Here is a 57,671-nt window from a genome sequence, read left to right on the forward strand (position 1 = left end):
GCAACTGCTTTTCCCAGAACGGCACGCCGGACCAGACGCTGTCCGCATCCGGCCCGTTGACCGCCTCGATCGCCTGCACCAGCGCCATGTCGCCGTCGTTGTCCCAACCGCAGCCCATGCACAGCTCACCGGACGGCCGCACCGGATGGTTGATCGACACCAGCCCATGCAGCCGCGCCGCGCCGTTCAGCACCGCGTTCCAGTCGGCCTGGTCGCCCGCGCCGATGCGGAAGTCCAGCGGCGCCAGGCTGCCGAAGAAGTTGGCGTGGCCGGTGAAGGTGGTCAGCTCGCGCGCCGGCATCAGCAGCAGTTGATCGAAGTACGGTTGTAGCTCACGCATCGCATGCGCGTGCGCCACGCCGTTATGCTCGGTGATGGCGAGGAAGTCCAGCTTGCGCGCCGCTGCCGCCTGCACCGTCAGGAACAGCGGGCAGGGCACCGAGACGCCGCGATGGCTGTCGCAACTGCCGTCGCTGTGCGCGGTGTGGCTGTGCAGATCGCCGCGATACCACGCCGCGCCTTTGCGCAGCGGGACGCGCAGCGCCTCCGGCTCGTCCGTCGCGCCCAGGCCGCGCGAGAAGTAGACCTGCGCGGTGTAGTCGGCGCGGCCTTCCTTGCGCATATTCGGCACGCCCAGCAGCAAGGCCCACTGGCCCGGCTTCGTGGGGATCGGCAGATACGACGGCGTCGCGTCCACGCCGCTGATGGTGAACAGGCGCTTGTTCCCGCCGCTCCAGCCGAGCAGCGCGCCGTCCGGCCCGAGCATGCCCAGGTCGATGACGCTGCGCTGCTCCTTGCCGGTGTAGTCGAAGGCGATGGTGATGCGTTCGACGCCCTCGGGCACCGTGAACGGCACGCGGCGGTAGGTCTGGTGGTCGGCGCCGGTCAAGGTGCCGCGCAATACCAGGTCGGGCGCTTCGGCCGCGCAGCCGCTGCCGGCGCAGGCCAGCAGCAGCGCGCACAGCATGCTTCGTGCGGCGCGCATCAGAAGTCGTACTTGATGGCGGCGCGCACGGTGCGGCCGATGACGGGACGGGCGAGGAAGGTGTTCGCCCCCGCGTCGGCGCTTTGCAGCTCGCCGGCGCGCGGATTGCCTTCGGTCAGGCCCTGCGAGTTGTTGATGTTGTCGACATAGCCGAACACCGACAGCGCCGGCGAGATCTGGTAGCGCGTCGAAAAGTTCAGCACCGTGTACGACGGCAGCCGCACCGAGTTGGCCGAATCGACGAAGCGCGCGCCCTCGTATTCATACGACAGCTGCAGCCGCAGCTTGTCGCCCATCAGGTTGACGCCGGGCGCCAGGCGGGCGCTGACCTTCGGCACGCGCACCAGCTGGTTGCCGCTGTAGTCGCGCGGCACCGGCAGGTTGTTGACCTTGTCGGTGTAGCGCAGGTCGCGGTACTCGGGTTTTTGCAGCGTCAGCGTGAAACCGAGGTCGCCCCACGGCGCCGGACGCAGCGTGCCTTCCAGCTCCAGGCCGACGGTGCGGGTGCTGGCGTAGCCGGTCTGCGGCGTGGAGCTCATGTTATCCAGCGTGAAGATGGTGTTGGTGTAGCTGACGTTGTTGTACTTGGAGTAGAACAGCGTCGGATACAGTTCCAGCATGCCGCCGTTGTACTTGTAGCCCACTTCGCCCAGGTCCATGGTCTGGATCACCGGCGTCGCGGTCGGGCTGGTGATGTAGGAGCTCAGGTTCGGCAGGCGGAAGGCGCGGGTCCAGCGGCCGAAGGCGCCGGCGTTCTTCGCCAGCTGATAGTTGGCGCCCAGCGTCCAGCCGGTTTGATTGAAGGTGTGGTCGTAGTAGTCGAACACGCCGGTGCCGGTGCGCACCTTGGAGGTGGCGAAGGTGCCGAGGTTGACGAAGGTCGGACGCTCGGTGCGGCCGCTCGTGTTGACCTGCTCCCAGCGCACGCCGCCGTCGATGCGCCATTGCGGATCGATCTGCCATTCGTCGGCCAGGTACAGGGCGTTGGTCTTCGAAGTGCCGCTGGCGTTCTCCCACTCATAGCCGTAGTTGTAGATGCCGTGGTCGGTGATGCTGCCCAGCGCCTGGCCGGCGGCGTTGCTGGCGACGAGATCCAGCAACGGCGCCTGGCTCTGCGCGCCCAGCAAGGCGCTGGACGAGTAGCGGCTGAAGGACTGGTTGAAGCGGGCGTAGTAATAGCCCAGCGTGACGTCGTGGCTCTGTGTGCCGACGCTGAATTTGCGCGCCACGCGGGCGTCGTTGATCGCTTCCTCCAGCGGCATCGTCACGCCGCGCAGGCCGCCGACGATCACCAGCGCGTTCGGATCGACGTAGGCATGGCCCGGCGCGTTGGCGTATTGGAGCGACAGCCTGGTCGCGCCGGGTACGTAGCTGAGCAGCGATTGCGATTGCTTGAGGAAGGCGTCGACGCTCAGCAGCTGATTGGGGAAGACGCCGTTGCGCTGGGTGTCGGTCTTCGAGTAGCGCAGCGATTCGGTCAGCTTCCAGTCGTTCCACAGGTCTTTTTCCAGGCCGGCGCTGAACTGTGTGCGGCGCACGTGCGTGCCTTCGCTGTTGTCGAAATCGTAGAGGCGGCCGTCGCCCATTTTCATCTGGACATGTTCGGTCTGCGGGCCCGCGATGGTGCCGTGGTTGCCGTCGAAGCCGGGAATGACGCGGATCTCGCCGTCGGCGTAGGTGCGCATCGGGATGCCGAGGTACAGCGCGACCTTGTCGTCGAGGTGCTTGACGTCGAAGCTCAGGCGGCCGTGGTCGACGTCCTTGGTCAGTTTGAGGCGGATCTGGCCGCCGTCGTTGGCGCGGAAGCCCGGGTCGCGCGCGCCGTCGTCGATGCGGTAGAAGCCGCCGACGCCGACGCCCCAGCCATCGGCCAGCGGCGTCGCGTACCAGAAGTCGGTGCGGCGCTGGCCGGTGTTCCCGACCGTGAACTTGACCAGGCCATTCGGCGCATCGCCGATTTCGCGCGAGCGGAAGTTGATCGCGCCGGCCGGCGCATTGGTGTAGAACACCGACGACGGCCCGCCGCGCACGACTTCGATGCGGTCGATGGTCTCGTCGAGACGGAAGGCCTGGTCGGCGTTGAGGTAGCCGAGCGACGGGTCGTGCTGGACCGGGATGCCGTCCTCCAGCAGCGTGACGGAGCCAAAGCCGTCGACCGGGATGCCGCGCGCGCGGATATTGCCGGACGCCTCGCCGCCGGACGACTCGACCCAGAAGCCGGGCACCGATTTCAGCGCCTCGGTGACCGAGGTCGGCGCCTGCATGCGCAGCGCATCCTCGCCGATGGTGCTGATCGAGTAGCTGGCCTTGGTCTTGGTGCGCTTGCCGGTGCCGCTGCTGCCGGTGACGATGACGACATCGCCCGGCGCGACCGCGTCGGCGGCGCTATCGGTGTTGGCGACTTGCTGCGCGTGCAGCGGCGATGCGAGTGGCAGCGTGACGGCGGTGAACAGTGCGGCGGCTGCGCCGCCCTGGAATGCAGCGCGTACCGCGCGGGCGATGATGGTATGGCTCACGATTTCCCCTGGATGTATGGCGCCGGTTGTTGGCTGCCCGGTACTCTAGGGAAGATTTGTGTAAGCTCAATGACACACGCATGAAAAAAACGTGTGCGCCCATAACCTCAGTTCATGGTTACACCAGCGGCAGCGCCGTGGTGTCCTTGATGCGTTGCAGGGCGAACGAGGATTTCACGTCCAGCACCGCCGGGTGGCGCAGCAGCGTCGCCATCATGAAGCGCGAGAAGTGGTCCATGTCTTCGACGTGCACCCGCAGCAGGTAGTCCATTTCGCCGGTCATCGCGTAGCAGGCCACCACTTCCGGCCACTGCTCCACCGACACCGCGAAGTCGGCGCGCGGCGACACCGGCGCGTTCTGCGCGCCCAAGGCGCGGGCGTTGCTGTGCGCCGCCGCTTCGCTGTGCTTCTCCAGCCGCACGTTCACATACGCCAGCAGCCCCAGTCCGATCTTGTCCGGGTCCAGCAGCGCCACGTATTGGCGGATCACGCCGGCCTCCTCCAGCCGCTTGATGCGGCGCAGGCAGGGCGATGGCGACAAGGCCACCAGCTCGGCGACATCCTGGTTGGACAGGCGGCCGTCGGCCTGCAAAATGGACAGAATCTTACGGTCGGTTTTATCTAGCGCAATTTTGGTCATAAATACCTCAATAATTCGGAGTTCAGGCAATATTATTGCGCAAAACGCTGAGGCATGGGAATTGTTTGCAATTAAATGCCCCCCCGGCGGGACTATACTGTGCGCTATTCTTAGAGGAGACCCGCATGAAATTTACGCCTTGGGATAACCCGATGGGTACCGATGGTTTTGAGTTTGTCGAATACGCCGCGCCGGATCCAAAAGCTCTGGGTGCGCTGTTCGAGAGCATGGGCTTCACCGCGATCGCCCGTCATCGCCACAAGGATGTGACCCTGTATCGCCAGGGCGACATCAATTTCATCATCAACGCCGAACAGGATTCGTTCGCGCAGCGCTTCGCCCGCCACCACGGCCCGTCCGTGTGCGCGATCGGGATCCGCGTGCAGGACTCCGCGTTCGCCTACAAGCGCGCGCTGGAGCAGGGCGCCTGGGGCTTCGATAACAAGACCGGTCCGATGGAGCTGAACATCCCGGCCATCAAGGGTGTCGGCGATTCGCTGATCTACCTGGTCGACCGCTGGCGCGGCAAGAACGCGGGAGCGGAAGGCGCGATCGGCGACATCAGCATCTACGACGTCGACTTCGTCGCCATCCCCGGCGCGGAAGCCAATCCGGTCGGCCACGGCCTGACCTATATCGACCACCTGACCAACAACGTCCATCGCGGCCGCATGAAGGAATGGGCGGACTTCTACGAGAAGATGTTCAACTTCCGCGAAGTGCGCTACTTCGACATCGAAGGCAAGCTGACCGGCCTGAAGTCGAAGGCCATGACTTCGCCATGCGGCAAGGTGCGCATCCCGATCAACGAATCCTCGGACGACAAGTCGCAGATCGCCGAATACCTCGACGAGTACCACGGCGAAGGCATCCAGCACATCGCGCTGGGCACCGACGACATCTACTCGTCGATCGAAGGCATGAAGCAGACCGGCATCGCCTTCCAGGACACCATCGAGACCTACTACGAACTGGTGAACCGCCGCCTGCCGAACCACGGCGAACGGCTGGAAGAACTGCGCCGCCTGCGCATCCTGATCGACGGCCATAGCAACGATACGGAACGCGAACTGCTGCTGCAGATCTTCACCCAGAACGTGATCGGTCCGATCTTCTTCGAGATCATCCAGCGCAAGGGCGACCAGGGTTTCGGCGAAGGCAACTTCCGCGCGCTGTTCGAGTCGATCGAGCTGGATCAGATCAAGCGCGGCGTCCTGCAGGATCCGAGCAAGACCCCGGCATAAAGCCTATAGTTAAAAAAACCGCAGGTAGCGCCGCATAGAACGGCGCACCGCACGCAATATCTCAGAGAATATTGGAGACACAATGAACGCACCTCAAAAGGGTTTGCAGCTGGACCCCGGCACGCACTCGGACGACATCTCGCTGGACGACAAGTGGACGCTGGAACGCGGCCGCGCCTTCATGACCGGCACCCAGGCGCTGATCCGCCTGCCGATGATGCAACGCGAACGCGACCTCAAGGCGGGCCTGAACACCGCCGGCTACATCACCGGCTATCGCGGCTCGCCGGTCACCAGCGTCGACATGACGGCGATGAAGGCCAAGAAGTACCTCGACGCGCACCACGTCAAGTTCCATCCGGGGATGAACGAAGACCTCGCCGCCACGGCGGTCTGGGGCACGCAGCAAACCAATCTGTTCAAGGACGCCAAGTACGACGGCGTGTTCTCCATGTGGTACGGCAAAGGCCCCGGCGTCGACCGCTGCGGCGACGTGTTCAAGCACGCCAACAACGCCGGCTCCGCGCAGCACGGCGGCGTGCTGGTATTGGCCGGCGACGACCATGCCGCCAAGTCCTCGTCCACCGCGCACCAGTCGGACCACATCCTCAACGCCTGCGGCATTCCGGTGCTGTATCCATCGTCGGTGCAGGAGTACATCGACTACGGCCTGCACGCCTGGGCCATGAGCCGCTACACCGGCCTATGGGTGTCGATGAAGTGCGTCACCGACATCATCGAATCCGGCGCCGTGGTCGATTTCGACCCGGACCGGGTGCAGATCAAGCTGCCGACCGACTTCGAGCTGCCGGCCGGGGGCCTGAATATCCGTTGGCCGGACACCGTGCTGGATATGGAAGTGCGGATGAACAGCTACAAGTGGTACGCCGCGCTGGCCTATTGCCGCGCGAATAAGCTGAACAAGATCATCTGGGATTCGCCGAAGCCGAAGATCGGCATCATCACCGCCGGCAAATCGTATCTCGACACGCGCCAGGCGCTGGCCGACCTGGGCATCGACGAGCAGGCCGCCGCCGACATCGGCATCCGCCTGTACAAGATCGGCATGACATGGCCGCTAGAGGCGGACGGCGTGCACGAATTCGCCAAGGGCCTGGACGAGATCCTGGTGGTCGAAGAAAAGCGCCAGATCCTCGAATACGCGCTGAAGGAAGAGCTGTACAACCTGCCGGACGGCGAACGTCCGCGCGTGGTCGGCAAGTTCGACGACACCGGCGAATGGAGCAACAAGGGCAAGACCGGCCACGGCGACTGGCTGCTGCCGGCCACCTATGAACTGAATCCGGCGCAGATCGCGCGCGCCATCGCCTCGCGCATCGCGCACTACTGCGCCGGCCATCCGGTGGCCAAGCGGGTGCAGGAGCGCGTCGCCTTCCTCGAAGCGAAAGAGCTGGCGCTGAAGACGCTGCCGACCAAGTCGAATCCGGACACCGACCGCACGCCGTACTTCTGCTCCGGCTGCCCGCACAATTCGTCGACCAAGGTGCCGGAAGGTTCGCGCGCGCTGGCCGGTATCGGCTGCCATTACATGGTGCTGTGGATGGACCGCGAGACCTCGACCTTCACCCACATGGGCGCGGAGGGCGTGACCTGGGTCGGCCAGGCGCCGTTCACCAACGAGAAGCACGTCTTCACCAACCTGGGCGACGGCACTTACTTCCACTCCGGGATCCTGGCGATCCGCGCGGCGGTGGCGGCCAAGGTCAACATCACCTACAAGATCCTGTTCAACGACGCGGTGGCGATGACCGGCGGCCAGGCCTTCGACGGCCCGCTCGATCCGGGCATGATCTCGCGCCAGATCGCGGCCGAAGGCGTGACGCCGATTATCGTCGTCACCGACGAGCCGGAAAAATACCCGTCCGATTACAAATGGGCGGAAGGCGTCACCGTGCGCCATCGCAGCGAATTGATGGACGTGCAGCGCGAACTGCGCGACAAGCCGGGCGTGTCGGCGATGATCTACGACCAGACCTGCGCCTCCGAGAAGCGCCGCCGCCGGAAACGCAACGAGTACCCTGATCCGGCCAAGCGCGCGGTGATCAACGAAGCCGTGTGCGAAGGCTGCGGCGACTGCTCGGTGCAGTCCAACTGCCTGTCGGTGGAGCCGCTGGAGACGGACCTGGGCCGCAAGCGCCAGATCAACCAGTCGTCCTGCAACAAGGACTTCTCGTGCACCACCGGTTTCTGCCCGAGCTTCGTGACGGTGGAAGGCGGCGCGCTGAAGAAGCCGAAGAAGGCCGCGGTGGGTGAGGGCCCAACCGTGGCGCTGCCGATGCCGACGCTGCCGGCGACCGACACGCCGTACGGCATCCTGATCACCGGCATCGGCGGCACCGGCGTGGTCACCGTCGGGCAGATCCTGGCCGTGGCGGCGCACGTCGAAGGCAAGGGCGCCATCGTGCTTGACATGAGCGGACTGGCGCAGAAGGGCGGCCCGGTGATGTCGCACGTGCGGTTGGCCGACAACCAGGCCGATTTGCACTCGACCCGGGTCGGCACCGGCAGCGCCGACCTGGTGATCGGCTGCGACCTGATCGTCACCGCCTCGCGCGACGCCTTGTCGCGCATGGGCGAGCACCGCACGCACGCGATGATCAACTCGACCGGCTCGTCGACCGCCGCCTTCGTCAAGAATCCGGACTGGCAGTTCCCGGATGCCGGTTCGCGCGGCGAGATCGTGCGCGCCTGCGGCAACGACAACGTCGACTTCGTCGACGCCGGCCAGATCGCCACCGCGCTGATGGGCGACTCGATCGCCACCAATATGTTCATGCTGGGCTACGCCTTCCAGAAGGGCCATGTGCCGCTGTCGGAAGCGTCGATCATCAAGGCGATCGAACTGAACGCGATTTCGGTGGGTTTCAACAAATCGGCCTTCAACTGGGGCCGCACCGCCGCGCACGACCTGGCGTCGGTGACCAAGCTGACCACGCCGGCCAAGGTGATCGAGTTCAAGCGCACGCAGACGCTGGACGACATCGTCGCCCGCCGCGTCGAGCTGCTGACCGCCTACCAGGACGCGAATTATGCCAAACAGTATAAATCGTTTGTCGACCAGGTCCGCGCCGAAGAGGCCAAGCTGGGCAAGACCACCCGCCTGAGCGAAGCCGTGGCGCGCTACTACTACAAGCTGATGGCGTACAAGGACGAATATGAAGTCGCCCGCCTGTACACCGACGGCGCGTTCCAGCAGAAGATCGCCGGCATGTTCGAAGGCGACATCAAGCTGAAATTCCACCTGGCGCCGCCGCTGCTGGCCAAGCACGACGCCCAGGGTCACCTGATCAAGCAGGAATTCGGCCCGTGGATGATGAAGGCGTTCGGCGTGCTGGCCAAGTTCAAAGGCCTGCGCGGCGGCGCGCTGGACGTCTTCGGCTACACGGCGGAGCGCAAGATGGAACGCGCGCTGATCGGCGAATACCGCGACACGGTGTCATCGCTGCTGCCGAAGCTGACGGCCGAGAACCTGGCGCAAGCCGTGGCCATCGCCAGCATTCCGGAAGACATCCGTGGCTACGGCCACGTCAAGGAGCGCCACTTCAAAGCCGCCAAGCAGAAGGAGGCGACGTTGCTGGCCGCCTTCGGCAAGCCGGCGGCGACCGACACCCACACGCACGCGGCTTAGCAACCGCTGTCACCTGGAACAACGGCCTCTTTCGAGGCCGTTTTTTTTGGGGACTTGGCGCGCGCCGTAGGCGCGGCGCGGCTTTTTGAGTTAGCCGCTTATGCCGGCTTGCGCTGCGCCGCAGCGTGACCGGCATATTCCGTCACCCAGTACAGCAGAGCGGCGGCGTTGAAGGCCATGCCGGTCAACAGCGCGGCGTGCCAGCCGTGGGCGGCGAACATCCAGCCGCCCAGCGCCGAACCCAGCGCGCCGCCGGCGAAGAACAGTGCGAAGTAGACGCCGTTCAAACGGCTGCGCACTTCCGCGCCCAGCGTGAAGATGGCACGCTGGCCCAGCACCAGGTTGGCCGCCACCCCCATATCCAGGACGATCGAAGCCAGCACCAGCACCGCCAGCGCGACATTGCGCGATCCCGGCACCAGCAGCGGCAGCGCGAAGCCGACCACGCCCAGCGCCAGCGCGGCGGCGGTGGCCGTCAGCGTGTGGCCTTGATCCGCCAGACGGCCGGCGATCGGCGACGCCACGGCGCCGGCCATGCCGACCAGCGCGAAGATGGCGATGCCGGTCTGCGACAAATGGAACTGCGGGCCGGCCAGCATCAGCGGCGTCACGGTCCAGAACAGGCTGAAGGAGCCGAACAGGCCGGCGTGGTACGCGGCGCGACGGCGCAGCAGCGGCGTTTTCAAGAACAGGTGCCACAACGAGGCCAGCAACGTCGGATAGCTGATCGTCGCCGCCGGCGTGCGCTGCGGCAGTTTGACCCGCAGCACCAGCGCCACCGCCAGCACGATCACGGCGGCGCCGCCGAACACCACGTGCCAGTTGGCGGCGTCGGCCACCAGGCTGGCCACCGGGCGCGCCAGCATGATCCCCAGCAGCAGGCCGCTGACCACTTTGCCGACGGTGACGCCGCGCGTCGCTTCCTTCGACAGGTGGGCGGCGAACGGTACGATGATCTGCGCCGCGACCGAGCCGAGGCCGATGCCCAGCGCGGCGGTCAGGAACATCCAGGCGCTGCTGCTGAACGCGGCCATCACCAGCATGGCGGAAGTGAACAGCAGGCCGGTGACGATCAGGCGGCGGTTTTCCAGCAGGTCGCCCAGCGGGACGATGAACAGCAGGCCAAGACAGTAGCCGATCTGCGTCAGCGTGACGATCAGGCCGGCCGCTTCGGGCGACAGGCCGGTGGAGGCGCTGATCGGACCGACCAGCGTTTGTGCGTAGTACAGGCTGGCGACGATCAGGCCGGTGGCGGTGGCCAGCAGCATCACCATGCCGGGGCTGATGTCTTGTTCTTCGAGCTTGCTCATGTTGTGACTCCAGTGGGAGATTGCGATGGCCCCATTCTAGGCAAAAGCCGGCTAAAGATAATCAGGGCATAATGCCCCTATACTTTTCACTTTATATGAACAATCATGGACAGATTGAAGGCCATGCAGGCGTTCGTGCGCATCGTCGAGGCGAACAGCTACACCAAGGCGGCCGAGACGCTGGATCTGCCGCGCGCCGCGCTGACGGCGACCATCAACAAGCTGGAAGCCTTCCTCGGCACCCGGCTGCTGCAACGGACCACGCGCCGCTTGTCGCTGACGCCGGACGGCGCCGACTACTTCCGCAAGTGCCTGGAGATCCTGCAGGCGGTGGAGGATGCGGAGGGCACTTTTCGCGGCCAGAACACCAGCAAGCCTCGAGGCAAGCTGCGGGTGGAGCTGCCCGGCGCGGTCGGGCGGCATGTGGTGATGCCGCATATCGCCGGCTTTTGCCGCGACTATCCGGACATCGACCTGGTCGTCAGCCTCAGCGAGCGGGTGCGCGATCTGACCGAGGAGGGCCTGGACTGTTCGCTGCGCGTGGGCGAGTTGCAGGATTCGGCGATGATCGGCCGCCGCCTCGGCAACATGGGCTTCCTGACCTGCGCCTCGCCGGGCTACCTGGCGGCGCATGGCACGCCGATGACGCTCGATCACCTGCGCGCGCATCGCGGCGTGATGCACTTTTCCGGCCGCACCGGGCGTCCCTTCGACTGGGACTTCATGCGCGGCGGCAGCGTGGTGATCGTCGAGATGCGCGGCGCCATCGCGGTCACCGATCCGGATGCCTATATCAGTTGCGCCTTGCAGGACATGGGCTTGATCCAGGCGGCGCGCTACCAGGTGCGGCAGCATCTGGCCAGCGGCGCGCTGGTCGAGGTGCTGGCCGACACGTTGCCGACGCCGATGCCGATGTCGCTGGTGTATCCGCAAGGGCGCATGGCTTCGCCGCGCCTGAGCGTGTTCGCGTCGTGGCTGGCGGCCGTGGTCCGCGAGGATCCTGATTTGCAAGTCTGAAAATTGTAAGAAATATTGCAAGGTTAGCATGACGCCCGTCGGCGGGGATATAATTCCCTGATGAAACTGACACCCCGACTTCTCGCCGTTTCCGCTATCCTGACGCTGCTGGCCGCTTGCGGCGGCGGATCGGACACCACGCCGCCCGTTGCCACGCCGCCGCCGGTGACGCCTCCCGTAACGCCGCCGGTCACGCCGCCTGAAACTCCCCCGGTAACACCGCCGGTGACACCACCCGAGACGCCACCGGTCACCCCTCCCGAGACACCGCCCGTGACCCCGCCGGTCACGCCGCCCGTGCAGGACTGGCTGTCGCTGTTCAACCTGTGCGAGCATCCGCGCAAGACGCTGGCGCCGAACGGCTTCCCTTACCTGGACCGCCAGGGCACGCTGACCGACGAGCTGAAATTCATCAAGTTCTACGTGGACGAGACCTATTTGTGGTACCGCGAGCTGCCCACGCTGAACATGGCCGACTACGCGCGGCCGGTCGATTATTTCGCCGCGCTGAAAACGCCGCTGCTGACCGCTTCCGGCCGCGCCAAGGACCGCTTCCACTTCACCTATCCAAGCGACGTGTGGAATGCGATGAGCGGCAGCGGCGTGGAGCTGAGCTACGGCCTGACCTGGGTCCGCAGCGTCGACGCCAACACGCCACGCGTGTGGGTGGTGACGCTGGTGGAACCGGATTCGCCGGCATCGGCGGCCGGACTGCTGCGTGGCGATCGACTAGTGTCGGTCGACGGCGTCAACATAGCTGACACCACCCCTGCCGGCATCGCGGTGCTCAACGCCGGCCTGTTCCCCGCCAAGGCCGGCGAGACGCACAAGCTGGTGCTGTCGCGCGGCGGCAGCACCATCACGGCATCGCTGTTGTCGGCACAACTGAGCATGGCGCCGGTGCAGAATGTCAAGGTGCTGGACACGCCCACCGGCAAGGTCGGCTACCTGCAGTTCGACGACCACAACGCGGTATCGGAACGTCCGCTGGTGGATGCGGTCACCACCTTCAAGGCGGCCGGGGTCAAGGATCTGGTGCTGGACATGCGCTACAACGGCGGCGGCTATCTCAGCATCGCCAGCGAACTGGCCTACATGATCGCCGGCCCGGACGCGACCGACGGCAAAGTGTTCGAGCGCCTGCTGTACAACGACAAGACCAAACCCAAGCCGGCGCAGGGGTTCCGCTCGACCGCGACCGGATTCGTTTCGACGCAGATCAGGCCGGGCACCGTGCTGCCCTATCTGGGGCTGAAGCGCGTGACGATCCTGACCACGCCCGGTACCTGCTCCGCCAGCGAATCGGTGGTCAACAGCCTGCGCGGGATCGATATCGAAGTGAACCTGATTGGCGGCGAGACCTGCGGCAAGCCGTATGCCTTCACGCCGGCGTCGAACTGCGGCACCACCTACTTCTCGATCGAAATGCAGGGGACAAACAACAAGGGCTTCGGCGATTACGCGGACGGCTTCCAGCCGACCTGCAACGTCGCCGACGACCTGACGCGGCCGATGGGCGATCCAACCGAAAGCGTGCTGGCCACCGCGCTCAGCTACCGCGCCAACGGCGTCTGCCCGGCGGCGCCGGCGCGCAACCGCAGCGAAGCCGGCGCCATGCGGCTGGTGCGGCCGGAGGTGAAGGAAATCTCCATCCGCAGTCGCTGACGCGCAAAGCCGACTATAATTTCCATCGTATCCGATGCCGGTACAGGCATCGGTCGATCAACCACCGCTGGAAGCCCGTCCATGATTCGTTCCGCAATACTGCTTGCCTTTGCCGCCACTTCCTCCGCCGCCGCGCTGGCCGCCGCGCCGTCCGCCTCGCCTTCCGCCTCGCCTTCCTCCTCGTCGCTGAGCACCGTCTCCGAACGCTCCGGCTTCCAGAGCACCGGCCGCTACGCCGAAGTGGTCGACCTGTGCGCGCGCTTCCAGAAGGCGTATCCGAAACAGGTGCGCTGCTTCGAATTCGGCCGCACGCCGGAAGGCCGGCCGATGCTGGCGCTGGCCGTGTCGCGCACCGGCGCGCTGACCGCCGAGCAGGCGAAGAAGAAGGGCGTGCCTGTGATGCTGATCCAGGGCGGCATCCACGCCGGCGAGATCGACGGCAAGGACGCCGGCTTCCTGGCGCTGCGCGAGGCGCTGGAGAACAAGGCGGCGCCGGGCGCGCTGGACCAGCAGGTGCTGTTGTTCGTCCCGGTGTTCAACGTCGACGGCCATGAGCGCTTCGGCAAATACAACCGTCCGAACCAGCGCGGCCCGGTGGAAATGGGCTGGCGCACCACGGCGCAGAACTTCAACCTGAACCGCGACTACGTCAAGGCCGACGCGCCCGAGATGCAGGCCATGCTGGCGCTGGTCAACGCTTGGGATCCGCTGGCCTACGTCGACCTGCACGTGACCGACGGCGCCAAGTTCCAGCCCGACGTCTCGATCCAGGTCGAGCCGGTGCACGGCGGCGACGAGGAACTGAAGCGCGCCGGCAGCGCGCTGCAAAGCGCCGTGATGGCGGACCTGAAGGCGCAGGGTTCCGATCCGAAGCCGTACTACATCTCCTTCGACAAGGAGGACGATCCGACCTCCGGCTTCGTCGACAGCATGTCGACGCCGCGCTTCTCGACCGGCTACTTCCCGATGCGTAACCGCTTCGCGATGCTGGTCGAGACCCATTCGTGGAAGGATTACCCGACCCGCGTGCGCATCACCCGCAACACCATCGTCTCGCTGCTGTCGCAGGTCGCCGCGCACGGCAAGGAATGGCAGAAGCTGACGCGCGACGCCGACGCGCGCGCGGTGGCCATGGGCGGCGCCGATTTTCCGCTCAGCTACCGCACCACCTTCAACGCCAAGAGCATTCAGTTCCCCGGCTATGAATACACGCGCGGCTACTCGGAAATCTCGGGCGGCCTGATGACGCACTACGACGAGAGCAAGCCGCAGATGTGGACCGTGCCGTTGCGCGACGAAGTGGTGCCGGACTATAAGGTGGCGGCGCCGCGCGGCGGCTATGTGATCCCGGCGGCGTTCGCGGCGCAGGTGGGCGCGAAGCTGAAGCAGCACGGTATCAGCTTCAAGACCATCGGCGCCGACCAGATGTCGGCCGAAGTCGAGACCTTCCGCGCCACCAAGACCAAGTTCGGCACGCAGTCGTTCGAGGGCCATCAGGCGCTGGCGGTGGAGGGCGAGTGGGCGCGCGAGCGGCGCAGCCTGGTGCAGGGCGCGTTGTTCGTGCCGATCGCGCAACCGAAGGCGCGGCTGGTGATGACGATGCTGGAGCCGCGCGGCGCCGATAGCCTGCTGGCCTGGGGCGTGTTCAACAACGCCTTCGAGCGCAAGGAGTACATGGAGGATTACGTGGCGGAGGAGGTCGCGCGCGATCAGCTGGAAACCGATCCGGCGCTGCGTGCGGAGTTCCAGAAAAAGGTCGACACGGACGCGGAGTTCAACAAGACGCCGGCCAAGCGGCTGGAGTTCTTCGCTAAGCGCCACTCGTCGTGGGACGAGCGCTACAACCTGTATCCGGTGATGCGCACCGCGCAGAAGTTCTAAGTTGAAAACGGGCCTTGCGGCCCGTTTTTGTTTTACAGCGCGGGGCTGGACTTGCCGGCCTGCTTGGCGGCCATCTGCTCGTCCATCTGCTGCTTCATGATCTCGGCGATCTTGGCGGTGACGGCGGCCTGCTGTTCCGGCGACATGGCGTCGAATTCGGCCTGGGTGATGCCCATGCTTTTCATGATGGATGCCGCCATGCGCTGGGCCGGCGTCATCTTCATGTACTGCTCCAGCTGCGACGCCGACTCCGACTGCTTGACTTCGGCGTGCTTCAGCATCGAGGCGAAATCGGCGCCGTCGCCGTCGCCGTTCTTCTTCGGCGCGAACTTGGCCAGCGTCGCTTCGGTCAGCATCTTGTTTTCGATCTTCAGGTTCATGACTACTCCTTTACCCTGGTTGTTGGAGCAGCATTCTAGCCGGGGGCGAAGGAAGCGGTCACTGCCCCCGTTGGAGGGGGATGATGCCGGGCACCGTGGCCGGCGTCGAGCATGGCTCTTCGTCGAAGGCGATGTCGCCCAGCGGGTTGGCCTGGCCGTCGGCCTTGATGTCCTTGAAGCCGAACAGGTCGCGGTCCATCAGGTGCGACGGCACCACCGTCGACAGCGAGGAGAAGATGCTCTCGACGCGGCCGGGGAATTTCTTTTCCCATTCGCGCATCAGGCCCTTGATCTGCTTGCGCTGCAGGTTCTCCTGCGAGCCGCACAGGTCGCACGGGATGATCGGGAAGCCTTTGACTTCGGCGTAGCGTTCGCTGTCTTCTTCCTTCACGTAGGCCAGCGGGCGGATCACCATGTGCTTGCCGTCGTCCGACACCAGCTTGGCCGGCATGGCTTTCAGCTTCCCGCCGAAGAACATGTTCAGGAAGAAGGTCTCGAGGATGTCGTCGCGGTGGTGGCCGAGCGCGATCTTGTTGCAGCCCAGTTCATCGGCGACGCGGTACAGGATGCCGCGGCGCAGGCGCGAGCACAGCGAGCAGGTGGTCTTCCCTTCCGGGATCAGGCGCTTGACGATGCTGTAGGTGTCCTGGTTCTCGATGTGGAACGGGATGCCCAGTTTTTCCAGGTAGGCCGGCAGGATGTGGTCCGGGAAGTTGGGCTGCTTCTGGTCCAGGTTGACGGCGATGAGCTCGAAGTTGATCGGCGCGCGTTCGCGCAGCGTCATCAGGATGTCCAGCAGCGCGTAGGAGTCCTTGCCGCCGGAGAGGCAGACCATGACCTTGTCGCCGTCCTCGATCATGTTGAAATCGCCGATGGCCTGGCCGACCAGGCGGCACAGCCGCTTGTGCAGCTTGTTGTTCTCCAGGGCGATCTTTTCGGCCGCCTTGGCGCCCACGTTTTCCAATACTGCGCTCATACATTGTCCTTGATCTTGAATACTTCAACGCCGACGCCTTCGCAGTCGGGATACACGTCCGGCTTCATGGTCGAGACGCGGGCGGCGCGCACGCGCGGATGCTCCAGCATCGAACGCACGATGTCGTCGCACAGCGTCTCCTGCAAGTGCACGTGGCCTTGCGACATGCGCTTGGCGATGGTGTCGCGCATGAAATCGTAGTCCACCACTTCCTCCAGCTGGTCGTGGGTCGGCGACGACACCGCCAGCGGGATGTACAGGTCGACGTTGATCAGCAGGCGCTGCTCGCCCTTTTTCTCGAACTCGTAGACGCCGATGTTGATCAGGACTTCGTAGTTGCGCAGGAACAGGCGGCGACAGTCGTTCAGTTGCGGGTGGATCAGGGCGGACAACATGGAGGATTACCTTTTTCGTTTAAATTTATTTGGTCAGGAACATCACGTCGCGCGGCAGCGGCACCAGGTGCTGGCCGCCGTCGACCAGCAGCGTGGTGCCGGTCAGGGCGCGCGCCGAGGCGGCGTAGACCACGCTGTCGGCGATGTCTTCGGGGGTGCTGGAACGGCCCAGCGGCGTTTGCCGGTGCGCGTCGGCGAATCCGGCCTCGGTCTGGTCGCCGGACACCATGGTGATGCCCGGCGCGATGCCGACCACCCGCACCGTCGGCGCCAGCTGCTGCGCCAGCATCGTGGTGGCGGTCTGCAGCGCCGCCTTGGACAGGGTGTACGACAAAAAATCAGGATTGAGATTGTACAGTTTCTGGTCGAGCAAATTGATCACCACCGCTTGCGCGTCCGGCGCGGTGGCCGCGTGCAGCGCCTGCGCCAGCAGGATGGGCGCGGCGACGTTGGCGCGCATGTGGGCGTCCAGCCTGGCCGCGCTGAAGTCGGTGGCGCTGTCGTAATCGAACAGCGAGGCGTTGTTGACCACGCAGCGCACCGCGCCCAGCGCCGCCTCGGCGCGCGGCAGCAGCGCGCGCACCGCCGCCTCGTCGGCCAGCTCGCATTGCAGCGCCACGGCGCGGCGGCCCAGCGCGGCGATCTCCTCGACCACGCGCAAGGCCTCGGCCCCGGAGGCGCGGTAGTGCACCGCCACGTCCCAGCCGGCGCGCGCCAGCCCGAGCGCGATGGCGCGGCCGATGCGGCGCCCGGCGCCGGTGACCAGCGCGACGCGCGCGCCGGGTGTCTGATTGTCCTGTGCTGTCATCATGTTCGTCTTGGATATAATGCCGGTATGTCCCTACCCGTACCTTCTAGCGACGCGCTGGCCGCGTCCCACGCCCTGCAGCGCCTGATCGCCGCCGACATCGAACGCCATGCGGGCGCCATTTCCTTCGCCCGCTTCATGGAGCTGGCGCTGTACGCGCCCGATCTGGGCTACTACAGCGGCGGCTCCGCCAAGCTGGGAAAAGATGGCGATTTCACCACGGCGCCGGAACTGACGCCGCTGTTCGGCGCGGCGCTGGCGCGGGTTGCAGCCGCTATTATCGCCCAAAGCGCGCCGCGCATCCTCGAATTCGGCGCCGGCACCGGCAAGCTGGCGTTCGACATCCTGACCGAGCTGGCCGCGGCCGGCGTCCGCGTCGAGCGTTACAGCATCGTCGAACTGTCCGGCGAACTGCGCGCGCGGCAGCGGGAAAAGCTGCGCGACTTCCCGCAGGTGGAGTGGCTGGACGCCTTCCCGGACGCCTTCGACGGCGTCGTTTTCGGCAACGAGGTGCTGGACGCGATGCCGGTGCAGCTGGTCACCAAACATCCCGAAGGCTGGCAGGAATTGCAGGTGACGGTGCGCGACGGGCGCTTCGCCTACCTGGAGACGCCGGCCGACGCCGGGTTGCTGGCGCAGATCGCGCGCCAGATCGGCGCCGACGAGCAGCTGCCGGTCGGCTACGTGACCGAGGTGCACGGCGTGGCCTGCGGCTTCATGGCCACCCTGAGCCGCATGTTGCGCAACGGCGGCGCCAACGCCGCCTTCCTGTTCGACTACGGCTTCCCGGGCCATGAATATTATCTGGACCTGCGCGCCACCGGCACGCTGATGTGCCACTACCGCCACCACGCGCACGCCGACCCGTTCTATTACCCGGGCCTGCAGGACATCACCGCCCACGTCGACTTCACGGCGATGGCGCTGGCGGCGCAGGACGCGGGCGTCGAGGTGCTGGGCTATCTGAACCAGTCCGGCTTCCTGATCGGCGCCGGCATCGGCGAGCTGCTGCTGCGCACCGACCCGTCCGACGTCAAGGCCTACCTGCCGCAGGCGAGCGCGCTGCAAAAGCTGGTGTCGCCGGCCGAGATGGGCGAATTGTTCAAAGTGCTGGCGATCGGCAAGCATGTCGCGCTGCCGGACGCCATCGCCATGCAGGATCGCAGCCACCGGCTGTAGACGGAATGTCACAGTAGATCGAATAGCAAGTCGATTCCGCGCCTGATCGCCGGCTTGCGCCGGCCAAGATCGGCTATGATGACTGATTCTGCGTCGATATCCTGCTATGGCCAAGATCCACACTCACTATGACAATCTGAAGGTGTCGCGTATGGCGCCGCAGGAGGTCATACGTGCCGCCTACAAGGCCCTCAGCCAAAAATACCACCCCGACAAGAATCCCGGGGATGAGAAGGCCGCGCGCATCATGGCCATCCTCAACAGCGCCTACGACACCCTGTCCGACACCCAGCGCCGCAAGGAGCACGACGAGTGGATCGCCGCCGAGGAGTGGGAGATCGAGTGGCTGGAGAGCACCCGCCACGAGGACGGCCAGCGCGGCGACAAGCACCGCCACGATGGCCCGGACCGCGCCTGGCATCCGGAGCACGTCGACGACGCGCCGCGCCGGCCGCGTCCCGGGCGCGACTGGCGCTGGTGGGGCGGCCTGGCCGCCTGCCTGGCGCTGGGCTGGGCCGCCGGCGTGACCATGATGAACGAGCCGCGCATGCTGTCGATGGTGACGGCGGCGTGGGGCGGCAAGACCGGCATCGACGCCAACGCGGCGCAGCCGGCGCGCGGCGGCGCCCGCGACGAGGCCCAGCCCGATCCGCGTCCGGATCCGAAGAGCGCGCTGCGCGACGGCTGGGCCGCGAGCCGTGCCGACGCCGACGCCAAGCCGGCGCCGGTCAAGGTGGTGACCTTGTCGCAGGTGGTGCTGCCGAACGCCGGCGCCGAATGCGACAGCGAAACCCAGACGCTGGTGGCGCCCAACGGCGAGCCGTGGCCGACGCAATCCGGCTACATCGAGGGCTTCCCGGTCGGCAACCGCGGCGACGACATGGCGCTGACGCTGGACAACGCCGGCAACGCCTCGGCGGTGTTCATCAAGGTGTACGACATGGACCGCCATTCCAACGTGCGCTACGCCTTCGTGCAGGCGCACGACAAGCTGCTGGTCGACAAGCTGATCAACGGCAAATACGAGATCCGCTACCAGAACCTGAACGCCGGCGCCAACCCGGCCGGCTGCGGCGGCGCCAACCGCACGGCGGCGGCCGGCGCCGAGGCCGGCGCTACGCCGGCGAGCAACTAGCCAAAGTGTCCTGATGTAAAAACTTGTGGCAGTGTTGCTATCAATTCTTAAGGGGGTTGTCACCGCTGGGGAATCTGATTATGCTAGGTCAATGCGGGCCACGGGCGCCCCTCCAGGAGATTGCGTATGACCGATTCCACCCCCTCTGACGACAACTGGCTGATCGACGAAGACGAAGAGGAAGTCGTGGCCGGAGGTCTGGGGGCGCCGGACACGCGCTCGTGGCGGGTGTTGATCGTCGACGACGACGTCGACGTGCACGCCGTGACCCGGCTGGCGCTGCGCAACGTCAGCTTCAAGGGCCGCGAGCTGGAACTGTTCTCCGCCTACAGCGGGCGCGAGGCCTACGACATCCTGCGCGACACGCCGGACGTGGCGCTGGTGCTGCTGGACGTGGTGATGGAGACCGACGACGCCGGCCTGATCCTGGCGCGGCGCATCCGCGAGGAGCTGCACAATTCGATCGTACGGGTGGTGCTGCGCACCGGCCAGCCGGGCCAGGCGCCGGAGCAGCGCGTGATCATCGAATACGACATCAACGACTACAAGGCCAAGACCGAGCTGACCACGCAGAAGCTGTTCACCACGGTGATCTCGGCGCTGCGCGCCTACGAGAGCCTGAACATGCTGGAGCGCAGCCGCATCGGGCTGGGCAAGATCCTGGCCGGCGCCACCAATCTGTACCAGATCCACTCGCTGCGCGAATTCGCCTCGGGCGTGCTGAACCAGGTCAGCGCCATCCTCGACGTCGGCTCCGACGGCGTGCTGTGCCTGATGCAGGGCGACACCGGCGTCACCAGCGTGGTGGCGGCCACCGGCGGCTACGCCCAGCTGAGCGAGTCGGAGCTGATGCCGACCGCGCACCCGCTGTGGCCGACCATCGCCAAGGCCTTCGCCGAAAAGAAAAGCCAGTTCGAGCATCCGGCCAACGTGCTGTTCATCCACACCCAGGAAAACCGCGAGGTGGCGATTTCAGTGACGCCGCCGTGGCCGCTGGCGCAGATCCAGCGCGACCTGCTGGAGGTGTTCTGCCAGCGCATCGCGGCCGCGTTCGACAACCTGTACATGTTCGGGCAGTTGCGCAAGGCGCAGGAGGCGACCGTGGTGGCGCTGGCCGACCTGGCCGAGTTCCGCGACAGCGGCACCGGCGGCCATGTGCGGCGGGTGCAGATGCTGTCGTCGTCGCTGGCCAACCGGCTGGCCGCGCGCGGCGCCTATCCGGAGCAGATCACGCCGCAGCTGCTGGAGATGATCGGCCTGGCGTCGATCCTGCACGATGTCGGCAAGGTGGCGACGCCGGACCACATCCTGCTCAAGCCGGGCATCCACACGCCGGAGGAGCGGGCCGAGATGCAGACCCACGCGGCGGTGGGCAAATCGATCCTGGAGCGCGCCGCCAACATGGTCGACGGCGTCAGCTACCTGACCTACGGCGCCGAGATCGCCGGCGGCCATCACGAGCACTACGACGGCAACGGCTATCCAAACCAGCTGAAGGGCAACGAGATTCCGATTTCGGCGCGCATCGTGGCGGTGATCGACGTGTTCGACTCGCTGCTGCACGAGCGTCCGTACAAGGAACCGTGGCCGCACACCGAGGTGATGAGCTACATCACCGAGCGCGCCGGCAAGCAGTTCGACCCCGAGGTGGTGGCCGCGCTGCTGGACCTGATCGAGCGCGACCCGAGCATCGGCCGCACCCCCGATTAAACAGCGGTGTCAGTGCCGACATTCGGACACGAGCTGTGCCGTAGCGGCGCTACGGCACAGCTCGTGTCCGAATGTCGGCACTGACACCGGCTATTCGCTCAGCACCATCGCCTCGAACTGCGCCACCGGCATCGGCCGGGCGAACAGGTAGCCCTGCGCCTCGTCGCATAGCTTGGCGCGCAGGAAGTCGCGCTGCGCTTCGGTCTCCACGCCCTCCGCCACCACCCCCAGCCCCAGCGAGTGCGCCAGCGCGATGGTGGCGGCGACGATCACCGCGTCGTTCGGGTCGCTCTCGATGTCCTTGACGAAGCCGCGGTCGATCTTGATGCGGTCGATCTCGAACAGCTTCAGGTAGCTCAACGACGAATAGCCGGTGCCGAAGTCGTCGATCGCCACCTTGATGCCGCGCGAACGCAGCTGGTCCAGCAGCGCGCGGCTGCGCTCCGGATCCTGCATCGCCGCCGATTCAGTGATCTCCAGCTCCAGCAGCGCCGGCTCGATGCCGTGGTCGTGCAGCAGCTTGTCGAGCTGCGGCAGCAGCCCCGGGCCGTGGCACTGCCGCGCCGACAGGTTCACCGCCAGCCGCAGATGCGCCAGCCCCGGCGTGCGCCACGACGCCAGCAGGGCGCAGGCGCGTTGCAGCACCCAGTCGCCCAGCGGCAGGATCAGGCCCGATTCCTCGGCGATCGGGATGAAGCGGTCCGGCCCCACCATGCCCAGCTCCGGATGGTGCCAGCGCAGCAGCGCTTCGGCGCCGATGATGCGCTGCGTCGCCAGCTCGACCTGCGGCTGCAGGTACAGCTCGAATTCGTTCTGCTCCAGCGCCTGCCACAGCCGGTTCTCCAGCATCAGCCGCTCGTGGGTGGCGGTGTTCATCTCGGCCGAGAAGAACTGGAAGTTGCCGCGTCCCTGGCTCTTGGCGGCGTACATCGCGGTGTCGGCGTGGCGCAGCAGCGTGCTGCCGTCGTCGCCGTCCGACGGGAACATGGCGACGCCGACGCTGGCGCCGCTGTGCACCGTCTTGCCCTGCAGGTGGTAGGGCGCGCCCAGCGCGTCGACGATGCGCACCGCGATGTTGGACGCTTCGTCCGGCGTCACCGTGCCGGAGGTGACCACGATGAATTCGTCGCCGCCCAGGCGGGCGATGGTGTCGACCTCGCGCAGCAGTTCCTGCAGCCGCTGCGCCACCGCCACCAGCAGCAGGTCGCCGGTCTGGTGGCCGTGGGTGTCGTTGATCTTCTTGAAGTGGTCCAGATCGATGAACAGCACCGCCGCCGCGCCGTGCGCGCGCCGGGTCTGCGCCAGCAGCTGCTCCAGCCGCAGGTTCAGCGACAGCCGGTTGGCCAGCCCGGTCAGCGTGTCGTGGTGCGCCAGCCGGTGGATGTGCTCCTGCGCCAGGTGCTGCTCGGTCAGGTCGTGCAGGATGGCGACGAACAGGTGCTCGTCCGGCAGCTCGACTTCGCTGACCGACATCGCCAGCGGGAATTCGCTGCCGTCGCTGCGCCAGCCGGGAATCTCGTATTCGTGGGTGACGCCGCAGGCGATCATGCGCAGCATGCCGGCGGCGTCGAGGCCGGCCGCTTCGCCGATGCCGACCGGCAGCAGGCTGTCGAGCTTGAGCGCGGTCATCTTGTCCGGCGCGTAGCCGAACAGCCGCCCGGCCGCCGCGTTGGCCGACAGCAGCACGCCGTCGCCGTCGATGGTGAGGATGGCGTCCGCCGCCTTGTTCAGGATCGCCTGCAGCCGCGCCTCGCGTTCGCGCAGCCGCGCGGTGCTGTCCTTGACCTGGCCCTGGATCCGCGCCCGCTCGCCGCTGATCAGCATCATCAGCGCGCCCAGCAGGCCGGTCAGCAGCAGGCCGCAGGTCAGCACCGTCCAGCTCTGCCAGCCGCGCTGCTGTTGCAGGTAGGCCGGCGTCGGCGCCAGCGTCAGCTCGTAGATGCGGCCGCCGAAATGCAGCTGGCGCTGGAAGTCGGCCGGCGCGGCGGCGCGGTGCAGCGTGTCGTGCACCACGCGCCGCGCGCTGTCGTCGTCGGTGTCCTCGAAACGGACCAGGAAGTGGCCGAATTCGGTGCGCTTCAGCGCCTGCTCCAGCAGGGCCTCGAACTGCATCGAGATCAGCAGCGCGCCGATCGCCTGGTGGCGGTTGGTGTTGGGGTAGACCGTCTGCAGCAGCAGCACGCCGGGGCCGGCGCGCGGCGAGATCAGCTGCAGCGGGGCGGTGGACGTCGGCTGGCCGGACTGGATCGCCCGCTCCAGCGCGGCGCGGCGCTGCGGATCGTGCAGGAAGTCCAGCCCGAGATAGGCGCGGGCGCGTTCCGGCTCGATGAAGGTGGAGACGAAATAGCGCTCGCGCTGGGCGGCCGGCACGAAGCCGCCGGCGCCGACGCGCTGGCGGATCTGGAAGTCCGGCGTCGAGTTGCGCCGCGCCCAGGCCTCGAACCCCGGCCGCTGCTCGCCGGCCACCGGGATCAGCCAGGCCATCGACAGCAGCTCGGGGCGCTGGTCCAGGTAGCCGTGCGCCAGGTTGCCGAAGTCCTCGGTGTTGAGCGCGCGGCGCGGGTCGTTGAGCGCCTTGGCCATGGCGAAGACGAAGCGTTCGTGCTCGCTGAACTGCGATTGCAGCAGGTCGCCGGTCTGCTGCGCCTTGAGGCGGAACGCCTGCAGCTGCTGGTTGTTTTCCCAGCGGTCGGCCTGCAGGTAGATGGCGATGAAGGCGGCCGCCGACAGCAGCAGCGGCAGGCCCACCAGCGTGCGCCGCCGCGCCCACAGCGCGCGCGGGCGGCCGATGACGATCCAGCTCAGCGGCGCCGCCAGCAGGATGCCGATGGTGTCGCCCATCCACCACGCCAGCCAGTCGACGCCGATGCTGCTCCACGACAGGATGCCCAGCGCGGCCATGCCGGCCAGCGAGACCGTGCTGCTGACCACGGTGACGGTCAGGGCCAGCAGGATGAAGCCGACCACGTCCCGTCCGGAGCCGATGGCGGGATCGATGTAGCGGCGGAACAGCACGCTGCCGGCCCAGGCTTGCAGCGCGGCGCCGACGGCGGGCGCGCTGGCGGCCAGCACCGCCAGCGGCGTGATGCCGGCGGCGCTGAGCGCGGGATACACCAGATTGACCGTGAGCGAGCCGAGCGCCACCGCCGGCAGCATGCGGGCGCCGCCGACCACGCAGCCGGCCAGCGCGATGCCGGCGGGAAGAAAGATCGGGGAAGCGTAGCTGGGCGGGATCGCCAGCAGCAGGCCGAGGCGGCCGGCGAGGACATAGGCGGCCAGAAGGCCGAGATTGGCAAGCAGGAGGATGGGCCAGCGACCGCTACGGTTGTTCAAATCCAGGGCTCCAGATGTCACATTGTTTGGTCGATTGTATAGGAAAACATGCAACGTAAAAACAACACTTGCACTTTTGCAGTTGGTGCAGTTAAAATCTCGCCCCGAAGCAGACGGTTAATCACAGCGACGCGATTTAAGTAGTAAAAAACGCGGTGCGGGGTTGACAGGTCGAAGAAGTTGCTTCATACTCTGCGGTTCCTCGCGGAGGGGTGGCCGAGTGGTTAAAGGCGACAGACTGTAAATCTGTTCTCTATGAGTACGCTGGTTCGAATCCAGCCCCCTCCACCAAGTTTTTGCAAGAAGACTGAGTGGCGCAGTAAAAACTGCAGTAAAAACTGAAGTGTGAACAATCCTCGCGGGTGTAGCTCAATGGTAGAGCAGAAGCCTTCCAAGCTTACGACGAGGGTTCGATTCCCTTCACCCGCTCCAGTGTTGTTGCATGCAGATGCGCAAGCAGGGCATCAAATAGCAGTACCCCATAAGCCCTTTTAGCTCAGTGGTAGAGCACTCCCTTGGTAAGGGAGAGGCCACGTGTTCAATCCACGTAAAGGGCACCAGAATTCGCAGTATCCGCAGCACCGCAGCATATATACATACGCAGCATCATCAAGACAGTCGGGCGCGAGCCCAGGCAATCACACCAAATCGTTAGGAGTCTAAAATGGCAAAAGGTAAATTCGAACGGACCAAGCCGCACGTCAACGTCGGCACCATCGGTCACGTTGATCACGGCAAGACCACCCTGACCGCTGCGATCGCAACTGTTCTGTCGAAAAAATTCGGCGGCGAAGCTAAAGCATACGACCAGATCGATGCGGCACCGGAAGAAAAAGCACGCGGCATCACCATCAACACCGCCCACGTCGAGTACGAAACCGCAGCGCGTCACTACGCTCACGTTGACTGCCCAGGCCACGCCGATTACATCAAAAACATGATCACCGGCGCAGCGCAGATGGACGGCGCGATCCTGGTGTGCTCCGCAGCTGACGGCCCAATGCCACAGACCCGCGAACACATCCTGCTGGCCCGCCAGGTTGGCGTTCCATACATCGTCGTGTTCCTGAACAAGTGCGATCTGGTCGACGACGAAGAGCTGCTGGAACTGGTCGAAATGGAAGTTCGTGAGTTGCTGTCGAAATACGAGTTCCCAGGCGACGACCTGCCAATCATCAAAGGTTCGGCACGTAAAGCGCTGGACGGCGACACCGGTCCTCTGGGCGAGCAAGCCATCATGGCTCTGGCCGACGCACTGGATAGCTACATCCCTACGCCAGAGCGCGCAGTCGATGGCGCCTTCCTGATGCCAGTGGAAGACGTGTTCTCGATCTCGGGTCGCGGCACCGTCGTTACCGGTCGTGTTGAGCGCGGTATCGTCAAAGTCGGCGAAGAAATCGAAATCGTCGGCATCACCGACACCGTCAAGACCACTTGCACCGGCGTGGAAATGTTCCGCAAGCTGCTGGACCAGGGTCAAGCCGGCGACAACGTCGGTCTGCTGCTGCGCGGCACCAAGCGTGAAGATGTACAGCGCGGTCAGGTTCTGGCGAAGCCAGGCTCGATCAAGCCGCACAACCACTTCACCGGCGAGATCTATGTGCTGTCGAAAGACGAAGGCGGTCGTCACACCCCGTTCTTCAACAACTATCGTCCACAGTTCTACTTCCGTACCACCGACGTGACCGGTTCGATCGAACTGCCAGCGGACAAAGAAATGGTCATGCCAGGCGATAACGTGTCGATCACCGTCAAGCTGATCAACCCGATCGCGATGGAAGAAGGTCTGCGCTTCGCAATCCGCGAAGGTGGCCGTACCGTTGGTGCAGGCGTGGTCGCTAAGATCATCGCCTAAGGAAATCTGAAGTTGCCACCAGGGGCGTCTCTGGTGGTATAATCGATATCCTTTGTAGTTTTACGTAGGGACGTAGCTCAATTGGCAGAGCGTCGGTCTCCAAAACCGAAGGTTGGGGGTTCGATGCCCTCCGTCCCTGCCACCGTTTTCAGGTGCAGGGCACCGAAAGTAAATTAAATGTCAAATCAATCCGTGCAGACCGTCAGCACGTCGAATGACAAGATCAAGGTTGTGCTGGCAATCGCCGTCGCAATCGCAGGTGTGGTCGGGTTTTATTACCTGTCAGACAAACCAGCTCTCGTACGCGCAGGCGCACTTGTAGCTGGTTTGGCTTTTGCCGTTCTGCTCTTGTGGACTTCGACGACTGGCCGTGAATTCCTGAATTTCGCCAAAGAAGCCGTGCGCGAAACCAAAAAAGTCGTTTGGCCGACGCGTCGCGAAGCGATGCAGATCACCGGCATCGTCTTTGCTTTCGTGCTGGTCATGGCGTTGTTCCTGTGGGGCACGGATAAGACCTTGGAATTCCTGTTGTACGATCTCATTCTGGGCATACGAAAATAATGAACGAAAACGTACAAGATGAAGCGGCAGGCGAAGTTCCAGGCGATGTGCCGGAACAAGAAGTCGCCGCAGCGCCGGTTAGCGTTCCAGTAAGCAATAAACGCTGGTACGTTGTTCATGCGTATTCCGGTATGGAAAAAAGCGTGCAGCGCGCGCTGACCGAGCGCGTCGAACGCGCCGGCATGCAAGAACAGTTCGGCCAGATCCTGGTGCCGACCGAAGAAGTAGTCGAAGTCAAGAACGGCCAGAAATCGGTCACCGAGCGTCGTTTCTTCCCTGGCTATGTGCTGGTCGAGATGGAAATGACCGACGAAACCTGGCACCTGGTGAAGAACACCAACAAGGTCACCGGTTTCATCGGCGGCAAATCGAACAAGCCGACCCCGATTCCAGCGCGCGAGATCGACAAGATCATGCAGCAGATGCAAGAGGGTGTCGAGAAGCCACGGCCGAAAGTGCTGTATGAAGTGGGCGAGCAAGTCCGCATCAAGGATGGTCCGTTCACCGACTTCAACGGCAATGTCGAAGAAGTCAACTACGAGAAATCCAAAGTGCGCGTCTCGGTCACCATCTTCGGCCGCGCGACACCGGTGGAACTTGAGTTCGGCCAGGTCGAAAAAGTATAAGCAGCACCGTTCGCCAGAACGGGCGACGGTGTTAAAACCGGACAAATCTGGCAAAGAGGAGCCCCGCCCTGCAGCATACGCATGGTGGGGCGCTACTACTCATATCCAAGATAGGAGCCATCATGGCAAAGAAAATCATTGGTTTTATCAAGCTGCAAGTGCCAGCTGGTAAAGCAAACCCATCCCCACCGATCGGCCCAGCGCTGGGTCAGCGCGGTCTGAACATCATGGAATTCTGCAAAGCGTTCAACGCGCAGACCCAAGGTATGGAACCAGGCATGCCGATCCCGGTCGTCATCACCGCGTTCGCCGACAAGTCGTTCACCTTCGTCATGAAGACGCCTCCAGCGACCTTCCTGATCAAGAAACACTCGGGCATCACCAAAGGTTCGCCGAAGCCACACACCGACAAAGTCGGCAAGCTGACGCGCGCTCAAGCTGAAGAAATCGCTAAATTGAAAACCCCTGATCTGACCGCTGCCGACCTGGATGCTGCTGTACGCACCATCGCTGGTTCCGCACGTTCGATGGGCATCACGGTGGAAGGTCTGTAATCATGGCAAAACTGTCCAAACGCGCTAAAGCTATCAAAGCCAAAGTTGATAGCACCAAGTCCTACGCATTCGACAACGCCGTCGCACTGATCAAAGAACTGGCCACCGCCAAGTTCAATGAATCGATCGACGTGTCGGTACAGCTGGGCGTGGATCCTAAGAAGTCGGACCAGGTCGTTCGCGGTTCCGTCGTGCTGCCAGCCGGCACCGGCAAAACCGTTCGCGTCGCCGTGTTCGCTTCGGGCGACAAGGCCGAGCAGGCGAAAGCCGCCGGCGCCGATGTGGTTGGTATGGAAGACCTGGCCGAGCGCGTCAAAGCCGGCGACATGCCTTTCGACATCGTCATCGCTTCGCCAGACACCATGCGTATCGTCGGTACCCTGGGTCAGATCCTGGGCCCACGCGGCCTGATGCCTAACCCGAAGGTCGGCACTGTTACCCCTGACGTCGCTACCGCCGTGAAAAACGCGAAAGCCGGTCAAGTTCAGTACCGTACCGACAAAGCCGGTATCATCCACGCGACCATCGGCCGCAAATCGTTCGCCGACGCAGATCTGAAGAGCAACCTGGTTGCCCTGATCGACGCGCTGAACAAAGCCAAGCCAGCATCGAGCAAAGGTATCTACCTGCGCAAGGTCTCGCTGTCGTCGACCATGGGCGCTGGCGTCCGTGTTGACCACGCTACCCTGGCTGCTTAAAAGCTAGCAAATGGGTGTCAGGAGCTGACACGCGCAGCGTGTTAGACCCTGATACCCACAGTACAAGATTAAGTCCTTGCGCTGCAAAGCGCGGGGCAGTTCTTTGGGCTGGTCGTTCCTTCGGGGGCGACCAGGCAATCAAAGACCGTTGGGCTGGATGCATCAGGCAGGCAACCGGTTAATTGAATTTTTCACCCAACGCAGATGGTGTACCCGATCAAGTTTCGTAGTCCATTGGACTCCTAAACCTCGGACGCCGTTGTTCGAACCGATGGCAGGCAGTTTGCCCGTCATCATTTAAGGAGGTTGACCGTGGGTCTCAATCTGAATGACAAAAAGGCCGTCGTCGCCGAAGTTTCCGCAAAAGTAGCAACTGCGCAAACTATCGTCGTGGCCGAATATCGTGGCATCCAGGTTGCTCACTTGACGCAACTTCGTGCCAAAGCGCGCGCTCAAGGCGTGTACCTGCGAGTGTTGAAAAACACCCTCGCACGTCGCTCCGTCGAAGGCACGCAGTTCGCCAGCCTGGCAGACAGCATGACCGGTCCTCTGATCTACTCGATCTCGGACGATGCCGTTGCAGCAGCTAAAGTCATCGCTGACTTCGCTAAAACCAACGACAAACTGGTCATCACCGCAGGCAACTACGCAGGCAAGCAGCTGGATAAAGCAGCTGTTACCGCGTTGGCGAGCATTCCTAGCCGTGAAGTCCTCATTTCGCAGTTGTTGGGCGTTATGCTGGCTCCGGTGTCGGGCTTTGCACGTGGTCTGGCTGCTCTGGCAGCGAAAAAATCCGAAGGTGCTCCAGCTGTTGCCGAAGAAGTGGCAGCAGAAGAAGCCCCAGCCGCTTAATAGCGACCGGTTTTTTCTCAAGTACCAATCTGATGTACTAACGAATCAATAAATTATTGGAGTTTCAAATGGCAATTAGCAAAGACGACATCCTGGCAGCAGTTAGCGAAATGTCCGTAATGGACCTGAACGAACTGGTCAAAGCTTTCGAAGAAAAATTCGGCGTTTCGGCCGCTGCAATGGCTGCTCCAGCAGCTGGCGGCGCCGCTGCTGCGGTTGCTGAAGAGCAAACCGAATTCAACGTTGTTCTGACCGAAATCGGCGCGAACAAAGTTGGCGTGATTAAAGCAGTTCGCGAAATCACCGGTCTGGGCCTGAAAGAAGCCAAAGACGTGGTTGATGGCGCTCCTAAGACCGTCAAAGAAGCCCTGTCGAAAGCTGACGCTGAAGCCGCTAAGAAGAAGCTGGAAGAAGCTGGCGCCAAGGCTGAACTGAAGTAATCAAGTTGTACGGCGGCTAGTTAGCGCCTCGAGCCAAAGCTGCGGATTTCCTTTCGAAAGGGAGGAAATCCGGCTTTGGCTCCTTTGTCGTCCTCGTCGTATTTGTAGCGTTGGTCCGACGTTGCAGTTTTACGCAGTTTTCATGAATCAGCTGGAAATGGTAGAAGTTTCAGGTTTCGTCTGTGTGACATGCAGCCGAACACATTGCTGGAACACTGGCAAAACCTGAATTTTTTATCCTTTCTGTCACTCACGGAGTGTCCATGCACTACTCATTTACTGAGAAGAAACGCATTCGCAAATCATTCGCGAAGCGCGCCAACGTTCACCACGTTCCGTTCCTGCTGGCTACCCAGCTCGAGTCCTACCATAGTTTCTTGCAAGAAGACGTAGCACCGTCGACGCGCAAGAACGACGGCCTGCAGTCGGCCTTTACCTCGATATTCCCTATCGTGTCGCACAATGGTTTTGCGCGCCTCGAATTCCTGTCGTACGTTCTGGGCGATCCCGCCTTCGACGTCAAGGAATGCCAACTGCGCGGCCTGACCTTCGCGTCGCCGCTGCGCGCCAAGGTGCGTCTGGTGATTCTGGACAAGGAATCGCCGACCAAGCCGGTCGTCAAAGAGATGAAGGAACAGGAAGTCTACATGGGCGAACTGCCCCTGATGACCACCACCGGTTCGTTCGTCATCAATGGTACCGAGCGCGTCATCGTTTCGCAGCTGCATCGCTCGCCGGGCGTGTTCTTTGAGCACGACCGCGGCAAGACCCACTCCTCGGGCAAACTGCTGTTCTCCGCGCGCATCATTCCTTACCGCGGTTCGTGGCTGGACTTCGAGTTCGACCCGAAAGACATCCTGTTCTTCCGCGTCGACCGCCGCCGCAAGATGCCGGTGACGATCCTGCTGAAAGCAATCGGCATGTCGCACGAGCAGATCCTGGCGAACTTCTTCGTGTTCGACAATTTCAACCTGCGCTCCGAAGGCGCGGAGATGGAATTCGTCGCCGAACGCCTGCGTGGCGAAGTCGCGCGTTTCGACATCGTCAACAAGGAAGGCAAGACCCTGGTCCAGAAGGACAAGCGGATCAACGCCAAGCATGTGCGCGACATCGAATCGAACGGCATCAAGCATATCTCGGTGCCGGAAGACTACCTGCTGGGCCGCGTGCTGGCCAAGAACATCGTGGATCCGGAAACCGGCGAAGTCGTCGCGTCCGCCAACGATGAGCTGACCGAAGACGTGCTGGGCCGCCTGCGCGAAGCCAACATCTCCGACATCCAGACCCTGTACACCAACGATCTGGACCAGGGCGCGTACATTTCGCAAACCCTGCGCATCGACGACACCGCCGACCAGATGGCCGCCCGCGTCGCGATCTACCGCATGATGCGTCCTGGCGAACCGCCAACCGAAGACTCGGTCGAAGCGCTGTTCAACGGCCTGTTCTACAGCCCGGACCGCTACGACCTGTCGGCTGTCGGCCGCATGAAGTTCAACCGCCGCATCGGCCGCGACGAGCTGGTCGGCGCGATGACGCTGTCGAACGAAGACGTGCTGGCCGTGATCAAGATCCTGGTGGAACTGCGCAATGGCCGCGGCGAAGTCGACGATATCGATCACCTGGGTAACCGTCGCGTACGTTGCGTCGGCGAACTGGCCGAGAACCAGTTCCGCGCCGGCCTGGTGCGCGTCGAGCGCGCCGTCAAGGAACGCCTCGGCCAAGCCGAAGCGGACAACCTGATGCCGCACGACCTGATCAACTCGAAGCCGATTTCGGCCGCGATCCGCGAGTTCTTCGGTTCGTCGCAGCTGTCGCAGTTTATGGACCAGACCAACCCGCTGTCGGAAATCACGCACAAACGTCGCGTCTCCGCTCTGGGACCTGGCGGTCTGACCCGCGAACGTGCCGGCTTCGAGGTGCGCGACGTGCACCCGACCCACTACGGCCGCGTGTGCCCGATCGAAACGCCTGAAGGCCCGAACATCGGCCTGATCAACTCGCTGGCGCTGTACGCCCGCCTGAACGAATACGGCTTCCTGGAAACCCCATACCGCAAGGTCGAAGGTTCCAAGATCACCGACCAGATCGACTACCTGTCCGCCATCGAAGAAGGCCGGTACATCATCGCCCAGGCGAATGCGACCATCAGCGACGAAGGCACGCTGAGCGATGAGCTGGTATCGGCGCGTGAAGCCGGCGAGACCATTCTGGTATCGCCAGAGCGCATCCAGTACATGGACGTGGCGCCAGGCCAGATCGTGTCGGTCGCGGCATCGCTGATTCCGTTCCTGGAACACGATGATGCGAACCGCGCATTGATGGGTGCCAACATGCAGCGTCAGGCGGTTCCTTGCCTGCGCCCGGAGAAAGCACTGGTCGGTACCGGTATCGAACGCACCGTGGCGGTCGACTCGGGCACCACCGTGCAGGCTCTGCGCGGCGGTATCGTCGATTACATCGATGCGGGCCGTGTCGTGATTCGCGTGAACGATGACGAAGCAACCGCCGGCGAAGTCGGTGTCGACATCTACAACCTGATCAAGTACACCCGTTCGAACCAGAACACCAACATCAACCAGCGTCCTATCGTCAAGGTAGGCGACCGTGTCGCCAAGCGCGACGTGATCGCCGACGGCGCATCGACCGACTTGGGCGAGCTGGCGCTGGGCCAGAACATGACCGTGGCCTTCATGCCATGGAATGGTCTGAACTTCGAAGATTCGATCCTGATCTCGGAAAACGTCGTCAAGGATGACCGCTACACCTCGATTCACATCGAAGAGCTGTCGGTCGTGGCGCGTGATACGAAACTGGGCGCGGAAGAAATCACCCGCGACATCTCGAACCTGGCTGAGAACCAGCTGGCTCGTCTGGATGAATCCGGTATCGTCTACATCGGCGCCGAAGTGCAAGCCGGCGACACGCTGGTCGGTAAAGTGACGCCTAAAGGCGAAACCCAGCTGACCCCGGAAGAGAAGCTGCTGCGCGCGATCTTCGGCGAGAAGGCATCGGACGTCAAAGACACCTCGCTGCGCGTGCCATCCGGCATGATCGGCACCGTGATCGACGTCCAGGTCTTCACCCGTGAAGGCATCGTTCGCGACAAGCGCGCGCAACAGATCATCGACGATGAACTGAAGCGTTTCCGCCTGGACCTGAACGACCAGATGCGTATCGTGGAGGGCGATGCCTTCCAGCGTCTGGAAAAAATGCTGATCAACCAGGTCGTCAACGGCGGTCCGAAGAAGCTGGCCAAAGGCGCCAAGATCACCAAGGAATACCTGGCCGATCTGGACAAGTACCACTGGTTCGACATCCGCCCTGCGGACGACGCCGCTGCTACCGCTTTGGAAGCGATCAAGGAATCGATCAACGAGAAGCGTCACCAGTTCGACCTGGCCTTCGAAGAGAAGCGCAAGAAACTGACCCAGGGCGATGAACTGCAACCTGGCGTGCAGAAGATGGTCAAAGTGTACCTGGCCGTCAAGCGCCGCCTGCAGTCGGGCGACAAGATGGCGGGTCGTCACGGTAACAAGGGTGTGGTTTCCCGTATCGTGCCGGTGGAAGACATGCCATACATGGCCGACGGTACGCCGGCCGACGTGGTGCTGAACCCGCTGGGTGTGCCTTCGCGTATGAACGTGGGTCAGATTCTTGAAACTCACTTGGGCTGGGCCGCTAAAGGTCTGGGCATCCGTATCGGCGAAATGCTGGCGGTGCACACCAAGGCCGAAGAGATGCGCAAGTATCTGACCGTGATCTACAACGAAAACGGCCGTCCGGAAGATCTGGACCAGTTCGATGACGAAGAGATCATGAAGCTGGCGAACAACCTGAAAAAAGGTGTGCCGTTCGCGACGCCGGTGTTCGACGGCGCGCACGAGTCGGAAATCCGCCGCATGCTGGATCTGGCCTACCCTGACGACATCGCCCACAAACTGGGTATGACGCCATCGAAGAACCAGGTCACCATGTACGACGGCCGCACCGGCGAAGCGTTCGAGCGCAAGGTCACCGTCGGCGTGATGCACATGCTGAAGCTGCACCACTTGGTCGACGACAAGATGCACGCGCGTTCGACCGGTCCGTACTCGCTGGTGACGCAGCAGCCGCTGGGTGGTAAAGCCCAGTTCGGCGGCCAGCGCTTCGGTGAGATGGAGGTGTGGGCACTGGAAGCATACGGCGCATCGTATGTGCTGCAAGAGATGTTGACCGTTAAGTCGGATGACGTGAACGGCCGTACCAAAGTGTACGAAAACCTGGTCAAAGGTGACCACGTGATCGACGCCGGTATGCCTGAATCGTTCAACGTGCTGGTGAAAGAGATCCGTTCCCTGGGTATCGATATCGACCTGGAACGCAACTAAGACACAAGCACGGGCCCCGCCGGCCTTCGCCGGCGGGGCAGTTTAAAGAATTCATCACTACCTGGAGTGATACATGAAAGCACTGCTCGATCTATTCAAGCAAGTACAGACGAACGAGACCTTCGATGCAATCAAGATCGGTCTCGCGTCGCCTGAAAAAATCCGTTCGTGGTCCTACGGCGAAGTTAAAAAGCCGGAAACCATCAACTATCGTACCTTCAAGCCTGAGCGCGACGGCCTGTTCTGCGCCAAGATCTTTGGCCCGATCAAGGATTACGAATGCCTGTGCGGCAAGTACAAGCGCCTGAAACACCGCGGCGTCATCTGCGAAAAGTGCGGCGTTGAAGTCACGCTGGCCAAAGTGCGTCGCGAGCGCATGGGCCACATCGAACTGGCGTCGCCGACCGCGCACATCTGGTTCCTGAAATCGCTGCCGTCGCGTCTGGGCATGGTCCTGGACATGACGCTGCGCGACATCGAACGCGTGCTGTACTTCGAAGCATACGTCGTGACCGATCCAGGCATGACCCCGCTGAAGAAGTGCCAGATCATGTCGGAAGACGACTACGCCGCCAAGTACGAAGAGTACGGCGACGACTTCACCGCCTTCATGGGCGCCGAAGGTATCCGTGAACTGCTGCGCTCGATCGACATCCACCGCGATGCCGAGACCCTGCGCGTGGAACTGAAGGAATCGAAGTCCGAAGCCAAGATCAAGAAATACGCCAAGCGCCTGAAAGTGCTGGAAGCGTTCCAGCGTTCGGGCATCAAGCCTGAGTGGATGATCATGGAAGTGCTGCCGGTGCTGCCGCCGGAACTGCGTCCGCTGGTACCGCTGGACGGTGGCCGTTTCGCGACCTCGGATCTGAACGATCTGTATCGCCGCGTCATCAACCGTAACAACCGTCTGAAACGCCTGATGGAGCTGCGCGCTCCAGAGATCATCACGCGCAACGAAAAGCGCATGCTGCAGGAAGCGGTCGATTCGCTGCTGGACAACGGCCGTCGCGGCAAAGCGATGACCGGCGCCAACAAGCGTCCGCTGAAATCGCTGGCTGAGATGATCAAAGGTAAGGGCGGCCGTTTCCGTCAAAACTTGCTGGGCAAACGCGTCGATTACTCCGGTCGTTCGGTCATCGTCGTGGGCCCGCAACTGAAACTGCACCAGTGCGGTCTGCCGAAGCTGATGGCCTTGGAACTGTTCAAGCCATTCATCTTCAACAAGCTGGAACTGATGGGCCTGGCCACCACGATCAAGGCGGCTAAGAAGCTGGTCGAGATCCAGGAGCCGGTCGTCTGGGACATCCTGGAAGACGTGATCCGCGAACACCCGATCATGCTGAACCGTGCGCCGACGCTGCACCGTCTGGGCATCCAGGCTTTTGAGCCGGTCCTGATTGAAGGCAAGGCGATCCAACTGCACCCACTGGTCTGCGCCGCATTCAACGCCGACTTCGACGGTGACCAGATGGCGGTCCACGTTCCACTGTCGATCGAAGCACAGATGGAAGCCCGCACGCTGATGCTGGCTTCGAACAACATCCTGTTCCCGTCGAACGGCGAACCGTCGATCGTTCCGTCGCAGGATATCGTGCTGGGTCTGTACTACGCGACCCGCGAAGCGATCAACGCGAAAAACGAAGGCATGCTGTTCCAGGACGTGTCGGAAGTCATTCGCGCCTACGACAACAAGGAAGTGGAACTGACGACCCGCATCACCGTGCGTATCGTCGAGCATCCGAAGGATCCAGTGACCGGCGAATTCGTCCGTACCGTGACCCGTTACGAGACCACGATCGGCCGCGCCATCCTGTCGGAAATCCTGCCGAAAGGTCTGCCTTTCTCGGTGCTGAACCGCGCGCTGAAAAAGAAAGAAATTTCCAAGCTGATCAACACGTCGTTCCGCAAGTGCGGCCTGCGCGCCACCGTGGTCTTCGCCGACCAGCTGATGCAGTCGGGCTTCCGCCTGGCGACCCGCGCCGGTATTTCGATCTGCGTGGACGACATGCTGGTACCGCCACAAAAAGTGACCCTGATTTCGGCTGCGGAATCCGAAGTCAAACAGATCGAGCAGCAGTACGCTTCGGGTCTGGTCACCGCCGGCGAGCGTTACAACAAAGTGGTCGACATCTGGGGCAAAACCTCGGATGAAGTCGGCAAGGCCATGATGGACCAGCTGAAAGTGGAAGACGTCATCAAACGTGACGGCACCAAGTCCACCCAGGAGTCCTTCAACGCGATTTACATGATGGCCGACTCCGGCGCGCGCGGTTCCGCGGCGCAGATTCGCCAGCTGGCTGGTATGCGTGGTCTGATGGCGAAACCGGATGGTTCGATTATCGAAACGCCGATTACCGCGAACTTCCGCGAAGGCCTGAACGTGTTGCAGTACTTCATCTCGACCCACGGCGCTCGTAAAGGTCTGGCGGATACGGCACTGAAAACCGCGAACTCGGGTTACCTGACCCGTCGTCTGGTCGACGTGACCCAGGATCTGGTCGTGATCGAAGATGATTGCGGCACGACCAACGGCACGCTGATGAAGGCGATGGTCGAGGGTGGTGAAGTCATCGAAGCGCTGCGCGACCGTATCCTCGGCCGCGTGGTGGTCAACGACGTCGTCAATCCAGAGACCCAGGCCACGCTGTACGAAGCCGGCACGCTGATGGACGAGGACATGGTCGAAGAGATCGAGCGTCTGTCGATCGACGAAGTCAAGGTACGTACTCCGCTGACTTGCGACACGCGCTTCGGCCTGTGCGCCAAGTGCTACGGTCGCGATCTGGGCCGTGGCATGCTGGTCAACGCCGGCGAAGCCGTCGGTGTGGTCGCTGCGCAGTCGATCGGCGAACCAGGTACCCAGCTGACCATGCGTACCTTCCACATCGGTGGTGCGGCGTCGCGTGCGGCGGTTGCCTCGTCGGTGGAAGCGAAGTCGAACGGTACCATCCGTTTCACCTCGACCATGCGTTACGTCACCAACGGCAAGGGCGCGCAAATCGTCATTTCCCGTTCGGGCGAAGTGCTGATCACCGACGACCACGGCCGTGAGCGCGAGCGTCACAAGGTGCCGTACGGCGCGACCCTGATCGTCAAAGACGGTCTGGTCATCAAGGCCGGTACGGCCCTGGCGACCTGGGATCCGCTGACCCGTCCGATCATCACCGAGTACGCTGGTGTGGTGCGTTTCGAGAACGTCGAAGAAGGCGTGACCGTTGCCCGTCAAGTGGACGAAGTGACCGGTCTGTCGACCCTGGTCGTGATCGATGCGAAGCGTCGCGGTTCGCTGACCAAGACCATGCGTCCGCAGGTCAAGCTGCTGAACGACGCCAACGAAGAAGTCAAGATCGCCGGTACCGAGCATTCGGTGGCGATCGGCTTCCAGGTCGGCGCGCTGATCATGGTGAAGGATGGCCAGGGCGTGTCCGTCGGCGAAGTGCTGGCGCGTATCCCGACCGAATCGCAGAAGACTCGCGATATTACCGGTGGTCTGCCGCGCGTTGCCGAGCTGTTCGAAGCACGTTCGCCGAAAGACGCGGGCATGCTGGCGGAAGTCACCGGTACTGTCGCGTTTGGTAAAGAGACCAAAGGTAAGCAGCGTCTGGAAATCACCGACATGGACGGCAACAAGCATGAGTTCCTGATCACCAAGGACAAGCAAGTGCTGGTGCACGACGGCCAGGTGGTGAACAAGGGCGAGATGATTGTCGACGGTCCTGCCGATCCGCAAGACATTCTGCGTCTGCTGGGTATCGAAGCGCTGGCGCGTTATATCGTTGACGAAGTGCAAGACGTGTACCGTCTGCAGGGCGTGAAGATTAACGACAAGCACATCGAAGTGATTGTGCGTCAGATGCTGCGTCGTGTTCAGATCGTGAATGCCGGCGACACCAACTATATCGTTGGCGAGCAGGTCGAGCGTTCGGAACTGCTGGACGAGAACGATCGTATGGATGCGGAGAACAAGATTCCGGCAACCTATGAAAACGTTCTGCTGGGTATTACCAAGGCATCGCTGTCGACCGATTCGTTTATCTCGGCCGCATCGTTCCAGGAAACCACCCGCGTTCTGACCGAAGCCGCGATCATGGGCAAGCGCGATGGTCTGCGCGGTCTGAAAGAAAACGTCATCGTTGGTCGTCTGATTCCAGGCGGTACCGGTCTGGCATTCCACCGCGCACGCAAAGAAAAAGAAGCGTGGGAAGTGGAAGAGCGTCAAGCTCTGCTGCAGGCCGAGAAAGCCTCGATGTCCGGCGGCGATGTGGAAGCAATCGAAACGGTCGCACCACACGGCGACGAAGCGTAATAGCGTTAATACTACGCAAAACAAAACGGCACCTTCGGGTGCCGTTTTTTTTATTTCGCCTGGTTAAATCGCATGCGGCGCCCGCGCTGGGTGGGTATAAATTGCCGGCGGTTTAGGTGCCAGCAAATAGTTCGTTCATGCTAAGATTTGGCTCATGATCGCTCAAGCCCTCTTCACCCCCGCCCAGCAAAAACTGCTGGGCTTGCTATTTGTACGCGTCAATCAAGGCTTCCACTTGAATGAGATCATGCGCCTGACCGGCCTGGGCAGCGCCTCGGCCCAGCGCGAGCTGAAGCGGCTGCATGAGTCCGGTGTGATCACCTCTGAGCGCATCGGCAATGTGCGGCGCTTCAAGCCAAACAAGGACTGCATCGTCTTCGGCGAATTGAGCGGGCTGGTGAAAAAGACCTTCGGCCTGGTCAGCGTGTTGAATTCCGCGCTGGCGCCGTTGCAACACGTGTTGAACGTGGCCTTCGTTTATGGCGCCACCGCCAAGGAGCAGGAGGGCATGGATACGGCGGTTGAATTGCTGCTGATCGGCGATAACACCAGCTACGGCGAATTGTTATCCCGCCTGCCGGTGGCCGAGCGTTTATTGCGTCGTAAAATCAATCCCAACTTATATTCGATTCCCGACTTTAAGCGCCGCCTGCGCGAACAGCAGCCGTTTATTCTCCAGGTAATCCGCGAACAAAAGATTTACGTCTTGGGCGACGAAACCGATCTGGAAAAGGTCAGCGGCGAAGAATATAACCAGCTCAGCGAATAACTATTCCATCGCCGCGCCGACCCATATCGGTATCTGCGGTTTAAGCGGAAACGATAATGAAAAGCGCGTATATTTACCGGCCAGCGATTCGCAATGAATCTGGCCGCCGAACGCGGTAATCACCCGTCGGCAAAATGCCAATCCCATTCCGGTGCCGCCGCCATGATGGCGCGTGCTATAAAACGGTTCGAATACATGCGGCAACACATCGCTTGGGATGCCGGAGCCGGTGTCGGTCACGAGCAATTGTTTATGGGTGCCGCTGGTAAAGAATTCAATCTCCAATTCACCTTGTCCGGCGGACTTGATCGCATGCAGCGCGTTCTTGAACAGATTGTATAAAACATATACCAGCAGCACATCGGAACCGAAAAAGGTGAAATCCTCGCCGCCCCGCACCACCACCTTGTCGCGCATCGAGCTTTCAAACGGATAACTGGCCAGCGCTTCATCGACGCATTTCTTGATCGAATGATTGGAAAAATCACTGCGACTCAGCGCCCCGGCGCGCGCCGAAGCCAGCATCATGTCGACAATGAAATTGGAACGGCTGATCTCCGCCTCGATGTAGTGGCTCAGCTTGCTGAGGTAATCCAGTTGCGCCGCCGGCAATACCGCGTCGATGTGGCGGTGCTCGACCGCGCTCTGATAGCCGGCCAACAAGTCCGGCAGGCACTTCGCCAGTATCCGCGACTGGTTGCGGATCGTCGCCAGCGGCGTGCGCATTTCGTGGGCGATGGTGGCGGCCACCTCCATCGGATCGGCCAGCAGGTTGTGGCGCACCATCGCCTGCGCGATCAGGCCGAGGCTGGTCGCGACGAACAACACACCCGGCGGATAGAACTGCACCCCGTAGTTGCACAGGTAATCGACCGACGCGAAAAAATAGATCAGCAGGCTGACCAGACAGTAGCGCAGCCGCGTCTTCTCGGTCGACACCGCCTGCGCCTGGCGCCGGTACAGCAGCCACAGCCCGCGTCCGACCACCAGCCCGGTCTGTGCCAGGTGCAGCGGGTGCAGCGGCCCCGCCTTGGGGTAGAAGCCGAAGAAATAGGCATACACGCCCGCGACCATCCAGTCGCTGCTCACCAGGATTACGCCCAGCAAACCCGCCACGAGGTAGGACAGCTCCACCCAGCGCCGCTCGCCGCGCTGGGCCGTCAGCTCGGCGATGAAGTGGTACAGGGTGGTCGGCAGGAACAGGATCAGCAGATAGCCGAGCTTGGCCAGCGACCGCGCCTCATGCTCGTCCTCGGTCTGGAACAGCACGGCCCAGGTGAACTGCCAGCAAAACGTGGTGACGCACAACATGAAGAATGTCAGGCTGATGCGGCTGACCCCGCGCGAATGCAGCACGTAGGCGCCGTAGCACAGGAAAAGCAGGGAGACCACGGCCGGCAGGAGCGAGTGCATGGACTGTTCTCATGGGGTTGGATAATTGCCAAGTATTGCGCTTGTCGGCGCGCCCCGCTTGTATATCGCGGCTGCCTTTGCGCCAGATCAAATGATGGCGATTCAAACCCGTTCTAGTGACTGGGCCCGACTTCCGGGCATCCACTCACCATTAAAGGGGAAATCTCATGTTGCTGCACGCTACCGAAGTAGAAATGTCCGAAATCAACGCCGCCGCGGCCGCCAACGCCAGGCAGACGTTCACCCATGCCCTGACGATTTATCTGAAGGATTCGAATGCCTACGGCAATACCTACTTTGCGCGCTACTTCGAGTGGCAGGGCATTTGCCGTGAGAAGTGGTTCTTCGATTGCATCTCGCGCGACATGCTGCAGAACGAGGGGGTATTCATCACCAAGCACGCGGAGCAGGATTATTTGCAGGAGACTTTCCCGTTCCAGGAGATCCATTGCGAACTGAACGCGTTTGACGTGAAGAAGTGCTCGTTTTGGCTGGAGTTCCGCTTCTTCGCCGATGGCAAGCCAGTTTCGGTGGGGCGTCAGCAGATCGTGTTCGCCAACCATGCGAAACAGATTTCGGCCTTGCCGGAGCTGGTGATCAAGCGTATCAAACGTTACGCTAAATAAAGGAGGGCGGGTCGCATCAAACGGCGACCCGCTTTTTGGCATTACTGCTGCGACGCGATCCAGCGATCGACTTTTTCTTCCAGCAGGGCCAGCGGCAAGGTGCCGTCGCCCAACACCACCGCATGGAATTTCGGCAGGCTGAACTTGTCGCCCAGCGCCTTGGCGGCGCGCTCGCGCAGCTCGACGATTTTCAGCGAACCGATCTTGTAGCCCAGCGCCTGGCCCGGCCACGCCATGTAGCGCTCGGTCTCGCTCTTGGCCACCACGTCGTAGCCCAGCGTATCGCTCATGTACTTGATGCTTTGCTCGCGGGTCCAGCCTTGCGCGTGCATGCCGGTGTCGACCACCAGGCGGGTGGCGCGCAGCAGCTCGTCGTTCAGGTGGCCGAAGAACTGCGCCGGATCGTCGAACAAGCCCATTTCCTTGCCCAGCGTTTCCGAATACAGCGCCCAGCCTTCGGTGTAGGCGTTGTTGCCGCCGAACTTGCGGAAGTCCGGCAGGTTCAGCTCCTGCATCAGCGCGATGTGGAAGTGGTGGCCCGGCTTGCCTTCGTGCAGGAACAGCGTGGTCATGCCGGTGCTGCCGTACTTGGTCGGATCGTTGACCACCGACCAGAACACGCCCGGACGCGAACCATCGCCGGCCGGCGCGGTGTAGTGGTCGGAAGCGGTGGCGCGGCTCAGTTCAGGTTCCAGGCGCAGGTCCAGCTTGGCCTTCGGCTGCAGCGTGAACATCAACGGCAGCTTGGTGTCGAGCACGTCGTTGAGCTTGTGGTAGACCGCCTGCACTTCCTCTTCCGTCTTGAACGGATAGAACTTCGGCTGCGCGGCGACCCAGACCGGCAGGCCGGCGGCGGGACCGGTGTAGCCCAGCTTCGGACCCAGCACTTCGAACTGGGCCTGGATGCGCGCCACTTCCTTCAAGCCGATGGCGTGGATTTCGTCGGGTTTGAGCGACGTCGTCGTCGCGTTGGCGACACGCGCCTGATACCAGGCGGCGCCGTCCGGCAGCGCGCCGAGGCCGGTCGAGGCGCGGCAGGCCGGGATATATTCCTTTTCGACGAAGGTCGCCAGGCGGGCCAGCGCCGGCATCACCTTGTCGGCCACGGTCTTGCGGTAGGCGGCGGTCAGGCGCTGCTTGTCGGCGTCGGAGAAGGATGCCGGCAGCTTGGTGATCGGGGTGTAGAAGATATTGCTTTCCGGCGTGGCGCTGACCAGCTTCTGGAACGCCGGCAGGCCGGAAATCATGATCGCCTTCGGCTGCGTGATGCCTTTCTTCATGCCTTCGCGCATATTGAAGATGGCCTGGTCGATCCAGGCCGGCAGTTGCGTCACGCGGCTCAGGTAGGCGTCGTATTCTTTGACGGTGCCGATCGGTTGCGAGGCTTCGCCGCCGGCGTAGTTCGCCAGGCTGACCGGCACGCTGTCCATCTGGTTGATCGGCAACAGGTGCTCGGGGAAGCGCTCCATCGCCAGCAAGCCTTTCAGCTCGTAGCCGAGGATGTCGTAGTTGATGCGGTCGCCGTTGTCGAGCTGCTCGCGCTTGATGGTGTTCAGGCGCGCCGCGAACTGGCGATACAGCTTGAATTGCGCGGCGCGCTTGGCCGGCGCGATACTCATGCCCAGCTGGTCGTCGAAGCGGTTGTCGCCGTTCTCGGTGGCGCCGATCGGCTCGAAGCGGGCGGCGGCGTCGTAGTATTGGTCGGCCAGGGCCAGCAGCGCCTTGTGCGCCGGCGCCGCGCTGGTTTGCGGCGCAACGGTGGCCGCCGTTGCGGCGATGCTGTGGGGAGCGGCGGCGAACGCCAGCGTGAGGGCGGCGACCACGGCGGCCAGACGAATTGGATGCTTCATATTTGTTTCCCGGTTTATATGATTGGAATCAAGCGGCGCTAAGCATAAGGCATAGCGCGCCGGCCGGGAAAGAATTTTGTATCAAGCCGCCGCTTCGGCGAAACGGCTCTCGTACAGCGCCGCCACCAGATCGGACTGGGTGATGATGCCGGCAAATCGCTGCTCTTCGTCGACGATCAGGATGTGATGGAAACCGGAATCCGCCATCAGCGGCACCACGTCGACGATCGGCGTATCGACCCGCGCGGTGCTCGGATGCTGGGTCATGATCTGGCCGACAACTTCGGCTTTTTCGCTGTGACTGACGCCGGTTTTGCGCAGGAAGCGGTGCAGTTGCTGGCGGATGCCGCTGTAGTCGTCGAGGCCGCCGTGCTCCAGGAAATCGCTTTGGGTGACGATGCCGATCACGCGGCGCGCGCGGTTGAGCACCGGCAGCGCCGTCAAGCGGTGCGAGCGCAGCTGCTGCCACGCTTCCTCCAGGCTGGTGCCGAACTCCGCGCTGACGATGTCGCGCGACATGATGTCGGCGCAGTGGATGATGCCGAAGCGGCGCTGGTAGGCGCGCTGCTCGGTCTGCATGAACAGCGATTCCAGATCGTCGCGGCTGATGTCCAGCACCTGGTTGTGCTGCTTCAGCACCGCGTCGAGATCTTCCGGGCGGAAGCCCAGCCGCACCGTCGGCACCTTGTCGGCGGTGCCGTGCGGATTGGGATGCGCCGCTTGCTGCGTGTGCGGATAGCGCCGCCCGGTCAGGTTGTTGTACAGGATCGCCATCGCGACCAGCACCACGGTATTGACCAGCACCGTGCTCAGCACGAAACCGAAGCCCGCCGCGTGCACCACCGGTCCGCCGATCACCGTGGTCAGCGCCATCGCGCCGCCGGGTGGATGCAGGCAGCGGGTGACGAACATGGCGGCGATCGCCAGGCCGGTCGCCAGCGCGCCCAGCAGCGGCAAGGACAGGGCGTCGCCGCACCAGCGCACGCAGGCCACACCGACCAGGCCGCTGACGACGTTGCCGCCGATGGCCGACCACGGCTGGGCCAACGGACTGGCCGGCAGCGCGAACAGCAGCACGGCGGAAGCGCCCATCGGCGCAACCATGTAGATGGCGGCGCCCGGCGGCAACAGGAAGTGACTGAGCAGGGCGGTGATCAGCAGGCCGCACAGCGCGCCGGCGGCGGCCCGCAGCTGTTCGCGCCGGCTGGCGGTGGTGGGGCTGGGCAGCCAGCGTTCGAGGAAGGCGCGCATGGGGTAAATGAGGTATTAGGAATGGCACATTATCCCATGCTCAGCGCGCTTGCGCACCCTATTGGTGCGAAACCAACTCCAGCGGCAGGGACGTGGTGATCTTGATCTGTTCCATCGAAAACGCCGAGGAGACCCCGCTGAGCTGCACAGACTTGATCAACTTTTTGTAAAAGCGGTCATATCCTTCGATATCGCTTGTAACCACCTTCAAAAGATAATCGACGTCGCCGCTCATGCGATGAAATTCCTGCACTTCCGGCAGCGCCGCCACTGCGGCTGCGAAGCGGGCGAACCATTTCTCGTCGTGCGAGGTGGTGCGCACGCTGACGAACACCGTCACCGGCAGGCCGACCTTGCGGCGGTTGATGATGGCCACGCGGCTCTCGATATAGCCTTCCTCCTCCAGGCGTCGAACCCGCTTCCAGCAGGGCGTGTTGGACAGCCCGACCCGCTCGCTGAGCTGGGCGATCGACAGCGTGCCGTCGGCCTGAAGCGCGGAAAGAATGGCGTAGTCATAACGGTCAAGTGGATTCATCCTACTAATTTACCATTGGAGGTATAAAACATCTACAACTAGTGCGTGGGCGGAGGATTTTAGTACGTATATTTCGGCATAAGTGCGTAAGCTGTATGCATCCAACCAGCAACCGCCATCATGACCACCGAAATCTACCTCGACGGCAACGCCACCAGCGCCGTCCTCCCCGCCGCCATCGACGCCGCCCTCGACACCATGGGACGCCGCTTCGGCAATCCCAGCAGCACCCACGGCGCCGGACTCAAGGCCAAGGCCATCCTCGACGAGGCGCGCGCCTGCGCCGTACGTCTGCTGGGCGTGGGCGAGGGCCGCCTGATGTTCAACAGCGGCGCCACCGAAGGCATCCAGACCTCGGTGCTGTCGGCGCTGATCGGCTTGCGCGAGCGCCAGGACAAGGGCGAGGCCATCGGCGATCTGCTGGTCTATGGCGCCACCGAGCACAAGGCGGTGCCGGAAAGCCTGGCGCACTGGAACCGGCTGCTGGGCCTGAACCTGACGCTGCACAAGTTGCCGGTCGACGGCGACGGCGCGCATGACCTGGCGGCACTGCGCCAGCTGGCCGGCCAGGCCGCGCTGGTTTGCACCATGGCGGCAAACAACGAAACCGGCGTCGTCACCGACCTCGACGGCATCGCCGCCGTGCTGGGCGACACCGGCAGCCGCGCCTACTGGATGGTCGATTGCGTGCAGGCGCTGGGCAAGCTGGAGCTGCAACTGGCGTCCACCCGCATCGATTACGCGCCGTTCTCCGGGCATAAGCTGTACGCGCCGAAAGGCATCGGCATGTTGTACGTGCGCGCCGGCGCGCCGTTCACGCCGCTGATCATGGGTGGCGGCCAGGAAAGCGCGCAGCGCTCCGGCACCGAGAACATGGCCGGCATCGCCGCGCTGGGCGCGGTGCTGGCCGCGCTGGAGCGGGGCGACACCTTCCGCAGCGAAGGCGAGCTGTGCGGCTTCCGCGCGCGCCTGGCCGACAGCCTGCGCGCCGCCTTGCCCGGCGTCGTCTTCAACCATCCCTTCGACAAGTCGCTGCCGACCACGCTGAACTTTTCCGTGCCCGGCCTGTCGAGCCGCGAACTGGTGGATGTGTTCGACGCCGCCCAGGTGCGCGTCAGCGCCGGCAGCGCCTGCTCGTCGGCCAAGGCCGCGCCGAGCTACGTGCTGGACGCGATGGGCCTGCCGCTGTGGCGCAGCGCCGGCGCGATCCGCATGTCCTTCGGGCCGCTGGCCGACGAAGCCACCATCGCCGCCGCCTGCGCCCGCATCGAGCGCTGCGGCGCCGCGCTGCGCGCCAGCTGCCTGATTCCGTCGGAACGCACCGCCGTGCCGCACGACGGCCTGGTGCAACTGGGCGTCGAGGGCGCCTGCAGCTGGATGGTGCTGGACGCGGCCAGCCGCAGCTGCATCGTCATCGATCCGCTGCCGGACGTGACCGCGCGCATCGAATCCTATGTGCGCTGCCAGAACTACCAGGTGCTGGCCATTGTCAGCACCTTGCCCAACGCCGGCCGCACCATGTTGATCGACGCGCTGGGCCGTCACTTCGACCGCCACGCGCAAGCGGACGAGTACGGTTGGCCCGCCGGCGGCACGACCGTGACGCTGGAAAACGGCGCCAGCGTCGGCGCGATCCGGATCGGTACGCAAGTGTTGGCCAACATGGCCTGCGGCGCCGGAGACGAATTGCGCGCCTACCTGCTGGGCGCGGCGGACGGCGAGCGCCTGCCGGCCGCCTCGGTGCGCTTCGCCTTCAGCGCGCGGCCGGCGCGGCAAGCGCTGGGCGCGGTCGGCGCCGAGCAAACGCTGCTGTGTCCGACGCGCGACGAGCACAACCAGTTCTGCACCAGCCTGACGACGCAAGCGGCCGCGACGCCGTCCGCCGAGCTGCAACTCGATGGCGCCGGGCTGGACGCCTTCCTGCAAGCGCATCCGGACGCGGTGCTGATCGACGTGCGCGAGCCCTACGAGTTCGCCGCCACGATCACGCCCGGACCGGCCGGCCGTGTGGCGCAAAGCGTGCCGCTGAACCGTCTGGCCGAGTACGCCGCCGAATGGCTGCGCGGCGAGCCGGCGCCGCTGGTGTTCTTCTGTCGTAGCGGCAACCGCAGCGTCAAGGCCGCACAATGCCTGCGCCGCCTCGGCCATCCCCAAGCCTACAGTCTGACCGGCGGCCTCGCGCTGGCACCGCTGCCGCTCGCGGCCTGACCGTCATCACCGCAAAGTTCCAAGGCCGCAGCAGCGGCCTTTTTTTCATCCACTCCTCCATATGTTCGTCACCGTACAGTCGCGTGGCGTGCGCCCCCGTACGATGCCTTGGCACATAATTTCCCATTCGCAGAATCGAAGCGAGGCTCAAGTTGACCAAGTCCAATCCCCTATTGCCGGATATTTCCCTCGGCTTCCGCGAATCCCCCGCCGGCGCATTGTTATCCGATGAAGATGACGAAGACCTGCCGCTGCGCGCTGAATTATTCAGCGCGGCGCAGATGGCCGCGCACGGCAAGACGCTCGCCGCACACCATGAACTGAGCAAGCGGGGCGGCCGCGACCGCCTGCTGTCCCGGCTGGCCGAAAACGCCGCCGTCATCGACTCCACCTGCGACGAACTCACCGCCGCCGTCAAGGCCGGCCGCCAGATCACGCCCGCCTCCGAGTGGCTGCTGGATAATTTCTATTTGATCGAAGAGCAGATCCGCATTGCCCGTCGTCACTTACCGAAGAACTACAGCAAGGAATTGCCGCGCCTGGGCAAGGGCGCGCCCGAAGGCACGCCGCGCGTCTACAAGATCGCGCTGGAAATCATTTCGCACGGCGATGGCCGCGTCGATCCCGAATCGCTGTGCCGCTTCGTCGACGCCTACCAGGAAGTGGCGACGCTCAAGCTCGGCGAGCTGTGGGCGATCCCGATCATGCTGCGCCTCGCGCTGATCGAGAACCTGCGCCGCGTCGCCGCGCGCGTGGCCGACAACCGCATCCACCGCGACCTGGCCAACACCTGGGCCGACCAGATGACCGACGTCGCGGAGAAAAACCCGAGCGGCCTGATTCTGATGGTGGCCGACATGGCCCGCTCCAATCCGCCGATCACCAGCGCCTTCGTGGCCGAACTGGCGCGGCGCCTGCAAGGACAAAGCCCGGCGCTGACCTTGGCCTTGTCGTGGATCACCCACCGCCTGGCCGAAACCGGCCAGACCATCGAACAGCAGATCCAGGCCGAGATCCAGCAACAGGCGACCGAGCAGGTCTCGATCGCCAACAGCATCGGCAGCCTGCGCTTCCTCGGCACCATGGACTGGCAGGAGTTCGTCGAGTCGATGAGCGTGGTCGAGCAGACGCTGCGCCAGGACCCATCCGGCGTCTACGGCCAGATGGACTTCGCCACCCGCGACAACTACCGCCACGCGATCGAGAAGATCGCCAAGCGCTCGCGGTTCAGCGAAGTGGAAGTGGCGCAGCAGACCTTGCAGCTGGCGCAGGCGCACTACGAAGGCGGCGACAAGCGCCACGGCCACGTTGGCTTCTACCTGATCGGCGGCGGCCTGGCCGCGCTGGAAAAACAGGCCGGCATGCGCCGTCCATGGCTGGAGGCCTTGCAGCAGACATCGAGCGCCTCGCCGCTGACTTCCTATCTCGGCGCCATCGCCGCCTTCGCGCTGGTCTCGACCGCGCTGCTGCTGGAACGCGGCGCGGCGCACGGCGCCAACAAGATCGAATTGGCGGCGCTGGGCGTGTTGGCGCTGCTGGGCAGCAGCCAGCTGGCGCTGAGCCTGGTGAACTGGGTCGCGACGCTGGTCACGCGTCCGCACCCGCTGCCGCGCATGGATTACAAGGAAGGCATCCCGACCGACGCCCGCTCGCTGGTGGTGGTGCCGACGCTCGCCTACAGCAAGGAGAATATCGAGGAACTGTGCGAACAGCTGGAAGTGCGCTTCCTGGCCAACCGCGATCCCAACCTGGTGTTCGGTCTGCTGACCGACTTCGCCGACGCCGCCGCCGAAAGCCTGATCGGCGACGCGCCGCTGCTGGAACAGATGCAGCGCTGCATCGAAGACCTGAACCGCAAATACGCCATGCATCCGAACGGCGATCCGGCCACGCCGTTCCTGCTGCTGCACCGCCCGCGCCTGTGGAATCCGCAGGAAGGCGTGTGGATGGGCTATGAACGCAAGCGCGGCAAGCTGGAGGACCTGAACCGCTTCCTGCGCGGCGGCGCGCGCGACAAGTTCTCGCTGATCGTGGGCGACACCACGCAGCTGGAGAGCATCCGCTACGTCATCACGCTCGACACCGACACCCAGCTGCCGCGCGACGCGGCGGCGCAGTTCATCGCCACCATGCAGCATCCGCTCAACCGTGCCCGCATCGATACCGCGCGCGGCCGCGTGGTCGAAGGCTACGGCATCCTGCAACCGCGCGTCGCGGTCAGCCTGCCGAGCGAGAACGCTTCGCGCTACGAAAAAATGTGCGGCGGCGAGCCGGGCATCGATCCCTACACCCGCACCGTCTCCGACGTGTACCAGGACGTGTTCCTCGAAGGCTCCTTCATCGGCAAGGGCATCTACGATGTCGACGTGTTCGAGCAAGTGCTGGGCCACCGTTTGCCGGAAAACCAGATCCTCAGCCACGATCTGCTGGAAGGCTGCTACCTGCGCGCCGGCCTGCTGAGCGACGCGCAACTGTATGAAGAATATCCGGCCCGCTACAGCGACGACGTCAGCCGCCGCCAGCGCTGGATCCGCGGCGACTGGCAGTTGATCTCGTGGCTGTTCGGCCGCGTGCCCAACGGCAGCGGCAAGCGCGAACGCAATCCGCTGTCGCTGCTGTCGCGCTGGAAGCTGTTCGACAATCTGCGCCGCAGCCTGACCGCGCCGGCGCTGGTGCTGTCGCTGATCACCGCGTGGCGCTGGCTGCCGGATCCGTGGATGTGGACCGGCGCCGTGCTGGCCGTGATCTTCACCCAGCCGCTGGTCAGCATGCTGCACGACCTGTTCCGCCGTCCCGAAGACACACTGTGGAGCCAGCACCTGCGCGCCTCGATGCGCCGCGCCGGCGTGCAGTTCTCGCACGCCATCCTGATGCTGGTGTTCCTGCCGTACGAGGCCTACTTCAGCCTGGACGCGATCCTGCGCAGCATCTGGCGCATGACGGTCTCGCATCGCCATCTGCTGGAATGGCGCGCCTCCGGACTGGCGCGCGTGGCCGCCGGCACCGCTGGCGTCTGGCGCACCATGTGGGCATCGCCGGTGCTGGCGCTGTTCGTCGGCGGCGCATTGCTGGGATGGCGCCCCGCCAGCCTGGCCCCGGCCTCGCTGTTCCTGCTGGCGTGGTTGGTGGCGCCGGCGGTGGCCGACTGGATCAGCCGTCCGATCCACCGCAAGCACGCCGAACTGACGCCGGAACAGAATCAGTTCCTGCACAAGCTGGCACGCCGCACCTGGGCCTATTTCGACCGCTTCGTCGGCCCGGAAGACAACTGGCTGCCGCCGGATAATATGCAGGAACACCCTGCGCAGGTGATCGCGCACCGCACCTCGCCGACCAATATCGGCATGGCGCTGCTGGCCAACCTGAGCGCGACCGACTTCGGCTACATCACGGTGGCGCAGCTGATCGCGCGCACCGACCAGACCATGTCCACGATGGACAAGCTGGAACGCCATCAAGGTCACTTCTACAACTGGTACGACACGCAGAGCCTCAAGCCGCTGCACCCGATCTACATCTCGACCGTCGACAGCGGCAACCTGGCCGGCCACCTGCTGACATTGCAGCCCGGCCTGACCGGCCTGTACGACCAGCCGGTGCTCGGCCCGCAGATCGTCGACGGCATCGCCGCCACGCTGCGCGTGCTGCAGGAAACCATGAGCGGCACGACTCCGGCGCAAGCGCCGCAGACCGGTGGCGGCGCCTCCGATCCGGCGCAGTCCGAGCCGGACGAGGGTGCCGACGCCGGCGGCGATACGCACGACATCAACGCCGTGATGGCGCTGTTGTCGCCCGCGCCGGACGCGTCCAACGTGCAGCAACTGTATCTGTGGCTGGCGCGCATGTGCGCCGCCGTCGAAGCGTTCCAGTCGCACGCCGACGCGCACGGCGAAGCCGCCGCGATGTGGGGCGCCTCGCTGCTGCTGCAATGCCGCGCCGCGCTGGACGAGCTGACGCTGCTGACGCCATGGGCCACGCTGCCCACCGACGCGGTGTTCGACACCGCCGTCTCGCGCATGCCGACCCTGCGCGAGCTGGCCGGCCTGGCGCACGCCACCGCCGCGATCCCGGTCACCGACCTGGCCCCGGCCGAACGCGAACGCCAGCAGCAACTGGCGCAGCTGTTCGAACAAGGCAGCGCCGCCGCGCACGACCGCATGCGCGCGCTGGCCGAACTGGCGCAACGCGCCTGTTCGTTCGCGCAAATGGAATACGGCTTCCTGTACAACAGCACCACCAGCCTGCTGGCGATCGGCTACAACGTCAGCGAGCGTCGTCTCGACGCCAGCTACTATGATCTGCTGGCATCCGAAGTGCGCCTCGCCAGCTTCGTCGCCATCGCCCAGGGCCAGCTGCCGCAGGAGCACTGGTTCGCGCTGGGCCGCCAGCTGTGCATCGTCGCCGGCAAGCCGGTGCTGCTGTCCTGGAGCGGCTCGATGTTCGAGTACCTGATGCCGCTGCTGGTGATGCCGAACTATCCGAGCACCTTGCTCGACCAGACCTACCACGCGGTGATCGACGCGCAGATCGACTACGGCAAGCGCCACAACGTGCCGTGGGGGATTTCCGAGTCCGGCTACAACACCGTCGACGCCAGCCTGAATTACCAGTACCGCGCCTTCGGCGTGCCTGGCCTGGGCCTGAAGCGCGGCCTGGCCGACGATCTGGTGATCGCGCCGTACGCCTCGATGATGGGACTGATGGTGCAGCCGGAAGCCTCCTGCGTCAACCTGCAGAAGATGGCGGAGCTGGGCTACATGGGCCGCTACGGCTTCTTCGAAGCGATCGACTACACGCCATCGCGTCTGCCGCGCGGACAGACCGCTGCCATCATCCGTTCCTTCATGGTCCACCACCAGGGCATGGGGCTGCTGGCCCTGAGCTACCTGCTGCACGACCGGCCGATGCAGCGCCGCTTCGAATCCGATCCGCTGCTGCAATCGACCTTGCTGGTGCTGCAGGAACGCAGCCCGCAGGTGGGCGCCTTCTACTCCAACACCACCGAGCTGGCGGCGATCCGCAGCACGGTGCCGGAGCAATCGATGCCGATGCGGATCCTGACCCAGCATTCGACCCCGGTGCCGGAAACCCAGCTGCTGTCCAACGGCCGCTATCACGTCATGGTCACCAACGCCGGCGGCAGCTACAGCCGCTGGAAGGACCTGGCCGTGACTCGCTGGCGCGAAGACAGCACCCGCGACAACTGGGGCAACTTCTGCTACGTGCGCGACATGGAGGACGGCGAGTTCTGGTCCACCACCTATCAACCGACTCTGGTCGATCCGCGCAAGCATGAAGTGATCTTCTCCGAAGGCCGCGCCGAATTCCGCCGCTCCGACCGGGGCCTGGACCTGTACACCGAAATCGTGGTCTCGCCAGAAGACGACATCGAACTGCGCCGCACCCGCATCACCAACAAGACCGACCGCGTGCGCACCATCGAGGTGACCAGCTTCGCCGAAGTGGTGATGGCGCCGGCCGCCGCCGACAACGCGCACCAGGCGTTCAGCAAACTGTTCGTGCAGACCGAAATCCTGCGCGACGAAAACGCCATCCTGTGCACCCGCCGTCCGCGCGGCCAGACCGACGTCATGCCGTGGCTGATGCATTCGATGATGGTGCACGACGCGCCGGCCGGCGCGGTCTCGTTCGAGACCGACCGCTCGCGCTTCCTCGGTCGTGGCAACACGACGGTGGCGCCGAGCGCGATGCTGGACGAGGGCCCGCTCAGCGGCGGCGAAGGTTCCGTGCTCGATCCGGTGGTGGCGATCCGCTACACCATCACGCTGCAACCCGACCAGACCGCGATCGTCGACATCGTCACCGGCATGACCGAGCAGCGCGACGCCGCGCTGCACCTGATCGACAAGTACCAGGACAAGCACCTGGCCGACCGCGTGTTCGAACTGGCGTGGACCCACAGCCAGGTGGTGCTGCGCCAGCTGAACGCCAGCGAGGCCGACGCCCAGCTGTACGGACGCCTGGCCAACTCGGTCATCTACCCGAACGCCGCGCTGCGCGCCGACGCCGGCACGCTGATCAAGAATCAGCGCGGCCAGTCCGGCCTGTGGGCCTACGCGATTTCCGGCGACCTGCCGATCGTGCTGCTGCAAATCAAAGACCCGGCCAACATTGAACTGGCGCGCCAGATGGTGCAGGCGCACGCCTACTGGCGCCTGAAAGGGCTGGTGGTCGACCTGGTGATCTGGTACGAGGATCAGTCGGGCTACCGCCAGCTGCTGCAGGAACAGATCATGGGTCTGATCGCCTCCGGCATCGACGCGCAGGCGATCGACCGTCCGGGCGGCATCTTCGTGCGCCTGGCCGACCAGATCGCGAACGAGGACCGCATTCTGCTGCAATCGGTGGCGCGCGCCATCCTCAGCGACAGTCGCGGCACCCTGGCCGAGCAGATCAAGCGTCCCGGCCCGCCGTCGATGCGCATGCCGCCGTTGATGGCGGACGGCCGCGGCGAATACGCCGACGCCGGCCAGGTCTCGCCGCCGGCGCGCAAGCTGATGCTGGAAAACGGCATCGGCGGCTTCGCGCCGGACGGCAAGGAATATGTGATCACCACCGGCGAAGAGCAGCGCACGCCGGCGCCGTGGTCCAACGTGCTGGCCAATCCGCAGTTCGGCACCGTGATCTCGGAAAGCGGCCAGGCCTACACCTGGCACGAGAACGCGCACGAATACCGCCTGACGCCGTGGCATAACGACCCGGTCAGCGACGGCAGCGGCGAAGCCTTCTACCTGCGCGATGAGCAGAGCGGCCAGTTCTGGTCGCCGACGGCCTTGCCGGCGCGCGGCAGCGGCGACTACGTCACGCGCCACGGCTTCGGCTACAGCGTGTTCGAGCACATCGAAGCCGGCATCTACACCGAGATGACCACCTTCGTCGCGGTCGACGCGCCGATCAAGTACACCGTGATCAAGGTGCGCAACGATACGCTGGTGACGCGCCGCCTGTCGGCCACCGGCTACGTCGAATGGGTGCTGGGCGACATGCGCTCCAAGTCCGGCATGCACATCATCACCGAGCTCGATCCGGTCAGCGGCGCGATGTTCGCCAAGAACCCGTACAACACCGAGTTCAATGGCCGCGTCGCCTTCTTCAACTGCGACGCCACGCTGCGCACCGTCAGCGGCGACCGCACCGAGTTCCTGGGCCGTAACGGCACGCTGGCTTCGCCGGCGGCGCTCAAGCGTTCGCGCCTGTCGGGCAAGGTCGGCGCCGGGCTGGACGCCTGCGCCGCGATCCAGGCGCCGTTCGACCTGCTGCCGGGCCAGGAACGCGAGATCGTGTTCGTGCTGGGCGTGGGCGGCCGCCGCAATGCGGACGCCAGCAGCCTGGTACAGAAACACCGCAGCGCCGGCGCCGCGCAGGAAGCGCTCGACGCCGTGCACGCGCACTGGAACGAAACGCTGGGCGCGGTGCAGATCCAGACCCCGGAACCGGAACTGGACGTCATCGCCAACGGTTGGCTGATGTACCAGACCATCGCCTGCCGCATCTGGGCGCGCAGCGGCTACTACCAGTCCGGCGGCGCTTTCGGCTTCCGCGACCAGCTGCAGGACGCGATGGCGACCATCCACACCCAGCCGCATCTGCTGCGCGACCAGCTGATGCTGTGCGCCGCGCACCAGTTCCTGGAAGGCGACGTGCAGCACTGGTGGCACCCGCCGTCGGATCGCGGCGTGCGCACCCACTGCTCGGACGATTACCTGTGGCTGCCGCTGGGCACCTGGCGCTATGTGATCGGCACCGGCGACATGGCGCTGCTGGATGAAACCGCGCCGTATCTGGAAGGACGCCTGGTCAAGCCGGAAGAGGACTCCTACTACGACCTGCCGACCCGCTCCAACGAGCACGGCACGCTGTACGACCATTGCGTGCGCGCGATCCGCAACGGCCTGCGCTTCGGCGAACACGGCCTGCCGCTGATCGGCTCATGCGACTGGAACGACGGCATGGACAAGGTCGGCGAACATGGCAAGGGCGAGAGCGTGTGGCTGGCCTTCTTCCTGTGCGAAGTGCTGAAGCGCTTCGCCGAAGTGGCGGAACTGCGCCAGGACCTGGACTTCGCCGCCGAGTGCCGCGACCACGCCAAGAAGCTGGCCGCCAATGTCGAGCAGAACGCCTGGGACGGCGAGTGGTATCGCCGCGCCTACTTCGACGACGGCACGCCGCTCGGCTCGCACACCAATGAGGAATGCCAGATCGATTCGATCTCGCAGAGCTGGGGCGTGCTGTCCGGCGCCGCCGATCCGGTGCGGGTGCGCGGCGCGATGGAGCAGGTCAACCAGCGCCTGGTGCGCCGCGACTCCGGCATCATCCAGCTGCTCGACCCGCCGTTCGACAAGGCCGGGCCGAATCCGGGCTACATCCGCGGCTACGTGCCGGGCGTGCGCGAGAACGGCGGGCAGTACACCCACGCCGCGATCTGGACCGCCATGGCCTTCGCCAGCCTGGGCGACACCGAACGCGCCTGGGAACTGGCGCGCATGATCAATCCGGTCATGCACGGCCGCACCGCCGAAAGCACGGCGATCTACAAGGTGGAACCGTATGTGGTGACCGCCGACGTGTACGCGGTCGCGCCGCACGTCGGACGCGGCGGCTGGAGCTGGTACACCGGCTCGTCGGGCTGGATGTACCGCCTGATCATCGAATCGCTGTTGGGATTGACGCGCACCGCGCACCACCTGACGCTGGCGCCGCGCATGCCGGAAGGCTGGAACACGTTCACGCTGAGCTATCGCTATGGCCGCTCGACGTATGTGATCCGCGTGGTGAAGGCCGAGGGCGGGGCGCCGCTGCTGACGGTGGACGGCGTGCCGCAGCACGACCAGATGGTCGAGCTGAGCGACACCGGCAACGTGCATCAGGTCGAACTGCTGCTGCCGGCGCCGAAGGCTTAAAGCTTCAATCAGATACCCAGCCGGGCGCCCGCGCCCAGCAGGGTGGCGATGCCCAACGCCGCGAAGATCATGGCGGCGATGCCGTGCACCAGTTTCAGCGGAATGCGGCCGGCGATCCTGTCCCCCAGGTACACCGCCGGCACATTGGCCAGCATCATGCCGAAGGTGGTGCCGCAGACGACCGCGATCATGCTGTCGTAGCGCGCCGCCAAGGCCACCGTGGCCACCTGCGTCTTGTCGCCCATTTCGGCGATGAAGAAGGCGATCAGCGTGGTCAGGAACACCCCGTATTTGGCCAGCGCCAGGTCGTCGTCGTCGATCTTGTCCGGCACCAGCGTCCACGCCGCCATCGCGAGGAAGGACGCGCCCAGCACCCAGCGCAGGATGTCGGGGCCGAGCAGCCCGGTGATCCAGGTGCCGATGGCGGCCGCGAACGCATGGTTGGCGATGGTGGCGACGAAAATCGCGGCGATGATGGGCAAGGGACGGCGGAACTTGGCGGCCAGGACGAAGGCGAGCAGCTGGGTTTTGTCGCCGATTTCAGCGAGGGCGACGATGCCGGTGGAGACGAAGAAAGCTTCCATGAGGATGTGTGTGAAGTACGCGGGCCGGAACGATTAACCAATGATCGATGCGCGGCTCCGGCCCGGAATGGCCGCACAAGGATCATGGTCTCGTCAAGTTTTTCAACCACCTGCACCACGGTCTGCGGACCGATTATGTTGACACAGGTTCTTGCGCCGGGGAGGCGCAAGCCGACTACTCCCCACTGAACAGGCAGGATCATATCATAGGTTAGCGGCTGTACACATGCGAGATACATGGCTATGCTATTCTGCTCCGCGCCTGTGCAATTCATAGAAAAGATCACCATGCCTATCAAGAAGACCATGTCCGCGATCGTGCTATCCGCACTGATGTCGCTTGCCGCCCATGCCGACCCATTGAGCTACGCCCGCTACGACCAGGTGCGCACCAGCGACCTGTATCTCGACCTGAAGGCCGACTTCGGC

The 57,671-nt window shown here is 63.9% G+C and carries 36 protein-coding genes, 4 tRNA genes and 1 riboswitch (2 of these 41 cut by a window edge); of the genes, 26 read left to right on the top strand and 14 right to left on the bottom strand.

What is annotated here, in order from left to right:
* The 3 genes from GW587_RS25535 to GW587_RS25545 form a co-directional block, all read right to left on the bottom strand.
* Positions 1–985 carry the 5' portion of a CehA/McbA family metallohydrolase gene (locus tag GW587_RS25535; RefSeq protein ID WP_166107715.1) on the bottom strand. It extends 488 nt beyond the left edge of the window, so the window shows 985 of its 1,473 coding nt (coding positions 1–985); its start codon is at positions 983–985; its stop codon lies beyond the left edge, outside the window.
* Positions 985–3,501: a TonB-dependent receptor gene (locus GW587_RS25540; protein WP_207393638.1), complete on the bottom strand. Its 2,517-nt coding sequence runs from the start codon at positions 3,499–3,501 to the stop codon at positions 985–987. The genes GW587_RS25535 and GW587_RS25540 overlap by 1 nt, the downstream gene beginning before the upstream one ends.
* Positions 3,502–3,619: 118 nt before the next feature.
* Positions 3,620–4,141, bottom strand: a complete 522-nt coding sequence (locus GW587_RS25545) for an Lrp/AsnC family transcriptional regulator (protein WP_166107716.1) — start codon at positions 4,139–4,141, stop codon at positions 3,620–3,622.
* A 125-nt stretch (positions 4,142–4,266) separates the two neighbouring features.
* On the opposite strand from GW587_RS25545, the gene hppD reads away from it, so the two are divergent.
* Entirely contained in the window at positions 4,267–5,385 is a 1,119-nt protein-coding gene (gene hppD / locus GW587_RS25550) for a 4-hydroxyphenylpyruvate dioxygenase (protein ID WP_166107717.1), read from the top strand.
* A gap of 82 nt (positions 5,386–5,467) precedes the next feature.
* A complete protein-coding gene (locus GW587_RS25555; protein ID WP_166107718.1) occupies positions 5,468–9,034 on the top strand; it encodes an indolepyruvate ferredoxin oxidoreductase family protein in 3,567 nt (1,188 codons plus the stop codon).
* 98 nt (positions 9,035–9,132) lie between these two features.
* Here GW587_RS25555 and GW587_RS25560 read toward each other — a convergent pair whose 3' ends face one another.
* Positions 9,133–10,344, bottom strand: a complete 1,212-nt coding sequence (locus GW587_RS25560) for an MFS transporter (RefSeq protein WP_166107719.1) — start codon at positions 10,342–10,344, stop codon at positions 9,133–9,135.
* 105 nt (positions 10,345–10,449) lie between these two features.
* Between GW587_RS25560 and GW587_RS25565 the strand changes: the two genes are divergently transcribed.
* From GW587_RS25565 to GW587_RS25575, 3 genes are all read left to right on the top strand, one after another.
* On the top strand, positions 10,450–11,361 hold the full coding sequence (locus GW587_RS25565; RefSeq protein ID WP_166107720.1) for a LysR family transcriptional regulator: 912 nt from the start codon (positions 10,450–10,452) through the stop codon (positions 11,359–11,361).
* A 60-nt stretch (positions 11,362–11,421) separates the two neighbouring features.
* Positions 11,422–13,026: a S41 family peptidase gene (locus GW587_RS25570; protein ID WP_166107721.1), complete on the top strand. Its 1,605-nt coding sequence runs from the start codon at positions 11,422–11,424 to the stop codon at positions 13,024–13,026.
* 81 nt (positions 13,027–13,107) lie between these two features.
* Positions 13,108–14,907, top strand: a complete 1,800-nt coding sequence (locus GW587_RS25575; protein ID WP_166107722.1) for a M14 family metallopeptidase — start codon at positions 13,108–13,110, stop codon at positions 14,905–14,907.
* Positions 14,908–14,939: 32 nt separating this feature from the next.
* Here GW587_RS25575 and GW587_RS25580 read toward each other — a convergent pair whose 3' ends face one another.
* Genes GW587_RS25580 through GW587_RS25595 form a run of 4 tightly spaced genes read right to left on the bottom strand, consistent with a single transcriptional unit; the run spans position 14,940 to position 17,469 of the window.
* Positions 14,940–15,287 (bottom strand): hypothetical protein, encoded by a 348-nt coding sequence (locus tag GW587_RS25580; RefSeq protein ID WP_166107723.1) that lies wholly within the window; start codon positions 15,285–15,287, stop codon positions 14,940–14,942.
* Positions 15,288–15,345: 58 nt separating this feature from the next.
* Positions 15,346–16,263 carry a tRNA 2-thiocytidine(32) synthetase TtcA gene (ttcA, locus tag GW587_RS25585; RefSeq protein WP_166107724.1) on the bottom strand — a complete coding sequence of 306 codons (918 nt, stop codon included), beginning with the start codon at positions 16,261–16,263 and terminating at the stop codon, positions 15,346–15,348.
* A complete protein-coding gene (locus GW587_RS25590) occupies positions 16,260–16,658 on the bottom strand; it encodes a dihydroneopterin aldolase (protein WP_166107725.1) in 399 nt (132 codons plus the stop codon). Before GW587_RS25590 ends, ttcA begins: the two co-directional genes overlap by 4 nt.
* 25 nt (positions 16,659–16,683) lie before the next feature.
* Positions 16,684–17,469 carry an SDR family oxidoreductase gene (locus GW587_RS25595; RefSeq protein WP_166107726.1) on the bottom strand — a complete coding sequence of 262 codons (786 nt, stop codon included), beginning with the start codon at positions 17,467–17,469 and terminating at the stop codon, positions 16,684–16,686.
* A gap of 24 nt (positions 17,470–17,493) precedes the next feature.
* On the opposite strand from GW587_RS25595, the gene GW587_RS25600 reads away from it, so the two are divergent.
* The 3 genes from GW587_RS25600 (at position 17,494) to GW587_RS25610 (ending at position 21,490) form a co-directional block, all read left to right on the top strand.
* Positions 17,494–18,645, top strand: a complete 1,152-nt coding sequence (locus GW587_RS25600) for a class I SAM-dependent methyltransferase (protein ID WP_166107727.1) — start codon at positions 17,494–17,496, stop codon at positions 18,643–18,645.
* 106 nt (positions 18,646–18,751) lie between these two features.
* Positions 18,752–19,780, top strand: coding sequence for a J domain-containing protein (locus GW587_RS25605; protein WP_166107728.1), 1,029 nt, complete (start codon positions 18,752–18,754; stop codon positions 19,778–19,780).
* A 126-nt stretch (positions 19,781–19,906) separates the two neighbouring features.
* On the top strand, positions 19,907–21,490 hold the full coding sequence (locus GW587_RS25610) for a DUF3369 domain-containing protein (protein ID WP_166107729.1): 1,584 nt from the start codon (positions 19,907–19,909) through the stop codon (positions 21,488–21,490).
* A gap of 90 nt (positions 21,491–21,580) precedes the next feature.
* Here the strand turns inward: GW587_RS25610 and GW587_RS25615 are convergent, their stop codons facing one another.
* On the bottom strand, positions 21,581–24,823 hold the full coding sequence (locus tag GW587_RS25615) for an EAL domain-containing protein (protein WP_166107730.1): 3,243 nt from the start codon (positions 24,821–24,823) through the stop codon (positions 21,581–21,583).
* Positions 24,824–25,029: 206 nt separating this feature from the next.
* On the opposite strand from GW587_RS25615, the gene GW587_RS25620 reads away from it, so the two are divergent.
* The 14 genes from GW587_RS25620 to GW587_RS25685 all read left to right on the top strand — a co-directional run bounded on the left by GW587_RS25620 (position 25,030) and on the right by GW587_RS25685 (position 39,854).
* A tRNA-Tyr gene (locus GW587_RS25620) sits at positions 25,030–25,114 on the top strand.
* 67 nt (positions 25,115–25,181) lie between these two features.
* Positions 25,182–25,255, top strand: a tRNA-Gly gene (locus GW587_RS25625).
* 53 nt (positions 25,256–25,308) lie between these two features.
* Positions 25,309–25,383, top strand: a tRNA-Thr gene (locus GW587_RS25630).
* Between the two features lie 104 nt (positions 25,384–25,487).
* Positions 25,488–26,678 (top strand): elongation factor Tu, encoded by a 1,191-nt coding sequence (gene tuf / locus GW587_RS25635; protein WP_166107731.1) that lies wholly within the window; start codon positions 25,488–25,490, stop codon positions 26,676–26,678.
* Positions 26,679–26,744: 66 nt separating this feature from the next.
* Positions 26,745–26,820: transfer RNA gene (locus tag GW587_RS25640), tRNA-Trp, on the top strand.
* Positions 26,821–26,855: 35 nt separating this feature from the next.
* Positions 26,856–27,239, top strand: coding sequence for a preprotein translocase subunit SecE (gene secE / locus GW587_RS25645; protein ID WP_166107732.1), 384 nt, complete (start codon positions 26,856–26,858; stop codon positions 27,237–27,239).
* Positions 27,239–27,865: a transcription termination/antitermination protein NusG gene (gene nusG, locus GW587_RS25650; protein ID WP_166107733.1), complete on the top strand. Its 627-nt coding sequence runs from the start codon at positions 27,239–27,241 to the stop codon at positions 27,863–27,865. Before secE ends, nusG begins: the two co-directional genes overlap by 1 nt.
* Positions 27,866–27,987: 122 nt before the next feature.
* Entirely contained in the window at positions 27,988–28,419 is a 432-nt protein-coding gene (rplK, locus tag GW587_RS25655; protein WP_166107734.1) for a 50S ribosomal protein L11, read from the top strand.
* A gap of 2 nt (positions 28,420–28,421) precedes the next feature.
* Positions 28,422–29,117, top strand: coding sequence for a 50S ribosomal protein L1 (rplA, locus tag GW587_RS25660; RefSeq protein WP_166107735.1), 696 nt, complete (start codon positions 28,422–28,424; stop codon positions 29,115–29,117).
* A gap of 312 nt (positions 29,118–29,429) precedes the next feature.
* Complete coding sequence (gene rplJ / locus GW587_RS25665; RefSeq protein WP_166107736.1) at positions 29,430–29,969, top strand: 50S ribosomal protein L10; 540 nt, start codon at positions 29,430–29,432, stop codon at positions 29,967–29,969.
* Between the two features lie 68 nt (positions 29,970–30,037).
* Positions 30,038–30,409 carry a 50S ribosomal protein L7/L12 gene (gene rplL, locus GW587_RS25670; RefSeq protein WP_166107737.1) on the top strand — a complete coding sequence of 124 codons (372 nt, stop codon included), beginning with the start codon at positions 30,038–30,040 and terminating at the stop codon, positions 30,407–30,409.
* A gap of 263 nt (positions 30,410–30,672) precedes the next feature.
* A complete protein-coding gene (rpoB, locus tag GW587_RS25675; RefSeq protein ID WP_166107738.1) occupies positions 30,673–34,779 on the top strand; it encodes a DNA-directed RNA polymerase subunit beta in 4,107 nt (1,368 codons plus the stop codon).
* Between the two features lie 73 nt (positions 34,780–34,852).
* Positions 34,853–39,085 (top strand): DNA-directed RNA polymerase subunit beta', encoded by a 4,233-nt coding sequence (gene rpoC / locus GW587_RS25680; RefSeq protein ID WP_166107739.1) that lies wholly within the window; start codon positions 34,853–34,855, stop codon positions 39,083–39,085.
* A gap of 154 nt (positions 39,086–39,239) precedes the next feature.
* Positions 39,240–39,854 (top strand): helix-turn-helix domain-containing protein, encoded by a 615-nt coding sequence (locus tag GW587_RS25685; protein ID WP_166107740.1) that lies wholly within the window; start codon positions 39,240–39,242, stop codon positions 39,852–39,854.
* On the opposite strand, the gene GW587_RS25690 is transcribed toward GW587_RS25685, so the two are convergent.
* Positions 39,855–41,267, bottom strand: a complete 1,413-nt coding sequence (locus GW587_RS25690) for a sensor histidine kinase (RefSeq protein WP_166107741.1) — start codon at positions 41,265–41,267, stop codon at positions 39,855–39,857.
* Positions 41,268–41,434: 167 nt separating this feature from the next.
* Between GW587_RS25690 and GW587_RS25695 the strand changes: the two genes are divergently transcribed.
* Entirely contained in the window at positions 41,435–41,893 is a 459-nt protein-coding gene (locus GW587_RS25695; protein WP_166107742.1) for an acyl-CoA thioesterase, read from the top strand.
* 41 nt (positions 41,894–41,934) lie between these two features.
* Here GW587_RS25695 and GW587_RS25700 read toward each other — a convergent pair whose 3' ends face one another.
* The 3 genes from GW587_RS25700 to GW587_RS25710 form a co-directional block, all read right to left on the bottom strand.
* A complete protein-coding gene (locus GW587_RS25700) occupies positions 41,935–43,743 on the bottom strand; it encodes a DUF885 domain-containing protein (RefSeq protein WP_166107743.1) in 1,809 nt (602 codons plus the stop codon).
* A gap of 81 nt (positions 43,744–43,824) precedes the next feature.
* Positions 43,825–44,994, bottom strand: a complete 1,170-nt coding sequence (locus GW587_RS25705; RefSeq protein ID WP_166107744.1) for an HPP family protein — start codon at positions 44,992–44,994, stop codon at positions 43,825–43,827.
* 58 nt (positions 44,995–45,052) lie between these two features.
* Positions 45,053–45,529 carry an Lrp/AsnC family transcriptional regulator gene (locus GW587_RS25710; RefSeq protein ID WP_166107745.1) on the bottom strand — a complete coding sequence of 159 codons (477 nt, stop codon included), beginning with the start codon at positions 45,527–45,529 and terminating at the stop codon, positions 45,053–45,055.
* 120 nt (positions 45,530–45,649) lie between these two features.
* Between GW587_RS25710 and GW587_RS25715 the strand changes: the two genes are divergently transcribed.
* Both GW587_RS25715 and GW587_RS25720 read left to right on the top strand, forming a co-directional pair.
* On the top strand, positions 45,650–47,737 hold the full coding sequence (locus tag GW587_RS25715; RefSeq protein ID WP_166107746.1) for an aminotransferase class V-fold PLP-dependent enzyme: 2,088 nt from the start codon (positions 45,650–45,652) through the stop codon (positions 47,735–47,737).
* Positions 47,738–47,889: 152 nt separating this feature from the next.
* Positions 47,890–56,658, top strand: a complete 8,769-nt coding sequence (locus tag GW587_RS25720) for a GH36-type glycosyl hydrolase domain-containing protein (RefSeq protein WP_166107747.1) — start codon at positions 47,890–47,892, stop codon at positions 56,656–56,658.
* Positions 56,659–56,666: 8 nt separating this feature from the next.
* Here the strand turns inward: GW587_RS25720 and GW587_RS25725 are convergent, their stop codons facing one another.
* On the bottom strand, positions 56,667–57,242 hold the full coding sequence (locus GW587_RS25725) for a TMEM165/GDT1 family protein (protein WP_166107748.1): 576 nt from the start codon (positions 57,240–57,242) through the stop codon (positions 56,667–56,669).
* Between the two features lie 23 nt (positions 57,243–57,265).
* Positions 57,266–57,440: riboswitch (yybP-ykoY riboswitch) on the bottom strand.
* Between the two features lie 90 nt (positions 57,441–57,530).
* Here GW587_RS25725 and GW587_RS25730 point away from each other — a divergent pair.
* A protein-coding gene (locus GW587_RS25730; protein ID WP_166107749.1) for a M1 family metallopeptidase crosses the window boundary here: on the top strand, positions 57,531–57,671 show its 5' end (the start). 1,704 nt of this gene lie beyond the right edge of the window; 141 of the gene's 1,845 nt are visible here — the first part of the coding sequence; the start codon lies at positions 57,531–57,533; its stop codon lies off the right edge, out of view.

The sequence above is a fragment of the Duganella aceris genome (assembly GCF_011090165.1).
Classification (GTDB): domain Bacteria; phylum Pseudomonadota; class Gammaproteobacteria; order Burkholderiales; family Burkholderiaceae_D; genus Rugamonas; species Rugamonas aceris.

Bases quoted from the DNA above. Each gene is read 5' to 3' on its own strand.
- GW587_RS25545 (WP_166107716.1), bottom strand. From the start codon at position 4,141: ATGACCAAAATTGCGCTAGATAAAACCGACCGTAAGATTCTGTCCATT.
- hppD (WP_166107717.1), top strand. From the start codon at position 4,267: ATGAAATTTACGCCTTGGGATAACCCGATGGGTACCGATGGTTTTGAG.
- GW587_RS25555 (WP_166107718.1), top strand. From the start codon at position 5,468: ATGAACGCACCTCAAAAGGGTTTGCAGCTGGACCCCGGCACGCACTCG.
- GW587_RS25560 (WP_166107719.1), bottom strand. From the start codon at position 10,344: ATGAGCAAGCTCGAAGAACAAGACATCAGCCCCGGCATGGTGATGCTG.
- GW587_RS25565 (WP_166107720.1), top strand. From the start codon at position 10,450: ATGGACAGATTGAAGGCCATGCAGGCGTTCGTGCGCATCGTCGAGGCG.
- GW587_RS25570 (WP_166107721.1), top strand. From the start codon at position 11,422: ATGAAACTGACACCCCGACTTCTCGCCGTTTCCGCTATCCTGACGCTG.
- GW587_RS25575 (WP_166107722.1), top strand. From the start codon at position 13,108: ATGATTCGTTCCGCAATACTGCTTGCCTTTGCCGCCACTTCCTCCGCC.
- GW587_RS25580 (WP_166107723.1), bottom strand. From the start codon at position 15,287: ATGAACCTGAAGATCGAAAACAAGATGCTGACCGAAGCGACGCTGGCC.
- ttcA (WP_166107724.1), bottom strand. From the start codon at position 16,263: ATGAGCGCAGTATTGGAAAACGTGGGCGCCAAGGCGGCCGAAAAGATC.
- GW587_RS25590 (WP_166107725.1), bottom strand. From the start codon at position 16,658: ATGTTGTCCGCCCTGATCCACCCGCAACTGAACGACTGTCGCCGCCTG.
- GW587_RS25595 (WP_166107726.1), bottom strand. From the start codon at position 17,469: ATGATGACAGCACAGGACAATCAGACACCCGGCGCGCGCGTCGCGCTG.
- GW587_RS25600 (WP_166107727.1), top strand. From the start codon at position 17,494: ATGTCCCTACCCGTACCTTCTAGCGACGCGCTGGCCGCGTCCCACGCC.
- GW587_RS25605 (WP_166107728.1), top strand. From the start codon at position 18,752: ATGGCCAAGATCCACACTCACTATGACAATCTGAAGGTGTCGCGTATG.
- GW587_RS25610 (WP_166107729.1), top strand. From the start codon at position 19,907: ATGACCGATTCCACCCCCTCTGACGACAACTGGCTGATCGACGAAGAC.
- tuf (WP_166107731.1), top strand. From the start codon at position 25,488: ATGGCAAAAGGTAAATTCGAACGGACCAAGCCGCACGTCAACGTCGGC.
- secE (WP_166107732.1), top strand. From the start codon at position 26,856: ATGTCAAATCAATCCGTGCAGACCGTCAGCACGTCGAATGACAAGATC.
- nusG (WP_166107733.1), top strand. From the start codon at position 27,239: ATGAACGAAAACGTACAAGATGAAGCGGCAGGCGAAGTTCCAGGCGAT.
- rplK (WP_166107734.1), top strand. From the start codon at position 27,988: ATGGCAAAGAAAATCATTGGTTTTATCAAGCTGCAAGTGCCAGCTGGT.
- rplA (WP_166107735.1), top strand. From the start codon at position 28,422: ATGGCAAAACTGTCCAAACGCGCTAAAGCTATCAAAGCCAAAGTTGAT.
- rplL (WP_166107737.1), top strand. From the start codon at position 30,038: ATGGCAATTAGCAAAGACGACATCCTGGCAGCAGTTAGCGAAATGTCC.
- rpoB (WP_166107738.1), top strand. From the start codon at position 30,673: ATGCACTACTCATTTACTGAGAAGAAACGCATTCGCAAATCATTCGCG.
- rpoC (WP_166107739.1), top strand. From the start codon at position 34,853: ATGAAAGCACTGCTCGATCTATTCAAGCAAGTACAGACGAACGAGACC.
- GW587_RS25685 (WP_166107740.1), top strand. From the start codon at position 39,240: ATGATCGCTCAAGCCCTCTTCACCCCCGCCCAGCAAAAACTGCTGGGC.
- GW587_RS25690 (WP_166107741.1), bottom strand. From the start codon at position 41,267: ATGCACTCGCTCCTGCCGGCCGTGGTCTCCCTGCTTTTCCTGTGCTAC.
- GW587_RS25695 (WP_166107742.1), top strand. From the start codon at position 41,435: ATGTTGCTGCACGCTACCGAAGTAGAAATGTCCGAAATCAACGCCGCC.
- GW587_RS25700 (WP_166107743.1), bottom strand. From the start codon at position 43,743: ATGAAGCATCCAATTCGTCTGGCCGCCGTGGTCGCCGCCCTCACGCTG.
- GW587_RS25705 (WP_166107744.1), bottom strand. From the start codon at position 44,994: ATGCGCGCCTTCCTCGAACGCTGGCTGCCCAGCCCCACCACCGCCAGC.
- GW587_RS25710 (WP_166107745.1), bottom strand. From the start codon at position 45,529: ATGAATCCACTTGACCGTTATGACTACGCCATTCTTTCCGCGCTTCAG.
- GW587_RS25715 (WP_166107746.1), top strand. From the start codon at position 45,650: ATGACCACCGAAATCTACCTCGACGGCAACGCCACCAGCGCCGTCCTC.
- GW587_RS25725 (WP_166107748.1), bottom strand. From the start codon at position 57,242: ATGGAAGCTTTCTTCGTCTCCACCGGCATCGTCGCCCTCGCTGAAATC.